General features: G+C 74.2%; 49 protein-coding genes and 1 tRNA gene (2 of these 50 cut by a window edge). 20 read left to right on the top strand and 30 right to left on the bottom strand.

Going from position 1 to position 56,649, the window contains the following annotated elements:
• Positions 1-2,523, bottom strand: the 5' portion of a protein-coding gene (locus ACWCOM_RS01625; RefSeq protein WP_454546988.1) for a Na+/H+ antiporter subunit A. Its footprint begins 588 nt before the window's first position; the window shows 2,523 of its 3,111 coding nt (coding positions 1-2,523); it begins with the start codon at positions 2,521-2,523; its stop codon lies beyond the left edge, outside the window.
• A 287-nt stretch (positions 2,524-2,810) separates the two neighbouring features.
• Here ACWCOM_RS01625 and ACWCOM_RS01630 point away from each other — a divergent pair, with 287 nt between their 5' ends.
• Positions 2,811-4,151, top strand: a complete 1,341-nt coding sequence (locus tag ACWCOM_RS01630; protein ID WP_454546989.1) for an MFS transporter — start codon at positions 2,811-2,813, stop codon at positions 4,149-4,151.
• A 40-nt stretch (positions 4,152-4,191) separates the two neighbouring features.
• Here ACWCOM_RS01630 and dcd read toward each other — a convergent pair whose 3' ends face one another.
• Complete coding sequence (dcd, locus tag ACWCOM_RS01635; RefSeq protein WP_454546990.1) at positions 4,192-4,767, bottom strand: dCTP deaminase; 576 nt, start codon at positions 4,765-4,767, stop codon at positions 4,192-4,194.
• A gap of 124 nt (positions 4,768-4,891) precedes the next feature.
• Here dcd and ACWCOM_RS01640 point away from each other — a divergent pair.
• The 7 genes from ACWCOM_RS01640 to ACWCOM_RS01670 all read left to right on the top strand — a co-directional run bounded on the left by ACWCOM_RS01640 (position 4,892) and on the right by ACWCOM_RS01670 (position 11,288).
• A tRNA-Gly gene (locus ACWCOM_RS01640) sits at positions 4,892-4,962 on the top strand.
• A 168-nt stretch (positions 4,963-5,130) separates the two neighbouring features.
• Positions 5,131-5,577 carry an aspartate 1-decarboxylase gene (gene panD, locus ACWCOM_RS01645; protein WP_277550593.1) on the top strand — a complete coding sequence of 149 codons (447 nt, stop codon included), beginning with the start codon at positions 5,131-5,133 and terminating at the stop codon, positions 5,575-5,577.
• A 103-nt stretch (positions 5,578-5,680) separates the two neighbouring features.
• A complete protein-coding gene (locus ACWCOM_RS01650) occupies positions 5,681-6,607 on the top strand; it encodes an AEC family transporter (protein WP_454546991.1) in 927 nt (308 codons plus the stop codon).
• Between the two features lie 219 nt (positions 6,608-6,826).
• Positions 6,827-8,149: an extracellular solute-binding protein gene (locus tag ACWCOM_RS01655; protein ID WP_454546992.1), complete on the top strand. Its 1,323-nt coding sequence runs from the start codon at positions 6,827-6,829 to the stop codon at positions 8,147-8,149.
• The gene (locus ACWCOM_RS01660) at positions 8,146-9,138 is read left to right on the top strand and encodes a carbohydrate ABC transporter permease (protein WP_454546993.1); all 993 of its coding nucleotides are present in this window, start codon (positions 8,146-8,148) and stop codon (positions 9,136-9,138) included. Before ACWCOM_RS01655 ends, ACWCOM_RS01660 begins: the two co-directional genes overlap by 4 nt.
• Positions 9,139-9,142: 4 nt before the next feature.
• Positions 9,143-9,976 (top strand): carbohydrate ABC transporter permease, encoded by an 834-nt coding sequence (locus ACWCOM_RS01665; protein ID WP_454546994.1) that lies wholly within the window; start codon positions 9,143-9,145, stop codon positions 9,974-9,976.
• A gap of 52 nt (positions 9,977-10,028) precedes the next feature.
• Positions 10,029-11,288, top strand: a complete 1,260-nt coding sequence (locus tag ACWCOM_RS01670) for an ABC transporter ATP-binding protein (protein WP_454546995.1) — start codon at positions 10,029-10,031, stop codon at positions 11,286-11,288.
• A gap of 78 nt (positions 11,289-11,366) precedes the next feature.
• Here ACWCOM_RS01670 and ACWCOM_RS01675 read toward each other — a convergent pair whose 3' ends face one another.
• Positions 11,367-12,017 (bottom strand): hypothetical protein, encoded by a 651-nt coding sequence (locus tag ACWCOM_RS01675; RefSeq protein WP_454546996.1) that lies wholly within the window; start codon positions 12,015-12,017, stop codon positions 11,367-11,369.
• 186 nt (positions 12,018-12,203) lie between these two features.
• Here ACWCOM_RS01675 and ACWCOM_RS01680 point away from each other — a divergent pair, with 186 nt between their 5' ends.
• Positions 12,204-13,184 (top strand): hypothetical protein, encoded by a 981-nt coding sequence (locus ACWCOM_RS01680; RefSeq protein ID WP_454546997.1) that lies wholly within the window; start codon positions 12,204-12,206, stop codon positions 13,182-13,184.
• Positions 13,185-13,203: 19 nt separating this feature from the next.
• Here the strand turns inward: ACWCOM_RS01680 and ACWCOM_RS01685 are convergent, their stop codons facing one another.
• The 12 genes from ACWCOM_RS01685 to ACWCOM_RS01740 form a co-directional block, all read right to left on the bottom strand.
• Positions 13,204-15,099: an NHL domain-containing thioredoxin family protein gene (locus ACWCOM_RS01685; protein WP_454546998.1), complete on the bottom strand. Its 1,896-nt coding sequence runs from the start codon at positions 15,097-15,099 to the stop codon at positions 13,204-13,206.
• 41 nt (positions 15,100-15,140) lie between these two features.
• Entirely contained in the window at positions 15,141-17,303 is a 2,163-nt protein-coding gene (locus ACWCOM_RS01690; RefSeq protein WP_454546999.1) for a cytochrome c oxidase assembly protein, read from the bottom strand.
• 112 nt (positions 17,304-17,415) lie between these two features.
• Positions 17,416-18,018: a copper resistance CopC family protein gene (locus ACWCOM_RS01695; RefSeq protein ID WP_454547000.1), complete on the bottom strand. Its 603-nt coding sequence runs from the start codon at positions 18,016-18,018 to the stop codon at positions 17,416-17,418.
• 166 nt (positions 18,019-18,184) lie between these two features.
• A complete protein-coding gene (locus ACWCOM_RS01700) occupies positions 18,185-18,820 on the bottom strand; it encodes a hypothetical protein (protein WP_454547001.1) in 636 nt (211 codons plus the stop codon).
• A gap of 226 nt (positions 18,821-19,046) precedes the next feature.
• The gene (locus tag ACWCOM_RS01705) at positions 19,047-19,331 is read right to left on the bottom strand and encodes an HU family DNA-binding protein (protein WP_047804493.1); all 285 of its coding nucleotides are present in this window, start codon (positions 19,329-19,331) and stop codon (positions 19,047-19,049) included.
• Positions 19,332-19,404: 73 nt separating this feature from the next.
• On the bottom strand, positions 19,405-19,710 hold the full coding sequence (rpsN, locus tag ACWCOM_RS01710; protein ID WP_047804469.1) for a 30S ribosomal protein S14: 306 nt from the start codon (positions 19,708-19,710) through the stop codon (positions 19,405-19,407).
• 4 nt (positions 19,711-19,714) lie between these two features.
• On the bottom strand, positions 19,715-19,882 hold the full coding sequence (rpmG, locus tag ACWCOM_RS01715; protein ID WP_017832642.1) for a 50S ribosomal protein L33: 168 nt from the start codon (positions 19,880-19,882) through the stop codon (positions 19,715-19,717).
• A 1-nt stretch (position 19,883) separates the two neighbouring features.
• Positions 19,884-20,120, bottom strand: coding sequence for a 50S ribosomal protein L28 (rpmB, locus tag ACWCOM_RS01720; protein WP_047804470.1), 237 nt, complete (start codon positions 20,118-20,120; stop codon positions 19,884-19,886).
• Between the two features lie 258 nt (positions 20,121-20,378).
• Positions 20,379-21,278, bottom strand: coding sequence for an SGNH/GDSL hydrolase family protein (locus tag ACWCOM_RS01725; protein ID WP_454547002.1), 900 nt, complete (start codon positions 21,276-21,278; stop codon positions 20,379-20,381).
• A gap of 38 nt (positions 21,279-21,316) precedes the next feature.
• Positions 21,317-23,527 (bottom strand): 4-alpha-glucanotransferase, encoded by a 2,211-nt coding sequence (gene malQ / locus ACWCOM_RS01730; RefSeq protein ID WP_454547003.1) that lies wholly within the window; start codon positions 23,525-23,527, stop codon positions 21,317-21,319.
• Positions 23,528-23,584: 57 nt separating this feature from the next.
• A complete protein-coding gene (locus tag ACWCOM_RS01735; RefSeq protein WP_454547004.1) occupies positions 23,585-24,631 on the bottom strand; it encodes an NAD(P)-dependent alcohol dehydrogenase in 1,047 nt (348 codons plus the stop codon).
• 60 nt (positions 24,632-24,691) lie between these two features.
• Positions 24,692-25,684 (bottom strand): LLM class flavin-dependent oxidoreductase, encoded by a 993-nt coding sequence (locus ACWCOM_RS01740; protein ID WP_454547005.1) that lies wholly within the window; start codon positions 25,682-25,684, stop codon positions 24,692-24,694.
• Between the two features lie 136 nt (positions 25,685-25,820).
• Here ACWCOM_RS01740 and ACWCOM_RS01745 point away from each other — a divergent pair, with 136 nt between their 5' ends.
• Positions 25,821-26,537, top strand: coding sequence for an HAD family hydrolase (locus ACWCOM_RS01745; RefSeq protein ID WP_454547006.1), 717 nt, complete (start codon positions 25,821-25,823; stop codon positions 26,535-26,537).
• A gap of 34 nt (positions 26,538-26,571) precedes the next feature.
• On the opposite strand, the gene ACWCOM_RS01750 is transcribed toward ACWCOM_RS01745, so the two are convergent.
• On the bottom strand, positions 26,572-27,417 hold the full coding sequence (locus ACWCOM_RS01750; protein WP_454547007.1) for an HpcH/HpaI aldolase/citrate lyase family protein: 846 nt from the start codon (positions 27,415-27,417) through the stop codon (positions 26,572-26,574).
• A gap of 120 nt (positions 27,418-27,537) precedes the next feature.
• Positions 27,538-28,614: a glutathione S-transferase family protein gene (locus ACWCOM_RS01755; protein ID WP_454547008.1), complete on the bottom strand. Its 1,077-nt coding sequence runs from the start codon at positions 28,612-28,614 to the stop codon at positions 27,538-27,540.
• Between the two features lie 184 nt (positions 28,615-28,798).
• On the opposite strand from ACWCOM_RS01755, the gene ACWCOM_RS01760 reads away from it, so the two are divergent.
• On the top strand, positions 28,799-29,476 hold the full coding sequence (locus ACWCOM_RS01760; protein WP_454547009.1) for a hypothetical protein: 678 nt from the start codon (positions 28,799-28,801) through the stop codon (positions 29,474-29,476).
• A gap of 59 nt (positions 29,477-29,535) precedes the next feature.
• Complete coding sequence (locus ACWCOM_RS01765; protein ID WP_454547010.1) at positions 29,536-30,018, top strand: MarR family winged helix-turn-helix transcriptional regulator; 483 nt, start codon at positions 29,536-29,538, stop codon at positions 30,016-30,018.
• Between the two features lie 359 nt (positions 30,019-30,377).
• On the opposite strand, the gene ACWCOM_RS01770 is transcribed toward ACWCOM_RS01765, so the two are convergent.
• A complete protein-coding gene (locus tag ACWCOM_RS01770) occupies positions 30,378-31,271 on the bottom strand; it encodes a LysR substrate-binding domain-containing protein (protein ID WP_454547011.1) in 894 nt (297 codons plus the stop codon).
• A 181-nt stretch (positions 31,272-31,452) separates the two neighbouring features.
• Here ACWCOM_RS01770 and ACWCOM_RS01775 point away from each other — a divergent pair, with 181 nt between their 5' ends.
• The gene (locus tag ACWCOM_RS01775) at positions 31,453-32,067 is read left to right on the top strand and encodes a flavin reductase family protein (protein ID WP_454547012.1); all 615 of its coding nucleotides are present in this window, start codon (positions 31,453-31,455) and stop codon (positions 32,065-32,067) included.
• A 10-nt stretch (positions 32,068-32,077) separates the two neighbouring features.
• Here ACWCOM_RS01775 and ACWCOM_RS01780 read toward each other — a convergent pair whose 3' ends face one another.
• On the bottom strand, positions 32,078-33,784 hold the full coding sequence (locus ACWCOM_RS01780; protein ID WP_454547013.1) for a long-chain-fatty-acid--CoA ligase: 1,707 nt from the start codon (positions 33,782-33,784) through the stop codon (positions 32,078-32,080).
• Positions 33,785-33,857: 73 nt separating this feature from the next.
• On the opposite strand from ACWCOM_RS01780, the gene ACWCOM_RS01785 reads away from it, so the two are divergent.
• The 5 genes from ACWCOM_RS01785 (at position 33,858) to ACWCOM_RS01805 (ending at position 38,884) form a co-directional block, all read left to right on the top strand.
• Positions 33,858-34,856 (top strand): hypothetical protein, encoded by a 999-nt coding sequence (locus tag ACWCOM_RS01785; RefSeq protein ID WP_454547014.1) that lies wholly within the window; start codon positions 33,858-33,860, stop codon positions 34,854-34,856.
• Positions 34,857-34,992: 136 nt separating this feature from the next.
• On the top strand, positions 34,993-35,709 hold the full coding sequence (locus ACWCOM_RS01790; protein ID WP_454547015.1) for a LuxR C-terminal-related transcriptional regulator: 717 nt from the start codon (positions 34,993-34,995) through the stop codon (positions 35,707-35,709).
• 33 nt (positions 35,710-35,742) lie between these two features.
• The gene (locus tag ACWCOM_RS01795; protein WP_454547016.1) at positions 35,743-37,038 is read left to right on the top strand and encodes a sensor histidine kinase; all 1,296 of its coding nucleotides are present in this window, start codon (positions 35,743-35,745) and stop codon (positions 37,036-37,038) included.
• Positions 37,035-38,048, top strand: coding sequence for a hypothetical protein (locus ACWCOM_RS01800; RefSeq protein WP_454547017.1), 1,014 nt, complete (start codon positions 37,035-37,037; stop codon positions 38,046-38,048). The genes ACWCOM_RS01795 and ACWCOM_RS01800 overlap by 4 nt, the downstream gene beginning before the upstream one ends.
• A gap of 128 nt (positions 38,049-38,176) precedes the next feature.
• A complete protein-coding gene (locus tag ACWCOM_RS01805) occupies positions 38,177-38,884 on the top strand; it encodes a DNA-3-methyladenine glycosylase I (protein WP_454547018.1) in 708 nt (235 codons plus the stop codon).
• Here the strand turns inward: ACWCOM_RS01805 and ACWCOM_RS01810 are convergent.
• The 5 genes from ACWCOM_RS01810 to ACWCOM_RS01830 all read right to left on the bottom strand — a co-directional run bounded on the left by ACWCOM_RS01810 (position 38,850) and on the right by ACWCOM_RS01830 (position 45,801).
• Positions 38,850-40,079, bottom strand: a complete 1,230-nt coding sequence (locus ACWCOM_RS01810; RefSeq protein WP_454547019.1) for an aminotransferase class I/II-fold pyridoxal phosphate-dependent enzyme — start codon at positions 40,077-40,079, stop codon at positions 38,850-38,852. The two genes, ACWCOM_RS01805 and ACWCOM_RS01810, sit on opposite strands and share 35 nt — an antisense overlap.
• A gap of 606 nt (positions 40,080-40,685) precedes the next feature.
• A complete protein-coding gene (locus tag ACWCOM_RS01815) occupies positions 40,686-42,224 on the bottom strand; it encodes a 2-oxo acid dehydrogenase subunit E2 (protein WP_454547020.1) in 1,539 nt (512 codons plus the stop codon).
• 84 nt (positions 42,225-42,308) lie between these two features.
• Entirely contained in the window at positions 42,309-43,292 is a 984-nt protein-coding gene (locus ACWCOM_RS01820; protein WP_454547021.1) for an alpha-ketoacid dehydrogenase subunit beta, read from the bottom strand.
• On the bottom strand, positions 43,289-44,581 hold the full coding sequence (locus ACWCOM_RS01825; RefSeq protein ID WP_454547022.1) for a thiamine pyrophosphate-dependent enzyme: 1,293 nt from the start codon (positions 44,579-44,581) through the stop codon (positions 43,289-43,291). The genes ACWCOM_RS01820 and ACWCOM_RS01825 overlap by 4 nt, the downstream gene beginning before the upstream one ends.
• A 56-nt stretch (positions 44,582-44,637) precedes the next feature.
• Positions 44,638-45,801, bottom strand: coding sequence for a histidinol-phosphate transaminase (locus ACWCOM_RS01830; protein ID WP_454547023.1), 1,164 nt, complete (start codon positions 45,799-45,801; stop codon positions 44,638-44,640).
• A 166-nt stretch (positions 45,802-45,967) separates the two neighbouring features.
• Between ACWCOM_RS01830 and purB the strand changes: the two genes are divergently transcribed.
• The gene (gene purB / locus ACWCOM_RS01835; RefSeq protein ID WP_454547024.1) at positions 45,968-47,395 is read left to right on the top strand and encodes an adenylosuccinate lyase; all 1,428 of its coding nucleotides are present in this window, start codon (positions 45,968-45,970) and stop codon (positions 47,393-47,395) included.
• Positions 47,396-47,418: 23 nt separating this feature from the next.
• Here purB and ACWCOM_RS01840 read toward each other — a convergent pair whose 3' ends face one another.
• A complete protein-coding gene (locus ACWCOM_RS01840; protein WP_454547025.1) occupies positions 47,419-47,682 on the bottom strand; it encodes a DUF3892 domain-containing protein in 264 nt (87 codons plus the stop codon).
• A gap of 320 nt (positions 47,683-48,002) precedes the next feature.
• Here ACWCOM_RS01840 and ACWCOM_RS01845 point away from each other — a divergent pair, with 320 nt between their 5' ends.
• Positions 48,003-48,710, top strand: coding sequence for an AfsR/SARP family transcriptional regulator (locus tag ACWCOM_RS01845; RefSeq protein ID WP_454547026.1), 708 nt, complete (start codon positions 48,003-48,005; stop codon positions 48,708-48,710).
• Between the two features lie 76 nt (positions 48,711-48,786).
• Here the strand turns inward: ACWCOM_RS01845 and ACWCOM_RS01850 are convergent, their stop codons facing one another.
• The 5 genes from ACWCOM_RS01850 to ACWCOM_RS01870 form a co-directional block, all read right to left on the bottom strand.
• Positions 48,787-52,854 (bottom strand): Pls/PosA family non-ribosomal peptide synthetase, encoded by a 4,068-nt coding sequence (locus ACWCOM_RS01850; protein ID WP_454547027.1) that lies wholly within the window; start codon positions 52,852-52,854, stop codon positions 48,787-48,789.
• Between the two features lie 444 nt (positions 52,855-53,298).
• Complete coding sequence (locus ACWCOM_RS01855) at positions 53,299-54,201, bottom strand: FAD:protein FMN transferase (protein WP_454547028.1); 903 nt, start codon at positions 54,199-54,201, stop codon at positions 53,299-53,301.
• A gap of 124 nt (positions 54,202-54,325) precedes the next feature.
• On the bottom strand, positions 54,326-55,276 hold the full coding sequence (locus ACWCOM_RS01860; RefSeq protein ID WP_454547029.1) for a glycerophosphodiester phosphodiesterase: 951 nt from the start codon (positions 55,274-55,276) through the stop codon (positions 54,326-54,328).
• 160 nt (positions 55,277-55,436) lie between these two features.
• Positions 55,437-56,228, bottom strand: a complete 792-nt coding sequence (locus tag ACWCOM_RS01865) for a di- and tripeptidase (protein ID WP_454547030.1) — start codon at positions 56,226-56,228, stop codon at positions 55,437-55,439.
• 105 nt (positions 56,229-56,333) lie between these two features.
• Positions 56,334-56,649, bottom strand: the 3' portion of a protein-coding gene (locus tag ACWCOM_RS01870) for an acyl-CoA thioesterase (RefSeq protein ID WP_454547031.1). It continues 659 nt past the right edge of the window; only the last 316 of its 975 coding nucleotides appear in the window; its start codon lies off the right edge, out of view — the gene reads right to left on this strand; its stop codon occupies positions 56,334-56,336.

The raw sequence follows: 56,649 nt of genomic DNA on the forward strand, positions 1-56,649 counted from the left end.
CGAGCGGCGCTCGGGCGCCAGGGTCCGGCCCGCCAGCAGGTAGGGGTCCTCCGGGTCCTCGGCGGAGCGCCGGTCGACCACGGCGTCCAGGTCCGCGCCGGAGGGGGCCACGGCCGCGGCGCTGCGCCGGCGCAGGATGCGCAGCTGCTCGGTGGTCGGGTCGTCGCCGGCGCGCACGATCCGGTCCCCGCGGCCGGTGACGAAGATCAGGGACGCGACCCCGGTCGCGGCGAGCACCAGCACGGAGATCTCCCCGAAGGTGTCCCACGCCCGGATGTCCACGAGGATGACGTTGACCACGTTCGCCCCGTCGCCCAGCTCGTAGGCCATCCGCGGCAGCTGCAGGGAGATGGGCTCGGCCGTGCGCGAGGAGATGCTGAAGGCCGCCAGCGCCATCATGAACAGCCCGAAGGTCACCGCGATGGTGCCGCGCAGCAGCCGGCGCCCGGCGGGGTTGCGGTGCCACAGCGGGGCGGGCAGCGAGCGCAGCGCCAGCACGAAGGCCACGAGGAGGATGGTCTCCACGAGCGTCTGGGTCAGGGCGAGGTCCGGGGCGCCCTGCAGGGCGAAGATCAGCGCCATGCCGTAGCCCGTGACCGAGACCAGGAGCACGGCCAGGAAGCGCTTCGTGGCTAGGGGCACCAGCAGCGCCGCCACGACCATGGCCGCCCCGGCGATGAGCTGGGCGGGCCCGTCCGACAGGCGCAGGGCGCCCAGCGGCGGGGTCTCCTCCACGATCAGGGCCACGAGGGGCACCACGATCGCGGTGACGAGGATGACCGAGAGGTAGAACATCAGCGAGCCGCGCTGCGTGCGCCCGGTGATCCACACCGCGACCAGGTCCAGGACGTTGATGGTCCGGCGGTAGAGGAGCTCCCCGGCGGGCATCGAGGGCAGCGCGCGCTGGAGGTCGGCGACGGGGCGCCGGGCCAGGAACATGGCCAGCCCGCCCGCGACGACGACCGCCGACAGGCCCAGGGCCGGGGTGAACCCGTGCCACAGGGCGAGGTAGAACTCGTGCCCGCCCGGATCGGGGAACTGGTCCACGTAGGGCTGGAGCATGGCGTTGACCGGCTGCGGCCAGAGCCCGTACGCCACGGTGAGGACGGAGAGCACGAGCGGGGCGGCCAGGAAGGCGGGCTCGACGCGCTGCATGTCGCTGATCACGGCCTTGCCGCCCACCCCGGCGTCGAGCTCGGAGAACTCCGCGGACTTCTGCGCGAAGCCGCCCCACAGGAAACGGGCGCTGTAGGCGAAGGTCAGGACCGAGCCGAGCACCAGCCCGGCGAGCACCACGGTCCCCGCCGCGCTGTCCGCCTCGTGGGTGAACGCGGCCAGCACGGACTCCTTGGCCACGAAGCCGGCCAGCGGCGGCAGACCGGCCATGGAGGCCGCGGCCACGGCGGAGACGGCGAACAGCACCGGCACGCGGCGGGCCAGCCCGGAGAGCCGCCGGATGTCGCGGGTGCCCGCCCGGTGGTCGATGATGCCGACCACGAGGAACAGCGTGGCCTTGAACAGACCGTGCGCCAGGAGCATGGCCATGCCCGCCTGCGCGGTGTCGGCCGCGCCCCGGCCGACGACGACGACGAGGAAGCCGAGCTGGCTGACGGTGCCGTAGGCGAGGATGAGCTTGAGGTCGTACTGCTTCAGCGCGGCCCAGCCGCCGAAGATCATGGTGCCCAGGCCCAGGACCATCACCGTGGGCTGCCACAGCGCCGTCTCGGCGTAGCCGGGGGCGAACCGGGCCACCAGGTACACCCCGGCCTTGACCATGGCGGCGGCGTGCAGGTACGCGGACACGGGGGTGGGCGCGGCCATCGCGGCGGGCAGCCAGAAGTGCAGCGGGATCAGGGCGGACTTGGTCACGGCGCCCACGAGGAGCAGGAACACCGCCACGTCCACCACGGTGCCGCGCTGGGCCAGCTCGGGGGCCGCCGCGAGCACCTCGGAGATCCGGTAGGTGCCGGCGGTCTGGCCCAGCATCACGATGCCCACGAGCATGGACAGCCCGCCGGCCGTGGTCAGCACGAGGGCCTGCAGGGCCGCCCGCCGGGCGGACAGCCGGGTCCTGCTGTAGCTGATGAGCAAAAAGGACAGGACGGTGGTGATCTCCCAGAAGACGAACAGCACCAGCATGTCGTCGGCGGTCACCAGTCCGAACATGGCCCCGGCGAACGCGAGCAGCTGGGCCCCGAATCCGCCGAGATCACCGGCGCCGGGCTTGAAGTAGCGGGCGCAGTAGAAGAGGACCAGGGACCCGGCCCCGAGCACGAGCAGGGACATGGTCCAGGACAGGGCGTCCATCCGCAGCACCAGGTCCAGGCCCAGGGAGGGGATCCACTCCGCCCCCTCGGTCCACCCGCCCTCCGGGCCGTACACGCGCGGGCCGGAGGCCAGCAGCCACACGAAGCCGGCGAGGGGGACCGCCGCCAGCAGGTAGAAGGCGCTGCGCCCCATCCGCGCGAACAGCAGGGGCGCGACCGCGGCCACCACTGCGTGGAGCAGGAGCACAGCGGTCATCAGGCGCCTCCGGAGGTCGGGGAAGGGATCGGCGGGCGGGCGTCGTGGGACCCGGACGCGGGCACGGAGGACCTGTGCAGGCACGGGGATGCCGGGGCGCGCCCGGGACGTCCAGCCTATCAAAGGGGTTTTCGGCCCTCCGCGGCAGTCCGCGGGAGAGAACCTGGGCGCCGCCGGTCAATCAGCTGGGCATCGGCTCCACGGCGTCGGGGCACCCGGGATCCGGCGGGCGCGGTCCCGGCGAGGCCGACGCCCCGGCGGGCCGGCGCGGGCCTAGCATGACTGCCATGGACACCGCGCCCCCTGGTTCCCCGCCCGCCCCGCCGGCGGCACCCTTCACGCCCCGCCGCTCCCACGTCTGGGCCTGGAGCCTGTGGGACGCCGGCTCCGCGGCCTTCAACGCCGTGATGACCACGTTCGTGTTCACCGTCTACCTCACCGGCGACCCGTTCGGCGGTGAGGACCACGCCTCCCAGGTGCTGGGCTACGGGATCGGGGCCGCGGGCGTCGTCGTGGCGCTGCTCGCCCCGGTGGTCGGGCAGCGCAGCGACGGCGCCGGGCGCCGGAAGCTGTGGCTGGGCGTCAACACGATGCTCACCGCGCTGCTCACCGCGCTGTGCTTCCTGGTCTACCCCGAGTACCCGTTCCTCTACCTGGGGGTCGCGCTGCTGGCGCTGGCCAACGTCTTCGACGAGTTCGCGGTGGTCAACTACAACGCGATGCTGCCCGGCATCGCGGGCCGCGAGCACATCGGCCGGGTCAGCGGGCAGGGCTGGGCGCTGGGCTACTTCGGCGGGATCGTGGCCCTGTCGATCGTCCTGTTCGGCTTCGTGAGCCCCGGGCTGCTCGGCATCCCCGAGGAGGACGCGCTCAACGTGCGGGCCGTCGCCCTGTTCTCGGGCCTGTGGATCGCCCTGTTCTCGATCCCCGTCCTGCTCGCGGTGCCCGAGATCCGCCCCGCGCACCGGGGCCCGCGCCCCTCCGTGCTCCGGTCCTACCGGCAGCTGTGGGCGACCCTGCGCGGGCTGTACCGGGACGCCCCGCAGACGCTGTGGTTCCTGCTCTCCTCCGCCGTGTTCCGGGACGGGCTCAACGCGGTGTTCACGTTCGGCGGCGTCATCGCGGCCGGGACCTTCGGCTTCACCCTCACCGAGGTCATCGTCTTCGCGATCGTGGGCAACGTGGCCGCGGGCGTCGGGGCGCTCGTGGGCGGGCAGCTCGACGACCGGGTGGGCCCCAAGCGCGTCATCGTCGCCTCCCTGGTCTGCGTCCTGCTGGCGGGCACCCCCCTGCTGTTCCTGGACGGGACCGCCGCGTTCTGGGTCTGCGGGCTGCTCCTGTGCCTGTTCGTGGGTCCGGCGCAGTCGGCCTCCCGCACGTTCCTCGGCAGGCTCACCCGGACCGGCCACGAGGGCGCCCTGTACGGCCTCTACGCCACCACGGGCCGGGCCGTGAGCTTCCTGGCGCCCACCCTGTTCGCCGTGTTCGTCTCCGTGCTCGGCGCGCAGCGCTGGGGGATCCTGGGCATCCTGCTGGTGATCGGGGCGGGCCTGCTCCTGCTCCTCGGCGCCCGGGACCCCGAGCGCACCCGGACCCTCGACGGCGCCGGGACGGCGCAGCGCTCCTGAGTCCCGGCGCGGGACGGGGACCCGCAGCGGGCGGCGGGCCTCAGATGCGGGTGCGGGAGAACCCGAGGTGGCTGCGCGACGCCGTCGGGCCCCGCTGGCCCTGGTACCGGTTGGCGTAGGCGCCGTCCCCGTACGGGTGCTCGGCGGGCGAGGACAGCCGGAAGAAGCACAGCTGCCCGATCTTGGAGCCGGGCCACAGCTTGATGGGCAGCGTCGCCATGTTGGACAGCTCGAGCGTGACGTGCCCCGAGAAGCCGGGGTCGATGAACCCGGCGGTGGAGTGGGTCAGCAGGCCCAGGCGCCCCAGCGAGGACTTGCCCTCCAGCCGCGCGGCGATGTCGTCCGGCAGGCTGACCTTCTCGTAGGTGGCGCCCAGGACGAACTCCCCCGGGTGCAGCACGAAGGCCTCCTCCGGGTCGACCTCCACGAGGCGCGTGAGCTCCGGCTGCTCCACCGAGGGGTCGATGTGCGCGTACTTGTGGTTGTCGAAGAGCCGGAACCAGCGGTCCAGCCGCACGTCGATGCTGGCCGGCTGGATCAGGGCGGGATCGTAGGGCTCGAGGACGACCCGGCCGCCGTCGAGCTCACGGCGGATGTCGCGGTCAGAGATCAGCACGGTCCCCAAGGTAGCGCACGCCGCTCCCCCGGTCCCCGTGGCCCGGTCCCGCCCGGCCCCGGCGGATCGTGTACAGTGTGGTGGTGTCCCCGTCCGGTGCACGCGCCGGACGGACCACGGATGCGCGGCTGTAGCTCAATGGTAGAGCGCACGCTTCCCAAGCCTGATACGCGGGTTCGATTCCCGTCAGCCGCTCCCGCACCGAACGCCCCGCGCCAGCACGGCCGGGGCGTTCGTCGTGCCCGGGGCGGACCGGTAGAATGTTCCCGCACCGCGGCCCTCCGCGGACCCCGGTGGCCGAAGCTCCGGCGCCCGACCGGAGCCGCATCCCGCATCCCGCCCACGAGGAGCAGATCTCCCGTCATGCTGCGCACCATGTTCAAGGCCAAGATCCACCGGGCCGTCGTGACCCAGGCCGATCTCCACTACGTCGGCTCGGTCACCGTGGACCAGGACCTCCTGGACGCCGCCGACATCCTGCCGGGCGAGCTCGTCTCCATCGTGGACGTCACCAACGGCGCCCGCCTGGAGACCTACACCATCGCCGGCGAGCGCGGCTCCGGCGTCGTCGGGATCAACGGCGCCGCGGCGCACCTGGTGCACCCCGGTGACGTCGTCATCCTCATCAGCTACGCCCAGATGGACGACGCCGAGGCGCGCACCCACGTGCCCCGCGTGGTGCACGTGGACGCGCAGAACCGGATCGCCGACCTGGGCGCGGATCCCGCCGAGGCCCTGCTCGACGGCGTCGCCCGCCCCCCGCTCTCCCGGACCCTCGCCGCGGCACGGGCCGACCTGCCGCTCGGCTGACGCGCCGCCCACGATCCGGACCGTGCGGTGCGGCAGTCCATCCGGCATGGGATAGAACTGTAGGGGCCCGATCCCGCGGGCCCGACAGTCCGAGGAGGAACCCGTGGCCGGAGTGTTCTCGGGGTTCTTCATCGTGTGGGCCGTCATCGGCGCCGGATACGTGGTGGGCCGCCGCCGGGTGCTGGGACCGCAGGGGCAGCTGGTGCTCAGCAAGTTCGCGTTCTACGTGGCCAGCCCGCCGCTGCTGTTCCTGACCATCGCCGAGGCCGACATCGGCAGCCTGCTCTCCGCCCCGCTGCTGGTGGCGGCCGTCTCGGCGGTGGCCACCGCCCTCGTGCACGCCGCGCTCGCCCGGTGGGTGCTGCACCGGGACGCGGCCACCACCGTGATGGGCGCCCAGGCCGCCTCCCAGGTGAACTCCGCCAACCTCGGCATCCCGATCGCCACGTTCGTGCTCGGGGACGCGACCATGGTGGTGCCCGTCATCCTGTTCCAGCTGGCCCTGAACACCCCGGTGTACCTGACGATCATGGACGTCCTGACCGACGGCCGCCGGCCGAGCCTCGGCACCGTCCTGGGCAACGTGGTGACCAATCCGATGATCGTGGGCTCCGGGCTGGGGATCCTGTTCGCGGTGACCGGCTGGCGGCTGCCCGAGGTCCTGCACGCACCGGTGGAGCTGGTGGCCGGGGCCTCCATCCCCGCGATGCTGATGGCCTTCGGCATCTCCCTGGTGGGCGCCTCCCCGCTGCAGGCGGGGGTCAGCCCCCGCCGGGACGTGGCGCTGGCCGCCGTGCTGAAGCTGGTGCTGCACCCGGTGTTGGCGTTCCTGTTCGCCCGCTTCGCCCTGGGCCTGGAGGGCCACCTGCTCTACGCCGTGGTGGTGATGGCGGCGCTGCCCACCGCGCAGAACATCTACGTCGCGGCCGTCCGCTACGGCCGGGCCGAGCAGCTGTGCCGCGACACGGTGCTGCTCACCACGGTCGTGGCGATGCTGACCATGGCCGGCGTGGCCCTGCTCCTGGCCTGATCCGCCGCCCCGGAGCGCGGACCGGGGGGGCTCCGGCGACTCCCCTTCGCAAATACACAGGTTACTGGTCTGTGAGGTACCGCACTCATAGACTGAAGCTCCGCGCAGGGGTGGTCACCCGGCAGCACGCACGACCGGCCGTCCCGCCGGGCGGGTCCCACGGGCCCGTCCGGCGTCCCCTCGCGGACCGCCACATCGCCGAAGGGGAGGAACAGACCGTTGACCACCACCTCACACCCCCACAGAGCCCCCGGGAGGCGACGGCTCGGCGCTGCCGCCGCCCTGGGCGCCGTGGGCGCCCTCGTCCTGACGGGCTGCGGTGACGCCGACGCCGGCGGCACCCCGACCCTGACCTGGTACATCAACCCCGACGCCGGGGGTCAGGCCGAGCTGGCCGCGCAGTGCTCCGAGGAGTCGGGGGGCCGGTACACCATCGAGACCGCCCTGCTCCCGCGCGACGCCGCCTCCCAGCGGGAGCAGCTCGCCCGGCGTCTCGCCGCGGGCGACACGTCGATGGACATCATGAGCCTGGACCCGCCCTTCATCCCCGAGCTGGCCGAGCCGGGCTTCCTGGCCCCGGTGCCCGGCGGCGTCGAGCAGGCCACCACCGAGGACGTGCTGGCCGGTCCCCTCGAGGGCGCGAAGTGGAAGGACGAGCTGGTGTCGGTCCCGTTCTGGGCCAACACGCAGCTGCTCTGGTACCGGGAGTCCGTGGCGGAGGCCGCCGGCCTGGACATGGACGAGCCGGTGACCTGGGACCAGATCATGGACGCCGCCCGGGAGCAGGACAAGTACCTAGGGGTGCAGGGCACCTCGGCCGAGTCGATGACGGTGTGGGTCAACGGTCTCGTGGCGTCCGCCGGGGGGTCGATCGTGGAGAACCCCGAGGCGCCCTCCGACGAGATCTCGATCGGTCTGGACACCGAGGCGGGCCGCAAGGCCGCGGAGATCATCGGCACCATCGGCCGTGACGGGCTCGGCGGCCCGGGCCTGCCGACCTCCGACGAGAACGCGTCGATGATCCAGTTCCAGTCCGAGAACGGCTCCTTCATGGTCAACTGGCCCTTCATCTACGCGGCCACCGCGGCCGCCGTGGAGGAGGGCACGGTCGACGCCGAGGTCTACGAGGACATCGGCTGGGCCCTGTGGCCCCAGGTCGACGAGGGCCAGCCCTCCGCTCCCCCGCTGGGCGGGATCAACCTGGGCGTGGGCGCCACCTCCGAGAACCAGGAGCTGGCCTGGGAGGCCGTGGAGTGCATCGTCCAGCCCGAGAACCAGGCGTACTACTTCGTGAGCAACGGCAACCCGGCCTCCTCCGAGGCCGCCTACGAGGACCCCGAGGTCCGCGAGGCCTACCCGATGTACGCGACCATCCGCGAGTCCCTCGACCAGGCGGCGCCGCGCCCGCAGACGCCGTTCTACAACGAGGTCTCCACCGCCATCCAGCAGGAGTGGACCCCGCCGGCGTCCGTCACCGAGGACACGCCCGGCCTGACCGCCGAGTTCATCGAGTCCGTCCTGAGAGGAGATCGGCTGCTATGAGCACCGTCGTCAATCCCAACGCGCCCGGCACCGGTCCGCGGGAGCTCGCCCCGGCACCCGTGTCGGGGCGGCGCAGCGCGAAGCCCGTGATGTCCGACCGGGCCCGGTCCGAGCGGAAGTTGGGCTGGATGCTCGCCGGCCCCGCGTTCATCGTGATGCTGCTGGTGACCATGTACCCGATCCTGCAGGCCCTGTGGGACTCCCTCTTCTCCTTCCGCCTGACCGCCCCCGGGGAGAAGGAGTTCGTCTTCCTCGGCAACTACGCCACCGTCCTCTCCGACCGGGTGTTCTGGAACGACCTGCTGATCACGGTGGTCATCACGCTCGTCACCGTGGTGGTGGAGCTCGTCCTGGGCTTCGCCCTGGCGCTCGTGATGAACAACGCGATCCGGAGCACCAAGGGCCTGCTGCGCACCGCGATCCTGGTGCCCTACGGCATCATCACGGTGGTCTCGGCCTTCGCGTGGTTCTACGCCTTCGACATCACCACGGGCTACATCAACAACTGGTTCGACTGGGTGCCGGGCATCGGCCCCGACTTCAACTGGTTCGCCTCCCAGGGGCCGGCCCTGTTCGTGATCATGGCCTCCGAGATCTGGAAGACCACGCCGTTCATCTCCCTGCTGCTGCTCGCCGGCCTGGCCCAGGTCCCCAGCGAGTACACGGAGGCGGCCCGCGTGGACGGGGCCACGTGGTGGCAGCGCATGTCCCGGGTGATCCTGCCCAACATGAAGGCCGCGATCATGGTGGCGGTGGTGTTCCGCGCCCTGGACGCGTTCCGCATCTTCGACAACATCTTCATCATGACCCAGGGCCAGTACGGCACCGAGACGCTGTCCCTGCTGGCCTACCGCACCTCCATCGGCCGACTGGAGATCGGGCTCGGCTCCGCGATCTCCGTGATCCTGTTCGTGTGCGTGCTGCTGATCGCCTTCATCGCCATCAAGGTGTTCAAGGTCGACCTCGCCGGCGCCGGGAAGGGAAGGTAACCCCATGACCACCAAGCAGAAGGTGGGCTGGGCCGTCGTCACGGTCCTCGTCCTGCTCTACGCGCTCTTCCCCGTCGCCTCGATCCTCATGACGTCCTTCAAGACGCCGGCGGACCTGACGTCCGGGAAGTTCCTGCCCACCCAGTGGGTCGGGGAGAACTACTCCTCGATCTTCGTGGGCCAGGCCCGGGAGCTGTTCGTGCCGTCGCTGATCAACTCGATCGGCATCTGCCTGATCGCCACGGCCGTCGCCGTGGTCCTGGCCACCCTGTGCGCCTACGCGATCGCCCGCCTGGACTTCCCCGGCAAGAAGATGATCCTGACGGTCGCCCTGGCGGTGTCCATGTTCCCCGTCGTGTCGATCGTGACCCCGCTGTTCAACCTGTGGCGCCAGATCGGGCTCTACGACACCTGGCCCGGGCTGATCATCCCCTACCTCTCGCTGACCCTGCCGATCTCCATCTGGACCCTGACGGCGTTCTTCCAGCAGATCCCGTGGGACCTCGAGCGGGCGGCCCAGGTCGACGGCGCCACCACCTGGCAGGCCTTCCGCAAGGTGATCGTGCCGCTGGCCCTGCCGGGCGTCTTCACCACCGCGATCATCGCGTTCTTCATCGCCTGGAACGACTTCGTCTACGGCATCGGCCTGACCTCCACCGAGGCCGCCCGCCCGGTGCCCGCCGCGCTGGCGTTCTTCACCGGCGCCTCGCAGTTCGAGGACCCGGCGGGCGCGATCTCGGCGGCCGCCATCGTCGTCACCATCCCGGTGGTCGTCCTGGTGCTGCTCTTCCAGCGCCAGATCGTCTCCGGCCTGACCCAGGGCGCGGTCAAGGGCTGAGCCCGCCCGCCTCCCACACCTTTTCCGAACCGAGCGAAGGACTGAGTACCAGATGGCATCCATCACCCTCAACCATCTCGTCAAGAAGTACGGCGACGGCTTCCCCGCGGTCAACGACGTCTCGATCGACATCGCCGACGGCGAGTTCCTCATCCTCGTGGGGCCCTCCGGCTGCGGCAAGTCGACCCTGCTGCGGATGATCGTGGGCCTCGAGGACATCACCTCCGGGGACCTGCTGATCAACGGCCAGCGCGTCAACGAGAAGGAGCCGCGCGAGCGGAACCTGTCCATGGTGTTCCAGAACTACGCGCTCTACCCGCACCTGACCGTCTACGAGAACATCGCGTTCCCGCTGCGGCTGTCCAAGGGCAAGTTCTCCGACGAGGAGATCGACCGCAAGGTGCGCGCCGCGGCCTCGACCCTGGACCTCGACGAGCACCTCGAGCGCAAGCCGGCCAACCTCTCCGGCGGCCAGCGCCAGCGGGTGGCGATGGGCCGGGCGATCGTGCGCGACGCGGACGCGTTCCTGTTCGACGAGCCCCTGTCCAACCTGGACGCGAAGCTGCGCGGGCAGATGCGCACCGAGATCGCCCAGCTGCAGCGGCGGATGGGCATCACCTCCGTGTACGTGACCCACGACCAGACCGAGGCCATGACCCTCGGCGACCGGGTGGCCGTCCTCAAGAAGGGCATCCTGCAGCAGATCGCCTCGCCGCGGGAGCTCTACGAGCAGCCGGCCAACCTGTTCGTGGCGGGGTTCATCGGCTCGCCGTCGATGAACTTCCTCCCGGCGCACGTGCGGGGCAACGTGTTCGGCACCCCGCTGGGCGACATCCCCGTGCCGCAGCACGCGGCCGGCAGGATGCCGGCGGACGGCGCCATCGTGCTGCTGGGCCTGCGCCCGGAGCACTTCGAGGACGCCAAGTTCGTGGACGAGGCCATCGCCGCCCGCGGCACGACCTTCGACGCCCGCTTCACCCACACGGAGTGGCTCGGCAACCAGCAGTACGGCTACATCCGGTACCAGCCCGACGAGGCCGTGCAGGCCAAGCTCAACGAGCTGGCGCAGGACCTGGACGCGGACGAGATGCAGCCGCAGCTCGTGGTGTCCCTCGACGCCACCTCCCGCATCCGCGGCGGCACCGAGGGACGGATCTGGGTCGACACCCGCCGGATGCACGTGTTCAACCCGGAGACCGGGGAGAACCTCACCCGGGACGCGGAGGCCGGCGCCGAGCTGACCCGTGAGGCGGCCGAGGAGCGGCAGGCCGAGATCGAGCGGGCGCGCCAGGAGCTGGCCGCGGCCGGCTGACCCACCGCACCGGCACCAGTGGAGCCTGCCCCCGGCGAGACCGGGGGCAGGCTCCGTCGTCGTGGTGGCTCCCGCCCGTCAGCCCGTGCCGGGCAGGTCCAGCGAGAGCCACACGGCGAGCGCGAGGACGCCGATCAGCGCCGCCGTGGACGCGGCCGAGGACAGCCGCTGGTGCCGCAGCCGCCAGGGGACGAGCCGCGGCCAGCGGGCGGCGGCCTCTCCGGCCGTCAGGTGCGCCACGTGTGTGCGGGGTGCGCCCAGGGCCTCGGCGACTCCTTCGAGGGCACGTCCGTCCCACACGCCGCCGTCCAGGGCGAACACGCGGCGGCCCGCCCGGTCGGCGGCCCACAGGTGGGGCCGGCCGGCGCGCCGCGGGCTGTCGGCCGAGCGGTGCAGGGCCCCGACCGTGACCACGGAGTCGATCCGCGCGAGCGGCGTGGCGGCGAAGCCCACGGTGCGGGAGCGCAGGACGTGGCTGTCGGTCCGCACGACGAGCGCGGGGCGCAGCCGCAGCCAGCAGCTCAGGGCGGCCACCAGCACGAGGCCCAGCAGCACGACCGCCACGGCCGGACCCGGCCGGCGGGACCAGAGGAGCAGCAGGAGCACCGCGCCGGCGAGCATCGGGGCGAGGCAGGCGAGCAGGCGCCGGCCGTAGGAGCCGATGCGTGGGCGCAGCACGGCGCGGACGGGACCGTACTTCTCGGGGACCTGCCGGACGGCGTCGGCCATGGGAGTCAGCTCCAGACGGGGGACGAGGACGGGGAACGGGGACCGGAACGGGGGCAGCCGGTGGGAGCGGCGAGCGGGACGGGCCGCGGCACGCCAGCGTACCCGCCCGGGCCGGCCCGTGCGTGCCTGGGTGGCCGTGCGGCCCCGTGGCGGACGGGCGGGACGGGGATCGGTTAGCGTGAACGGATGGAGACCAACGCCCGCGTGCTCAAGGCCCTCGGGGCCTGGCTGTTCCTCGTGCTGCTCGGGATGGCGGCCGCCGCCGTCACCATCGCGCTGGTCAACAAGTACATGTACGGCCCCGAGACGGACGTCCGGGCCTACTTCGAGGACCTGCAGGACGGCGACGGCGGGCAGGCCCTGGGCCTGCTCAACGCCGCCGTGCCCGAGGCCAACGCCGCGATGCTCGACGGTGACCCGCTGGCGGCCTCGGCCGAGGAGCTCGAGGACCTCGAGGTGTCCACCGTGACGAACGACGGCCGGCGAGCCGTGGTGCGCGCCGACTACAGCCTCGGCGGCGAGCGGCACAGCTCCGAGTTCGGCCTGCACCCGGTGGACACGCAGTGGGGCTTCTTCACGGTCTGGGCCTTCGACGAGACCCCGCTGCCCACGCTGACGGTCCGGCTGCCGGGCGTGACCTCCGCGGACCTCAACGGCACGTCCGTGGCGCTGCCCGGCTCCACCGGGGAGTTCTCGGCGTTCTTCCCCGGGACCTACACGGCCTCCTACACCTCCGAGCTGGTGGAGGCCGATCCGGTGCGCACCACGCTGACCGCCCCGGGCCAGGAGGCGGAGATCGTCCTGGAGCCCCGGCCCACCGCGGCCCTCGAGGAGCAGGTGGACCGGCAGCTGAAGGAGCACCTCGACGGCTGCGCCGGGCAGAACACCCTCTTCCCGGCGAGCTGCCCGTTCTCCTACGAGTTCGACGGGCGGGTCCAGGGGGACGTGCGGTGGACGATCGAGTCCTATCCGGATCCGCGGATCGAGGTGGGCGCGCAGGGCGGCGGCTGGTCCCTGGAGCCGGCGCGGGGCACCGCACGGATCGAGTTCGACTCCCTGGACCTGTTCACCGGGGAGGTCGAGCGGCTCGAGCGGACGGTGCCGTTCGAGGTCGCGGCGGAGCTCGCCGTCGACGACTCGACCGTGCGGGTCACCCCGCGCGGCTGAGACCACCGGGCGGGCCGGCTCAGTTGACCCCGCGCAGGTCCAGGACGAGCTCGGTCTCGCCCTCCGGGTCGAGCACGAACGGGATCCCCCAGTCCTGCTGGTACAGGTGGCAGGCCGCGTGGTCGGGGATCTCCCCGCCGGGCTCGCCGTCGCAGGCCGCGGCGCGCGCGGTCAGGTGCAGGACGCCCTCGGTGACCCCGTCCGCGAGCACGAGCTCCCGGCGCAGGCCCTGGGCCGTGCCGGCGCCCTCCACGAGCGCCCCCTCCGGGGAGGACGAGATCTTCAGCTGGGTGGGGTCGCCCCACCGGTCGTCGAGCTTCTGTCCCGTCGGCGCCGCGAAGCGCACGTCGACCGCGAGCGTCCCCGGGGCCAGCCTCGTGCGGGCGCGCTGGGTCCGGGCGGCCCCCTCGTCCACGCGCTGGGCGGTGGCCGGGACCGGCACCCGGACCAGACGGTGCGCGTTGGCCTCGACGACCACGAGCAGCGGCTCCCCGCCCGAGACGTCGAGCAGCACGTCCGAGGGCTCTGCCAGACCGCGGGCCAGGGTGGCCACCTGCCCGGTGCGCGGGTCGTAGTGGCGCACGGCACCGTTGTAGGTGTCGGCCACCGCCACGGACCCGTCGGGCAACTGCGCTACCCCCAGGCAGTGCTGCAGCCGCGCCTGCCCGGCGTCGCCGTCGCGGAAGCCGAAGTCGAACAGTCCCTCGCCCACGGCGGTCTCGACCGTGACGGCGCCGTCGTCGTCGAAGCGGAGCACGCGCAGGGCCGAGGTCTCCGAGTCGGCGATCCACACGTTGCCGAGGTGGTCCTCCGCGAGCCCCGAGGACTGGGCGAACCACGCCTCGGCGGCGGGCCCGTCCTTGAGCCCCTCGTCGCCGGTGCCCGCGAGCACGGCGAGCTGCCCGCTGCGCGGGTCGAAGGAGAACAGCTGGTGGGTGCCGGCCATGGCCGCCAGCAGCAGGCCGGCCCGGGTGGACCACACCACGTCCCAGGGGGAGGACAGCGCCACGGTCAGCGGGTCCGCGCCCACGGGCACCGCGTTGGGCTCCGCGCCGCGGGCGCGCTCCTCGTCGAGGAGGCGCTGGACGCCGCTGCCGGCCACCGTGCGCACCGTCCCCGTGGCCAGCTCCACGCCGCGCAGCCGGTGGTTGACGGAGTCGGCGACGACGACGTCGTACCCGACGGCCGCGCGGACGTCCTCGGGCAGCAGGGTCAGCCCCTGGGGCTCGGTGAAGCGGGCCGTCGCCGCGTCCCCGTCCTCGTGGCCCTTCTCCCCGGAGCCGATCACGCGCTGGACGGTCCCGAGGTCGTTGCCGAGCTGGACGAGGCGGTGGTGTCCGGTGTCCGAGACGAGGAAGGAGCCGTCCGGCAGCGGGAGCACCTTGCCGGGGAAGCGGAGGTCGCCCTCGGGCGCGGGACGCGGGACGTAGGGGCCGTCTCCGCGGTGCAGGGTGCCCCGGGCCTCGTGCTCGGCCACGAGCTCCTCCACGAGGGAGACCAGGCCCTGGACGTGGCCCTCCCCGGACAGGTGCGCCACGATGTAGCCCTCGGGGTCCACCACCACGAGCGTCGGCCAGGCCCGGGCGGTGTAGGCGTCCCAGGTGGTGAGCTCGGGGTCGTCGAGCACCGGGTGGTGGACCTCGTAGCGGTCCACGGCCGCCGCGAGCGCCTCCGGATCGGCCTCGTGCTCGAACTTCGGGGAGTGCACCCCCACGGTGACGAGGACGTCGGGAAAGCGCTCCTCGAGGGGCCGCAGCTCGTCGAGCACGTGCAGGCAGTTGATGCAGCAGAAGGACCAGAAGTCCAGGATCACGACCTTGCCGCGCAGGGCGGCGAGGTCCAGGTCCTGGCCGCCGGTGTTGAGCCAGGCGCGGCCCTGCAACTCGGAGGCGCGGACGCGGGAGGTGAGGCGCATGGAGGAGGTGTCCTTTCGGGTGGGTGCGGTGGGGGCGGGGCTCAGCGGCGGGCGGCGCGGTCGTCGCGCTCCGCGAGCCGGGCCATCATGTCGTTGTAGGCCTTGAGCTCGGCGTCGTCGGTGCGGTCCGCCTGGCGGTCCACGCGGCGGTTCTCCTTGCTGCCCGCCAGCGCCCACAGCACGGCGACGACGACGGCGACGACGACGGTGGGGAACTCGCCGATGCCCCACATGAGGGCCCCGCCGAACTGCTGGTCCTCGATGGCCGAGCGGCCCCAGTCCCGCCCGGTGTTGCCGAACCAGGAGGCCTGCAGCAGGGTCTCGGAGCCCATCAGGGCCACCCCGACGAAGGCGTGGTAGACCATCGTGGCGAGCAGCACGACGAGACGCATCATGTACCCGGGGCGGTACGGGATCGGGTCGCTGCCGATGAGCACGAGCATGAACAGGTACCCCGTGATCAGGAAGTGCGTGACCATCAGGACGTGGCCCACGTGGTAGTGCAGGGTGAGGTGGAAGACCGGGGTGAAGTAGAAGACCACGATCGAGGCCGCGAAGTTCACGGCGGCGAAGACCGGGTGGGTCACGACCCGGCCGAACCCGGAGTGCACGAGGCGCAGGATCCACTCGCGCGGCCCGCGGGTGCCGTCCCGGCGGGGCTCCAGGGCCTTGAGCAGCAGGGAGACCGGCGAGCCCAGGACCAGGAAGATCGGCACCACCATGGTCAGCGCCATGTGCTCGACCATGTGCGCCGAGAACAGCACCCGGCCGTAGACGGCGACCCCGCCGGAGGTGACGTAGAACAGCGCGAGGAGGCCGGTGAGCCAGGACAGGGTGCGCAGCACCGACCAGGAGTCCCGGCGCCGGCGCACCCGCACGAACGCCCAGAGGTAGACGAGGGCGAGGAACAGGCACACGGCCAGCCACAGCCAGTCCACGCGCCAGGTGGTGAACCAGGAGGCCGCGGTGGGCGCCGGCGGCAGCTCGTACCAGGTGAGGATCAGCGCCGGGGAGGCGTCCGCGGCCAGCTCCTCGGGCACCGGCGGCGCCGTCCGGGACAGGGCCACCGCCACGCCCATGACGGCGCCCATGAGCAGCAGCTCCCCGAGCACCAGCTGCCACACGGCGCGGCGGGCCGTGAGCCGGCCGGCCTCCATCGCGGGCACCAGCCACCGGCGGTGGGCCAGCCCCGCACCGCCGAGGGCGAGCGTGAGAACGGCCTTGAGGAGCACCAGGCCCCCGTAGCCGCTCGTGAGCTGGTCCCAGGATCCGATCCGCACCGCGGCGTTGACGGTCCCGGAGAGGAACACCAGGAAGAAGGCGCCGAACGCCACTGCGGAGAAGCGGCGCAGCACCACGGCGGCGATCGGCGCCCGGTCCCGCGGGCCGGCCGCCGACCGGCCGCGGGCGGCGCCCTCCGGCAGGGTGCCGGTGCCGGCGTCCGGGGCGCTCAGCTGCGGCGAGAGCCAGGCCAGCACCACCAGGCCGCCGGTCCACAGGGACGCCCCCAGCAGGTGCAGGCCCAGGGAGTTGACGGCGCCCATGTGGTCGTTGCCGCCCGCGGAGTGGCCGTTGAGCGCCATCGCCACGAGCGCCGTGCAGGACAGGGCCAGGGTGAGCAGCAGCCCGAGCGGCGCCCGGATCCCGAACACGAGCGTGGTCACCACGGCCGCCGTCACGACGATCGCCGTCTGCGCCTGCCCCGTGGGGATGTCCGTGGCGTAGTGCAGCAGCTGCTGCGTGTAGGTGCCGTCCCCGCCCACGGGCACGCCCGCGACGTCGGAGTAGGACAGCACCAGCACGGCCAGGGCCGCCACGGTCCACACCGCGGCCGCGGCCTCGGCCAGGCGCAGCGTCGTCGTGAACAGCGGGTGCTCCGGTGCCGCGCCCCCGCCGTCCGTGCCCGTCCGGGTACGGCCGGCGCGCCGGGTGCCGGGCACGATCCCGACGGCGAACAGCAGCGCGCCGATCACGACGACCAGGGCGCTGTTGTGCACCAGCTCGGCGGCGGGCAGGCCCCAGCGCACCAGCGCCCCGGGATCGGCGGCCAACCGGGCGGCGCCCGACCCGGTCCAGGCCATCGCCACGACGAGCGCCGTGAGCGCCACGACGGGCACGGCCGCGAGCAGCCAGGGGTCCAGCCCGCGTCCGCCCGCCCGCGCGGAGGTGCCGTGGTCGGCGCGCTCGGCCGTCCTCGTGCTCATGGTGCGTCTCCTTGTTCCGCCTCCCCCGTCGGGGCGGCTCCATCCATTGTCCCCCGCAGCGCAAATCCGCCCGGGGCCAGGGCGCGGTCCCGGGACGCCGGCCGGGGTGCGGTCAGTCCCCGCGGCGCCGCCGCGAGACGACGCTCACGGCGCCGAGCACGGCCAGGGCGATCGCCGCTCCGGCCACGGCGACCAGCCAGAGCGGGGTGTCCCCGGTCGAGGCCTGGGCCGCGGCGTCCTCGGCCGGCTCCTCGGGGACCTCGGCGGTGGACGTGACGCCCGGAGACGGCTCCGAGCCGGCGCCGACCTCGTAGGCGAAGGTCCCCTCGATCGGGTGCCCGTCGCTGGAGACGACGCGCCAGACCACCTGGTAGGTCTGGTCCTCGGGGCCGGCGTCCGTCAGGGGCTGGACGATCCGGTTCCCCTCGGTCTCGAGCGGCCCGTCCGTCACGGAGCGGCCCTCGGAGTCGGTGACCTGCACCTGGTGGCCGATGTCCATCACCTGGCCGGAGAAGGTCAGCTCCAGCTCCTGCGGGGCGGTGGTGAGGGTGGTGCCGGGCTCCGGGCTGACGCCGGTGAGCTCGTCGTGGGCCGAGGCCGGCAGCGCGGTCAGGACGGTGAGGGCGCCCGCCGCCAGCAGGGCGGCGGCGCCTCGTGCGGTGCCTCGTTCGGTGGGTCGTGCAGCAGGTCGTGCGGTGGGTCGTGCGGTGCGCATGGGTGGTGTCTCCTCGAGGGGCCCGGGCAGGGCATCGGTCGGCCGTCGGTGTGTCCCGTCGGTGTGTCCCGTCGGGACGGGGCCGCCGGACCGGGGGCCGGCGGCGTGCACGGGCGCCGCGCGTCCCGCCGCGGCCCGGGTCCGGGGCCCCGCGGCACCGGCCGGGTCAGCCGACGGGCAGCGGGGCGGGTCCGGCCGGGAGCGGGAGCCGGCGCCGGGGCCGCGGCGGCCCGCGGTGGGAGCGGACGGGCCGCAGCAGGGACTGGTCGGTGAGGGCGTGCGGGCGCCCCGGCCGCACCGCGCGCGGCCGGCCGGCGACCACCGGGGAGGACAGGGACCGCCACAGGCTCCGCACGCGCAGCCGCAGGGCCTCCAGGAGGACCAGGACCGCGACCTCTCCGTGCCGCATGAGGGCGTAGCCGGCGAGCGCGGCCAGCACGTGGGCCGCCGGCATGACGGGCCCGCCGTGCCCCGGAGGGGATGCGGCCTGCAGGACGAGGGCGGCTCCGGTCCCGGCCGCGCCGTGGTGGGAGGCGTCCGTGACGGCGCCGACGGTGCCCGCGGCGGCGAACAGGGCGTGGAACAGGGACTGGCTGAGCAGCACGCTCAGCGCCAGCGCGGTCCGGGACAGCGCCCGGCCCGCCAGCGCCATGCACAGCGGTCCGGACAGGGCCAGGGACAGGAGCAGGAGCAGCGCCGGCGGGGGCTGACCGCCGGCGACGGTGTGGGAGGCCGCGGCCGCGGAGGTGGCCAGGCCCGCGCCCGCCCAGCCGCGGACGAGACGGCGTGCACGTGGGCTCACGCGCCCCCTCCCCTCGGCTCCCCGGCCGGTCGGCTCGGTGCTCCCATTATGCGCGGCGCCGCGAGAGCCGGGCCAGTTCGCGGCGGTGCCGGACCCGAGGAGCCCGGGCCCGCGAGGACCGGCCCCGCGCAGCGGGTGCCCGGCACGGCGAAGGGGCGGCCCCGGTGCGGGGCCGCCCCTTCGGACGAAGCCATGGAGAAGGTCCAGGACGGACCCGCGGGTGTCCCTACTTCTTGGACACGGCCGCCTTGAGCTTGGAACCAGCGGTCAGCTTGACGCCGTGGCCGGCCGGGATCTCGATGGTCTCACCGGTCTGCGGGTTGCGGCCCGTGCGCGCGGCGCGGTCGGTGCGCTCGACGGCCAGCCAGCCCGGGATGGTGATCTTCTCACCGGCGGAGACGGACTCCTCGAAGACCTGGAACAGCGCGTCCAGCACCCCGTTGACGGCGGCGTTGGTGGTGCCGGCCTTCTCGGCGACCTCGGCGACGAGTTCACTGCGGTTCTTAGCCATGTTCATGTCCTCCTGGACTTGGGGTCGTGGGGAAGCGCGGCGCCGGGAACCGGTCGCGCTCCTGCGTCAGAAATTACCAGCTGGACTTCGAGATGCCGGGCAGCTCGCCACGGTGGGCCATCTCGCGGAACCGGACGCGGGAGATGCCGAACTTCTGGATGGTGCCGCGGGGACGCCCGTCGATCTGGTCGCGGTTGCGCAGGCGGACCGGGGAGGCGTCGCGGGGCAGCTTCTGCAGGCCCAGGCGGGCGGCCTCGCGGGCCTCGTCGGTGGCGTTCTCGTCGACCAGGGTCTTCTTGAGCTCGGCACGCTTCGCGGCGTAGCGCTCGACGACGACCTTGCGCTGCTCGTTCTTGGCGATCTTGGACTTCTTGGCCATGGGTTCAGCGCTCCTCGCGGAAATCGACGTGCTTGCGGACGACCGGGTCGTACTTCTTGAGCACCATGCGGTCCGGGTCGTTGCGGCGGTTCTTGCGGGTCACGTAGGTGAAGCCGGTGCCGGCGGTGGACTTCAGCTTGATGATGGGACGAACGTCCTTGTCCTTGGCCATGCTAGATCTTCTCCCCACGTGCGATCATGTCGGTCACGACAGCGTCGATGCCGCGGGCGTCGATGACCTTGATGCCCTTGGCGCTGACGTTGAGCGTCACGCTGCGCCGCAGGGACGGCACCCAGTAACGCTTCTTCTGGATGTTCGGGTCGAACCGGCGCTTGGTACGGCGGTGCGAGTGCGAAATGCTGTGCCCAAAGCCCGGCTGAGCTCCGGTCACCTGGCAATGCGCTGCCATAGTGTTCTCCTCCAATGTTGACGAAATGACGGCACGCAGTGGGAGCCGCAGGATGATCACTCACCTGCGGCCGCGAGCGTCCCGTCACCTTCAGAATTGCCACCGTTCGCCAACCGGGCCCTCTCGTGAGACCCGCGGTCGGAACCGGCGAAGGCCTCGCCACGATGAAGACGGTGAAGATCAAGGTGCCGGACGGTGGACTCCACCACACGACAGCCTTGAAGTCTAGGCCCGTACGGACTTCCCCGCAACCTGACGTCAGGCGTGACCAGCTTCTGGCCAGTCTACCGGCTCCCCGGACCCCCGCAAACCGGCGGCGCCGCGGGGCGGGGGCCCGGCGGGGACCACGGCCCGCGGGAGCAGGGTCGTCCACTCGGGGTGGCGGGCGGCGACCGTGTCCCCGGAGGAGGTGCCGCGCAGGCGGCGCCCGATCCAGGGCAGCAGGTACTCCCGGGCCCAGTACAGGTCCTCCCTGAGCACGCCCGGGCTGGCGGTGACGGGCAGCTCGGCCGTGGGCGGCAGCGCCAGCGTGTGCGCGACGCCGAGCAGCTCGAGCATCCGGGCGGCCACGTAGGTGTGCCCGGCGGTGGACATGTGCAGCCGGTCCACCGCCCAGTAGCGCCAGTCCTGCAGCGTGCGCATCCGCCAGTAGTCGAGCACCCGGCACCCGTGCCGGTCGGCGATCTCGCGGACGTGCTCGTTGTACAGGGCCTGCCGGGGGCGGGTCCAGGACGTGGGTGCATCCCGGCCGGGGTCGAAGGCGGTGAACAGCACCACCGCGGCGCCGGACGAGCGCAGCCGGGCGACCGCCTGCTCGTAGACCGCCATGAGGGCGTCCACGTCCGCGCGCGGGCGGAGCATGTCGTTGCCGCCGGCGTAGAGGCTCACCAGGGTGGGCTCCAGGGCCAGGCACGCGTCCAGCTGCTCCTCGACGATCCCGCGCAGCAGCCGTCCGCGGACCGCGAGGTTCGCGTAGCGGGTCTCCGGGCGGGCTGCCGTCAGCTGCTCGGCCACGAGGTCCGCCCAGCCGCGCACGCCGTTGGGGCGGGCGGGGTCGGGGTCGCCCACGCCCTCGGTCATCGAGTCGCCCAGGGCCACGTAGCGGACGGGCCGGTCGGGCGGGACGAGGGCGGGGCGGGGCGCCGTGGGCTCCGTCATGCGGTGTGCTCCGTTCGGGGGTGCGGGGCGGCCGGGGCTCAGGGCGCCGTGCGGTCGGTGTGCTGCGGCTGCGCCGGCTCCCCCACGCCCTGGTAGCGCGGACGCGTGCCGAGGGCCTCGTTGATCGCGCGGACCAGGGAGCTCGCCCGCGCGTTCTCCGGCAGCGTCTCGATCAGGACGGGGTTGCCCGCCCCGTCGGCCAGGGGGATCCGCCAGTTGGGGTACTCGTCGCCGGTGCCGGGCTGGTTCTGCATCCGCCGCTCCCCGACCGCGTCCACGAGGGAGACGTTGAACAGCAGCGCCGGGGCCTGGCCCAGCCAGCGGTGCAGCGCCTCGACGCGGGCCTGCTCGCCCGTGGCCTCGCCCTCGGGCAGGAGCCCGTCCGCGGCCACGGCGGCGAAGAACGTGTCCAGCTGCTTCCGGGCCTCGGCACGCTCCTCCTCCACCGGGCGGGCCAGCAGGCCCAGCTCCTCGCGCACGTCCACCTGCACCCCCTGGAGGAAGCCCGCCGTGGGCGGGAAGTCGTGGGTGCTGACGGAGGCCATGCTCAGCTCCCGGTACCGCGCCGGCGGCAGGGGCTCGTCGCCGTCCGTCTCGAACCACAGGATCGAGGTCCCGAGCACGCCGCGCTCGGCGAGGTACTCCCGCACCCACGGCTCCAGGGTGCCCAGGTCCTCGCCGACCACCACGGCCCCGGCGAGCTCGGCCTCGAGCGCCAGGATGCCCACCATCGCCTCGTGATCGTAGTAGACGTAGGCGCCCTCGGAGGCCTCCTGGCCGTCCGGGATCCACCACAGCCGGAACAGGCCCAGGACGTGGTCCACCCGGATGCCGCCGGCGTGCCGGAAGATGGTGCGCAGCATGTCCCGCCAGGGCAGGTAGCCGGCCTCGGCGAGACGCTCGGGGTGCCACGGGGGCTGGGACCAGTCCTGGCCCTTCTGGTTGTACATGTCCGCGGGCGCGCCCACGCTGACGCCGGAGGCCAGCACGTCCTGCAGCGTCCACGCGTCGGCGCCCTGCTTGTGCACGCCCACCGCGAGGTCGTGGATCACGCCGATGTCCATCCCGGCCAGGTGGGCGGCGCGCTGGGCGGACTCGAGCTGCTCGTCGAGCAGCCACTGCATCCACACGTGGAAGTCGACCCGGTGGGACAGCCGGGTCCGCGCCTCGGCCGCGAACGGGGCATCGGGGGACGCGGCGACGTCGTCCCACTCGGGGGCGTCCTCGCCGAGCTCCTCCCGCAGCGCGCACCACAGGCCGAAGTCCTGCAGGCCCTGCCCGCCCTCGGCCACGAACCGGCGCAGCTGTTGCTGACGGTGCGGGGAGCGGCGGACCGTGAACAGCAGCTCGAGGCTCTTCAGCTTGGCCGCGTACGCCTTGTCCCGGTCGATGGTGCTGGTGTCGAGATTCTCGCGGCGCTGGATGGCGGCAAGGGTGTTCACCACCTCGAGGTCGGCCGGGCGCAGGTAGGCGTACTCGGGGACCTCGGCGATGCGCAGGTACAGGGGGTTGAAGAAGCGGCGGCTGGTGGGCAGGTACGGGGAGGGCTCCACGGGCGGGGCGGGCTCGGCGGCGTGCAGGGGGTTGACCAGCAGGTAGTCCGCGCCCTGCTCCCCGGAGACGGCCGCGAGGCTCGCCAGGTCGGAGAGGTCCCCCACGCCCCAGGAGCGTCCCGAGGTCACCGAGTAGATCTGCGCCATGTAGCCCCAGCGGCGCCGGCCGTGCAGCCGGTCCGTGGTGGAGAGCCGGCGCGGGGTCACCGCCAGCGGAGTGGTCACGGCCCGGCCGCCGTCGACGTCGGGGCACTCCGCCCGGACCTCGTACCAGCCCGGGCGGAGGGTCTCGGGGACCTCGAAGGTGACCTCCCCGGTGAGCACGCCGTCGACGTCCCGCGGGGAGCGCCGGCTGTCGGTCTGCGCGGCCGCGGCCCGCGTCCCGTCCTCCCCCACGAGGGCGACGTGCACGGCCGAGCCGTGCGGGACGTGGACCGCGAAGCGGGTGCGGGTGCCCTCGACGGCGACGACGACGGGCGGCAGCACCCGCCGCCACGGCGCCAGCTCCCGCCGGGCCAGGCAGGCCTCGACGGCGTCGTCGTCGCCGGCGTCGGCGCCCAGGGCGTCGAGGACGGCGCGCAGCGTGGCGGCCGGGACCTCCCGCTCCCGGCCGTCGAACCCGGAGTAGGTCGTGGAGACCCGGTACGCCTCGGCGAGCCGGTGCAGGGGGTCGGCGGTGCTGGTGGTGTCGGCCATGGGAACCACTCTAGCCAGAGCCCGCCCCGAGTCGCAGGCTGCTGACGATCCCGGCCGCTACGCCAGGGTCCGGGCGACGTCGACGACGAAGCGGTACCGCACGTCCGAGGCGACCACCCGGTCGTAGGCGGCGTCGACCTCGTCGGCGCCGATCAGCTCGATCTCCGCCTCGACGCCGTGCTCGGCGCAGAACTCGAGCATCTCCCGGTGCTCGGGGATGCCGCCGACCATCGACCCGGTGAGCACGCGCTGCGGGGCGATGAGCGCGCCGGGGCGGACGCTGTACGGCTCCGTGGGCAGGCCCACGGAGCAGAGCACGCCGTTGACCCGCAGCAGGGACAGGTAGTCCTCGACGGGCAGGTCCGCGGAGACGGTGTTGATGATCAGGTCGAAGCGGCCCCGGTTGCGCTCGAACGTCTCCGGGTCCTTCGTGGCGAAGTAGTCGGTGGCCCCGAAGGCGAGCCCGTCCTCCTGCTTGGACAGGCTCTGGCTCAGGACGGTGACCTCCGCGCCCATGGCCGCGGCGATCTTCACCGCCACGTGGCCCAGCCCGCCCATGCCCACGACCGCGACCTTGCTCCCGGGCCCCGCGCCCCAGCGCTTGAGCGGGGCGTAGGTCGTGATCCCGGCGCACAGCAGCGGAGCCGCCTTGGCGGGGTCGAGGGCCTCGGGCACGTGCAGCACGAAGCGCTCGTCGACGACGATGCCCGCGCTGTAGCCGCCGCGCGTGGCGCTGCCGTCCGGCAGGGCGGTGTTGTAGGTCGCCACCACGCCCTCGGCGCAGAACTGCTCGAGGCCCTGGGTGCACTGCTCGCAGCGCCCGCAGGAGTCGACGAAGCAGCCCACGCCGACGGTGTCGCCGGCCGTGATGCCCGTGACCTGCTCCCCCACCGCGCGCACGCGGCCCACGATCTCGTGGCCGGGGGTGACGGGGTACCGGGCGCCGCCCCACTCGTCGCGCACGGTGTGGATGTCGGAGTGGCAGATCCCGGCGTAGTCGATCTCGATCTCGACGTCGTGGGCGCCCACCGGGCGGCGCTCGATCGTGGTGCGGCGGAAGCCGGAGTCGGCGGAGACGGCCTCGAGGGCGGGGAACGTGGTCATGGGGTGCTCCTTGTCGTGGGGACGGGTCGTGGGGTGCGGTGCGGGCTGCCGCGCGGGCGCCTACCAGGCGCGGGCCACCAGCTCGTAGGAGCGGGCGCGCACCTCGGGGTCGTGAGCATAGCTGTTGAGCATCAGCTCGTCGGCGCGGGTGATCTCGACGATCTGCTCCAGCTCGGCGACGACCCGGTCGGGGGTGCCGACCGCCGAGACGGCCAGGTGCTCCTGGACCATGCCCGCCTCCGCCGCGGTCAGCTCGACGCGGTCGGTGGGCGGCTGCAGCGGTCGCCGGTCGTTGCGGGCGATCCCGCGCACGAGCAGCTGGTGGGTGCTGAACTGCCGGCGGGCCTCCTCGTCGGTGTCCGCGGCCAGGACGTTCGCCGCGACGACCACGTACGGGCGCTCCACCGTGGCGGTCGGGGCGTTCGCGTCGAAGCGCTGCCGGTAGAGGGCGATCGCGTCCATGATCATGGCGGGGGCGAAGTGCGAGGCGAACGCGTAGGGCAGCCCGAGCCGGGCGGCGACCTCGGCGCCGCCCGTGGAGGAGCCGAGGATCCACAGGGGCACGTCCGTGCCCCGAGCCACGGGCGCCCGCACGACCTCCTGCTCCTGGCCGCCGAACAGCCGCACCAGCCGGCGGACGTCGGACTCGAAGGTGTCGTGGCCGGCGTGCCCGCGCCGCAGCTCGAGCGCGGTGCGCATGTCGGTGCCCGGGGCCCGGCCCAGGCCCAGCTCCACCCGGCCGGGGTAGAGGTTGGCGAGCGTGCCGAAGGCCTCGGCCACGGTCAGCGGGACGTGGTTGGGGAGCATGATCCCGCCCGAGCCCACCCGGATGCGCTCGGTGGCGGCCAGCGCCTGGCCGATCAGCACCGCCGTGGCGGAGGAGGCGAACGCCTCCGTGTTGTGGTGCTCGGCGTACCACAGGCGCCGGTAGCCGGACGCGTCGAGCCGGCGGGCGAGGTCCACGGCCTCCCGGAGGGCGTCCGCGGTGGTGCGCCCCTCGGACAGGGGCACGAGGTCGAGGGCGGACAGCGGGATGCGGGGCGTGGTGGGCACGGGCGGCTTCTTCCGTCGGGGTGGGGCACGAGGGGGTCCGGTGGCGGCAACACCCCGGGTCGGGGCGCTTATTCCGGGCCGTTGCCCTCCTCACATCCCGGCGACGGCCCGGGCCGGGGTGAGGCACGATGGGTCCATGACGACTTCACCGCCCCGTTCCACCCCGCCGTCCCCGGCCGAGCCCGCGCTGCCCGCGCCCGCCGCGGACTGGGCGCCGGCGTGCGTGGTCTTCGACTGCGACGGGATCCTGATGGACACGGAGGCCAACTGGGCCCGTGTCCAGCGCGCCGTGGCGCAGCGCCACGGGCTGGCGTTCACCGACGCGATGGAGCGCGCCATGATGGGCTGGTCCGCGGCGGACGTGGCCACGGCGATCGCGGACGCCGCCGGCGCCGACCGCGCCCTGGTCCACGCCGACGTGCTGCGCACCGAGGCGGAGACCCTGACCGGGCAGATCGTCCCGCTGCCGGGGGCGCTGGAGACCGTGCGGGAGTTCGCGCAGCGGCTGCCGGTGGCCGTGGCCAGCAACTCCACGCGCACGATCCTCGGGCTGAAGCTGGAGGAGGCGGGCTTCGCCCCGCACCTCAGCACGTGGGTGTCCTCGGAGGACGTGGCGCGCGGCAAGCCCGCCCCGGACATCTACGCCGAGGCCGTGCGGCGGCTGGGCTTCGCCCCGGCCGAGGCGCTGGCCGTGGAGGACTCCGCGGTGGGCGCGTCCTCGGCGGTGGCGGCGGGGCTGGTGGTCGTGGCGGTCCCCTCGGTCCCGGACGGCGACCCCGTGCCCGCCCACCACCGGGTGGCGTCGCTGACGGACCCGGCGTTCCGGGCGCTCGTGGACCGCTGGCTGGGCTGAGCGGGACGCCGCGCCGGCGCCCCGCCCGGTCGGCTCAGCGGTTCCAGATCCCGTAGGTCTGGGCCAGCTCGGAGACCTTGCGCGCCCGGGCCAGGCGGGGCAGGTAGCTGCCGTCGCCCACGACGTGCCCGGAGTCGTGCTGCGTGATGAGCTCGCGCGCCCAGGTGATCTCCTGCTCGCTGGGGGCGAGGTTGCGGTTGATCCCGTCCGTCTGCTCCGGGTCCAGGCACAGCTTGCCCGTCATGCCCATCGACTGGGTCACGGCGCACGCCTGCGCGAGCTCCTCCCCGGAGGCGCCCAGGGTCGGCCCGTCGATGGGGCCGGGCAGCTCGCCCACGCGGGAGGCGACCACGAGGCTCGAGCGCGCGAAGGCCAGGGCCATCGGGTCCGCGCTGACGCCGGTGTCCCGGCGGAAGTCGCCGACGCCGAAGGCCAGCCGGAACACCCCCGGCGCCCGCGCGATGTCGTTGGCGTTCATGATGCCCACGGCGGACTCGATCAGCGCCACCACCGGCGTGCCGGCGGGCGCCATCATGGCGGTCTTGGTGATGTGGTCGGGGTGCTCGGTCTTGGCGAGCATGATCCCGCGCAGGTGTCCCACCCGGCTCAGCTCGGCCAGGTCCTGCTCCCAGTACGGCGTGGTGATGTCGTTGATGCGCACCCAGGCGCTCGCACCGGCCTCCAGCGCCTCCACGACGTTGCGCCGGGCCTGGTCCTTGCCGTCGGCCGGGATCGCGTCCTCGATGTCGAAGACGACCGAGTCGGCCTCGGACGCGAGCGCCGCCGGGAAGGCGGACGGGTCGGCGGCGGAGGTGAGCAGCCACGAGCGGGACAGGCGGGCCGGCAGCGCGGCGGCGCGCTGGTTGCGGTAGGGGGCCACGGGAGGTCCTTTCCGGGACGAGGGGCGGAGGACGGAGGGCCCGGCGGTCCGCCTCCTGGTGCGCGGACCCGGACCGCACCGGCTGTCCAGTCTAGGCGGCGCGCCGCGGCCGGACGGCGCTCAGACGGCCAGGGGCGTGTGACGTCGGTCAACCCGCTCCTCGGGGCGCACGGGGCCCGGCGCCGTCCCCCCGCCGAAGGGCGAGCCGCCGAGGGCTTCCCGGCCGTGCGCGGAGACCCAGTTCCGCAGGTCGGGGCCCACCGGCACGATCTGGGACGGGTTGATGTCCTCGTGGACGATGTAGTAGTGCTCCTTGACCTGCTGGAAGTCCACGGTATCCCCGAAGCCGGGGGTCTGGAAGAGGTCCCGGGCGTAGCCCCACAGGTGCGGCATCTCGGCGAGCTTGTTCCGCGAGCACTTGAAGTGGGAGTGGTAGACCGGGTCGAAGCGCACGAGGGTGGTGAACAGCCGCACGTCGGCCTCGGTGATGTGCTCGCCCATGAGGTAGCGGCGGGTGGCGAGGCGCTCCTCGAGCCAGTCCAGCGCCGCCCACAGCCGCTCGTAGGCCTTCTCGTAGGCCTGCTGGGAGCCCGCGAAGCCGCACCGGTAGACGCCGTTGTTGACCTCGGTGTAGACGCGCCGCATGACCTGCCGCATCTCGTCCTCGTGCTCGGCCGGCCACAGGTCCGGGGCGCCCTCCCGGTGGAAGGCGGTCCACTCCTTGGCGAGGTCCTCCGTGAGCTGGGCGAAGTCGTTGGTCACCACCTTCCCGCTCGCGATCTCCACGACGGCGGGCACGGTGATGCCCCGCGGGTAGTCCGGGTAGCGGGCGAAGTACGCCTCCTGGAGCCGCTCGATGCCCAGGACGGGGTCCCGGCCGTCCGGGTCGAGGTCGAAGGTCCAGGACCGGGCGTCGTGCACCGGGCCGGGCAGGCCCACGGAGAGGGCGTCCTCCAGTCCCAGCAGGCGGCGCACGATCAGGGTGCGGTTGGCCCAGGGACAGGCCCGGGCGGCGACGAGCCGGTAGCGGCCGGCCTCGACCGGCCACGCCTCGGCGCCCTCGCCCACCGGGGCGCGCCCCGGGTCGCGGACGATCCGGTCCTCGATGTAGGTGGTGTCCCGGGTGAACTCCTCCCCCGGGTGCACGTAGGCGCCGGCGGTGCTGTGCTCGGACTGCTGGGTGCTGCGTGGGGACATGGTGGCTCCTCGGGGCTGCGCTGCCGGACGGCGGGTCACCGGCGGACCGGTGGCGGGAGCGGCCACGGGGTCGCTCCCGGTTTTGATGATATGTCCATGACCGAGCGGGCACCAGGCCGGGTCCCGTCGGAGGTGAGGTCTACAGTAGAGCCGTCCAGCACCCCACCACCACGGGACCCCGCCCATGAGCAGCCACGGCCACGAGCCCGAGTACGGGCAGCGCATCCCCCACCGGGACGTCCCGGTGCCCGTCCCGCCCCTCCGCACTCCCCCGGCCTCGCCGCGGGCGACCCGCCGGATGGCCCGGGGCCTCTCCTTCACGCTGATCATGCTGGGCGTCCTGCTGGGCGCCGGGCTCGCCGCGCAGGGCGTGGCCTGGGGCTGGGCCGTCGGCGCGCTGCTGGCCCTGCCCGGAGCCGCCGGGTTCGTCGCCGTCCAGGCCCAGCTGCACCCCGCCCTGCGGGACCCCGCGGCACCGCCGCTGCGGAGCCGCTCGAGGTGGTGGCTGATCCCCGCGGCCCTGCTGGCGCTGGGGCTGCTCCCGCTCGCGGGGGTCTTCGTGGTGGAGCCCGCGCTCGCGGGCACCGCGCGCGCCGGCCTGGTCGACGAGTACGTCAGCGTCCTGGTCGTCTCCGGCATGACCCTGGTGGTCTCGGCGGGCCTGGGCTTCGGCCTGGTCGCCATGGCGACGTTCACCCCTCCCGACGACGACGACTCCCCGCTGCGCCCCACCGGCTACGCCGAGCGCCTGCGGCGGGGCGACCCCCGGGAGCACTACGACTCGGACTGGATCCGGCGCGGCCGCGGGCCCCGGTACGGCCCCGACGGCGGCCCCGCCCCCGGAGGCCCGCCCCGCCCTTGACTTTGGTTGACATGTCAATATAAGCTGGGGGATCCCGCACCGTACGAGAGGATCCCCGCATGAACACCCCGGAGCCCGCCGAGGTCGACTGGCTGACCGACGAGGAGCAGCGCGCCTGGCGGAGCTTCCTGGCCCTGAGCCGGGGCATGCAGACCGCGATCGACCGCCAGCTGTCCCGGGACAGCGCGCTGTCCGGCTCGGAGTACGAGGTCCTCGTTCCGCTCTCCGAGAGCAGCACCGGCGTGCTCCGGTCCCGCGACCTCATGAACGCGCTCGGCTGGGAGCGCAGCCGGCTGTCCCACCTGCTCTCCCGGATGGCCCGCCGCGGCCTGCTCGAGCGCCTGCCCTGCGACAGCGACGCGCGGGGTCTCGACGTGCGGATCACCCCGGAGGGCCGCCGCGCCATCGAGGCCGCCGCCCCCGGCCACCTCGAGATGGTGCGCGCGGCGTTCGTCGACCACCTGACGCCGGAGGAGATGGACACCCTGCGCCGCGTCTCCGGCAAGGTCGTCCCCCGGCTCGAGGAGCTGGGGCTGTGCTGACGCCGGCCGTCTGACCCGGCAGGGCGTCGCCCGGGGAGACCGGCTGCGGCGCGGACAAGGGACAGGCCCTGCCGCATGGGGGGATCGGCAGGGCCTGTCGGGCGTCCCGATCGGGGGGAATGGGACGCCGGTCATCGGCAGGAACCATCCGGGCGCCGATGGGGGGATCGCGCCCGGGCCATCGCCGACGACAGATTCACTTTAGACCCAGTGATCTGCATGGGCAAGCCGATTTCGGGGTGTGCATCCGGAAAACGCACTGGTCGCCGCGGGGCGCGCCCGCGGACGGGGTCCCCGGGGTGCCGTGGCGCCCCGGCGGCCCGGCCCCGTGCTCCGCGACACGGTCTCGCCCGGGCGGGCTACGGGGCCGCGACGGGCCCGGAGCAGAGGTCGGCGACGAGGTCGAGGAAGCGGTGCAGCAGCGCGGACCGGTCCTCGCGCCGCCACGCCACGGCCAGCTCGAGCTCCGGGGCGTGCTCGATCTCGCGGTACACGACGCCGGCCAGCTGGGCGGCACGCGCGCCGGAGGGCAGCACGGCGACGCCGACGCCGGCGGCCACGAGGGACAGCAGCGCGGACGTCCCGCCCGCCACGCGGGCGATCCGGGGCTGGAACCCGGCCTGGCGGCAGAGGTCCGCGCCGGCCCGGTAGAGCGCCGAGTCCGGCGGGCAGGCGACGAAGTCCTGGTCCTGCAGCCGGTGCGCGGCCACGGGGCCCGCCTCGTCCAGCGCGCCGCCGGAGGGCGCCGCGACCACGAGCGGCTCGCGGGCCACGACCCGGTGCTCGAGGTCCGGGGAGGCCACCGGGGGGCGCAGCAGCGCGGCGTCCAGCGTGCGCCCGCGGAGCCCCTCCTCCATGGCGGGGCCGAGCATCTCCCCGTGCAGCGCCAGGGACATCCCCGGCAGCACCTGCGCGGCCCGCCGGACCAGGGTGGGCATCGTCCCGTAGGTGGCGGAGCCGCAGAAGCCGACCCGCAGCACCCCCGTGGTGCCCTGGCCCACCTGGTGGACGTCCGCCTCGAGGGCCTCGATCTCCCCGAGGATCCGGCGGCCCCGGTCGAGCAGGACCTGACCGGCGGCGGTGAGGTCCACCCGGCGGGTGGTGCGGTCCAGCAGGCGCACCCCGAGCTGCTCCTCGAGCTGGCGGATCTGCTGCGACAGCGGCGGCTGGGCCATGTGCAGCCGCTTGGCGGCCCGGCCGAAGTGCCGCTCCTCGGCCACGGCGATGAAGTAGTTGAGCTGCCGGAGCTCCATCGTGGACGGCCGTCCTTCCGCTCGTGGCGCGGGGATCGTCGTCGACCCCCGGGCTCCCGTTCTCCCGCAGACTACCCGGGGAGGACGCCGCGGTGACAGCACGGTGCGCCACGGCCCGGGCCGCCGGCCCGGGCCCGGACCCGTCCGTGACCGGGGCGGGCCGGGGTGGTGGAATGGGCGCATGCGCACCGACATCCCCGCCGACCGGCACGGCTCCTTCGCCCGGGCGGTCAAGTCCCTGGTCGTCCCCCGCCCCATCGCGTGGGTCAGCTCGCGGTCCGCGGCGGGCGTGGACAACCTCGCCCCGCACTCGTTCTTCACGGTCGCATCCAGCACGCCCACGATCGTCCAGTTCGTCTCGGTCGGGGAGAAGGACAGCCTCCGCAACATCCGGCAGACCGGGGAGTTCGTGGTGAACTTCGCGCCCGCCGGGCTGTTCGAGCAGATCAACGCCACGGGCACCGACTACCCCCCGGAGGTCAGCGAGTTCGACGCCGTGGGGCTCACCCGCGAGCCGTCGCTGACCGTGGGCGTGCCCCGGGTCGCGGAGTCCCCCGCGGCCATCGAGTGCCGGCTGCACGCGGAGCCGATGCCGATCGGCGACTCCTTCCTCGTCTTCGGCGCGGTCACGCACGTGGCCGTGGACGGGGCGGCCATGGACGGGCGGGGTCCGCTCGTCCAGGCCCTGCAGCCGATCGCCCGGCTCGGGCGGGACGAGTGGGGGGAGCTCGGCCGGATCCGCTCCGTCCGCCGGGTCCCCTACCGGGAGGCCGACCCGGAGGCGGACCTGCCCTGAGCGCCCGGCCTCAGAGCCGCACGCCCGTGCGCTCCAGCTGCCGACGGACCTCCCGGCGCTGGACCTTGCCGAGCATCGTGCGCGGGAGCTCGTCGACGGCCACGATCCGGCGGGGCACCTTGTAGCGGGTGACCTCGGCGTAGCAGTGCTCCCGCAGGGCCCCCTCGTCGAGCTCGCGGCCCGGGGCCAGGACCACGGCCGCGACGACCACCTCGGTGCCGCGCGGGTCGGCGAGGCCCACGACGGCGGCGTCCTCGACGTCCTCGTGCCGGCGCAGCGCGTTCTCCACCTCGGTGGGGGCCACGTTGAAGCCGCCGGTGATGACGACCTCCTTGAGCCGGTCGACCACCCGCAGGAAGCCGGCGTCGTCGACCGTGACGATGTCCCCGGTGCGCAGCCACCCGTCCGCGCCGAGCGTCCGGGCGGTCTCGTCGGGGCGCTTCCAGTACCCCTGGAAGACCTGCGGTCCCCGCACCCACAGCTCGCCCTCGTGGCCGCGGGGGACGTCCTCGAGGGTCTCCGGGTCGACGAGCCGGATGTCGGTGGAGGGGAAGGGGACGCCGATGGACCCGGCGCGGCGGGAGTCGTTGAGCGGGTTGCACGCCACGAGCGGGGAGCACTCGGTGAGCCCGTAGCCCTCGATCAGGATCCCGCCCGTGGCCCGCTCCCACCGCTCCACGAGCGGGACGGGCAGGCCCATGGCCCCGGAGACGGCCACGGAGATGCCCTGCAGGTCGGTGGGCCGCTCCTGCGCGGCGTCGAGCAGCTTCTCGTAGACCGGCGGCACGGCGGGCAGCACGGTGGGCCGCGAGCGCTTCATCGCCCCGAGGACGAGGTCGGTCCGCACGGTCGGGAACAGGACGAGCTTCGCGCCGAGGGACATCGCGAAGGTCACCCCCAGGGTCAGGCCGAAGGCGTGGAAGAGGGGCAGCACGCCGTGCACCACCTCGTCCTCGGTGGAGTCGAGCCAGTGCCGGCCCATGAGGGCGTTGGACTCGAGGTTGCGGTGGGTGAGCATCGCCCCCTTGGGCAGCCCGGTGGTGCCGGAGGTGTACTGCAGCAGGGCGAGGTCGTGGGCGGTGGGCCGCGGGTGGTCGACGGCGATCGGCGGCGCGGCCAGCAGCTCCCGCCACGGAACCGTGCCCGGGGCCGGCCCGGTGAGCTGGGCGCGGGAGGCCCGGGCCGCGGGCAGCGGCAGCCGCAGGGCGAGCCGCTGCGCCCGGGGCATGGCGGCGGTGATGTCCACGGCCACGACCGTGTCCACGGGCAGGTCGGCGCCGAGGGACCGGACGCGCCCGGCCGCACGGTCCCACACGATCGCCACGCGCGCGCCGTGGTCCTCGAACTGGTGGCGCAGCTCGTGCTCGGTGTAGAGGGGGTTGTGCTCCACGACGACGGCCCCCAGGCGCAGCACGGCGTAGAACGCCACGATGTGCTGCGGGCAGTTCGGCAGCACGATCGCCACCCGGTCCCCGCGCCGCACGCCGAGCCGGCGCAGGCCCTCGGCCGCCTGCTCCACCTGCCGCCCGAGATCGGCGTAGCTGGTCCGGGCGCCGAAGAACTCGAGTGCGGTCTTCCGGCCGTGCCGGGCCACCGACCGCTCGAGCATGTGCGCGAGCGAGGTCTCCGGCAGGTCCAGGTCCGCGGGGACCCCGGCGTCGTAGCTGGCGGTCCAGGGGCGGGCGCGCAGGAAGTCGCGGGTGGATTCGGCAGGCATGGCCCGTACCCTACTCGGCGGTCGGTGCGGACTCCCAGTCCCGGCGGCGTCCCCGCCCGTAGACTCCGATGACATGACTCCCTCCTCGACACCCGGCTCGCCCTCCGCCGACGACCCGATGCCCTGGTCGGACACCGGTCCGCACGACGCCGACGACGGCGCCACGCGCCCGCTGCCCCCGGTCAGCCGGTTCCCCGCGGCCGGCCCTCCCGGCCGCGGCGCCGCCCCGCAGGACGGGGCGGCGGGTGCCGGCTCCGGGGGCGAGGACGAGGACTGGGCGTGGTACGACGACGACGACACGCAGCACACCCGTCCGCTGCCGGCGGTGAGCGCCCAGCGCCCGGTGCCGGAGGACCCGCCGCGGGCGCCCGAGCCCGGTCCCCGCACCGATCCGACGCCCACGGTGGGCACCGGCGGGGCCGCGCGCCCGTTCCCCGGCGACCCCGCCGCGGAGCACCAGGCCCCCGGCTACCCGGTCTCCGGCTACCCGTCCCCCGGTGCCGGTCCGCTGCCGGCCGACCCCGCGACCCGCCACGCCCGGCAGCGGGAGCGGTTCGGCGGCCTGCAGCTGGTCCCCGGCTTCTTCGGCTGGCTCAGCGCCCTGGCCCTGACCTGGTTGCTGCTGGCGCCGGCGGGGCTGGCCGCGGCCGCCCTGGGCGTCCGGGTCGACAGCGGCATGGGCGGGGTCGTCGACGACCTGGCCGCCGGCTCCGCGGCGGCCTGGACCGGGGCGGCGGTGCTCGGCCTCGTCGAGTTCCTGGCCTTCCTCGCCGGCGGGTACGCCGCCGGCCGGATGGCCCGCTTCTCGGGCGCCCGCCAGGGGGTGTCCGTGTGGCTGTGGTCCCTGGTCGGGCGGTCCGTGGCGACCGTGGCCGGGCTGCTGTGGGCGGACACCGTGGGCCTGGCCCCGGTCGGCGTCTCGGCCCAGGCGCTCATCGGCGACCTGCTCGTCCCGGGCCTGCTCGCCGTGGCCGCCGTCCTGCTCGTCGACCTGCTGGGGGCGGTGCTCGGCGGGATGTGGGGCATCCGCTACCACCGCCGGGTCGACCGCTGGGGGGACACGGGAAGGTAACGTTTGCACCCGGAACCGTGTCGGTTTCGCTTCCCCCGGGGCGAGGGGGGACAATCGGAGCACCTCGGTGAGATCCGTCACCCCCACGCAGAAATCTGCGGACCGGCCCACCGAGCAGCACCCGGAGGAAACACCCATGCCGTCCACCCTTGTCGCCGTCGTCGATGACCACGAGGTCGTCCGGGAGGGCGTCCGTCTCGTCTCCATGACCTCCCAGGCGGACGTGAAGCTCGTCGGATCGGCCTCCAGCGTGCCGGACCTGCTCGACCAGCTGGGCCGGGACTCCGAGAACCCGGCCCTGACCGCGCAGGGCGCGAAGCGGATCGAGTGCGAGGTCGTGCTCCTGGACCTCTCCCTGAACGACCTGTCGCGCCCCGCCGCCAACGTGGAGCGGCTGCGGGCCGCGGGCATGAAGGTGCTGATCTTCAGCATCGGCGAGAACGCGGCCCTGATCCGCGAGGCGCTGCGGGCGGGCGCGCTGGGGCTCGTGCGCAAGTCGGACCCGCTCGAGCACGCCATCGAGGAGGCCCGCAACATCGCCGAGGGCAAGCCGGTGATCACCAAGGAGCTGGCCGCCGCGATCGACGGCGACGTCGAGTTCTCCCGGGCCAGCCTCTCCCCGCGCGAGCAGGAGACCCTGCGGCTCTACGCGTCCGGCTTCGCCCAGGTCCAGGTGGCCCGCCGGATGGGGATCAAGCAGAGCGCCGTGAAGACCAACATCGACCGGATCCGCGAGAAGTACGCGCGCGTCGGACGCCCGGCCCCCACGAAGATCGACCTGCGCATCCGGGCGATCGAGGACGGTCTCGTGGAGCCGACCGCGGACATCACCACGGCGGAGAAGCACCTGTGAGCCGCCCCCGGCTCCGCTGAGGACCGCCGTTCCGTGAGCCACGACGCGCCCCGGTCCCCGCTCGCCTACCGGAAGGTCCCGGCCCGGCGGCGCCGCACCAGCCTGCTGGTGCCCGCCTCGCCGCAGGAGCTGGGGATGAACTCCTACCGGCTCCTGCTGCTCGCCAACATCTGCCACGGCCTCGTGGCCGTCGCGCTGTTCCTGGAGTCCCTCACCGTCCTGGAGGACCAGCTGCGCTCCTTCGACCGGTGGCACCTGGTCTTCCTGGTCGCCCTGCTGCTCAACGCGTGCGTGCTGCTCCTGCAGTCGGCCGGGCAGCGGGTCCGCACGTGGCCGGTGCTCGTGGTGCCGGTGCTGGTGGCGCTCGCCGTCGTCACGCTGCCGCTGGCCTGGACGGGCGAGGCGCCGCCGCAGGACCCGTGGGTGGAGCCGTTCATCCTGCTCGCGGCGTGCGCCACCGTGGTCGTGTGGAGCCTCGAGCTGGCCGTGGCCTACCTGACGTCCGTGACGGTCCTCTACGTCCTCGTCATGATGCGGACCGCCGCGGCGCCCGACGTCATGGACGTGCTCTTCGACGCCACGAGCCGGATCGCCTTCGGCGTGGTGCTCGTGGTGCTGATCGGCTTCGTCCTCCGGGGCGGGAGGAACGCGGACCAGGTCTACGCGGACGCGATCGCCCAGGAGCTGCAGCTCACCCGCTCCCGCTCCCAGGCCGAGGAGCAGGAGCGGCTGGACCGCCTGATCCACGACAACGTCATGGCGGCCCTGCTCGACGCCGGGCGCGCCACGGGCCCGGTCCAGCGCCGCACCCGGGAGCTGGCCCAGCGCGCCCTCGACGTCCTGGCCTTCGAGGAGCGCCGCGCCCAGGGCAAGGACACCACGATGGTGCACACGCTGCTGGACGACCTGCTGGAGTCCCTGTCCCCGTGGCGCAACCGGGTGCGCTTCAACAGCATCACCCCCTACATCCGCCCGCCCGGCGAGCCGCGGCCCCTCATCCCCGTGGAGACGGCGCAGGCGCTGGTCCAGGCCATCACGGAGGCGGTCTCCAACAGCGCCCGGCACTCGGGCACCGAGGTCACGTTCGTGACCATGGACGGCGCGGCGTGCCCGCCCACCGCGATCAACCCCGAGGGCTTCTACCTGCGCTTCCAGGTGGTCGACCGGGGCCGGGGCTTCCAGCCGCGCAGCGTCGACTCCCGGCGGCTCGGGGTGCGCGTGTCCATCCTGGGCAGCGTGCGGCAGGTGGGCGGCGACGTGGAGGTCGACTCCGCCCCCGGCCGGGGCACCGCCGTGACGATCCTCTGGCCGCGGGACGCCCGCCCGTGATCTCCCGCGCGCTCTTCCATCCCCTGACCCTGGTGGCCGCCGCGGTCTTCTTCCTGATCCCCGTGGTGCTCGGCGTCCTGCAGACCCAGAGCATGGACAAGCCGGAGCTGATGCAGGCCGCGCTCGTGACCTACGTGATCGCCGTGGCCCTGGCCGTCTACCCGTACGGGCGGCGGCGGCTGCCGGACCTGCCCACCGCCCTGGCCGTGCTGCTCATGCTGGTCTCGATCCAGCGCTCCTACGACGCCCTGGACCCGCGGGCCGAGCTGTTCGGCGGGCAGTGGTTCACCCTGGGCTTCGACGGCTTCGTCGTGGTCCTGGGCATCCGCCGCCGCGGCGGCTGGGGGTGGGCCACGCTGGGGCTCGCCGTGGCCGTCTCCATGACGTGGGGCGCCCGCTCCGCGATCGGGCTGTGGGACGCCGCGCTGAGCAACGCGGCGACCGCGGCGCTGCTGCTCGCCAGCCAGCTGATCGCCCGCGAGTACGACCGGGCCTCCGTCGCCTTCGCGGAGGCCCGGGACATGGTGATCTCCGCCCGGTCCCACGACGAGGCCGAGCAGGACACCGTCAACGCCTCCGTGCTGCGGGTGCAGGAGGTGCGCCGGCTGGCGGGCGGGCTGCTCGAGCGCATCGCGCACGACCCGTCCCCGGTCTCCGACTACGAGATCGAGCAGTTCCGGCTCACGGAGGCGCAGCTGCGGGACTCCATCCGGGGCCGCTCCGTGGCGACCCCCTACCTGCTCGAGGTCACCCGGGCGGCGCGGGCGCGCGGGGTGCAGGTGGACATCCTGGACGAGCGGGGCAGACCCCTGCCCGCCGCCGTGCTGCGGTCCGCGACCCGCCAGTCCATGGAGGTGCTCAACGCCGCGACGTCCGGGTCGGTGACGATCCGGGCCTTCCCCGAGGGGGACCCCACCGCCGTGTTCATCGTCCACGACGGCAACGCGGGGGACGAGGAGCCCGTGGCCATCGAGATCGCCGACGTGACCGGGGAGGTCTCCCGCTTCTGAGCCCGACCGCCGCGGGCACCGTGCCGGCCCCACTGCACCGGCCCGCCGGCACCGGCGGACCGGCGCGGGCCGTCCACACCCGGGTGCCCGGCGGGCGGCCCCGGCGCGGCCGCTCCTACGGTGGGGGCATGGACACCGCTTCCGCCGGGCACGGCCCCGTCCCCGCCCGCACCCCCGAGCACCCGGCCCCCGCCGGTCCGGCCCGCGCCGCGGGCGTCCCGCACGGCGCCGGCTCCCGTCCCGACGACGTCTTCCGCGCCGTGCTCTGCGGGGACGGCCGGCGCCGCTGCCCCTGGGCGCCCACCGGACCGGCCGTCCTGGAGGAGCACGACCACCGCTGGGGCGCTCCTCCCGTGGACTCCCCCGGCTGGTTCGAGGCGCTGAGCCTGGAGATCTTCCAGGCGGGCCTGGCCCGGTGGAGCATCGCCCAGCGCCGGGACGGGCTGCGGCGGGCGTTCCGCGAGTTCGTCGCCGAGGACGTCGCGGGGCTGACGGAGGACGCCGTCGACGGGCTCCTGCTCGACCCGGCGGTCATCCGCAACCGCGTCAAGATCGAGGCCGTGGTGCACAACGCCCGGGCGTGCGCGGGCCTCGCGCCGGCGGACTGGGCGGAGCTGGCCGGCGACCCGCCGGAGGGCGCGCAGCCGCCCCGGACCGTGCTGGAACTGACCCGCCGGTCCCCGGAGGCCGACCGGCTCGCCGCCCGGCTCAAGGAGCTCGGCCTGGTCTTCGTGGGCCGCACGACCGCCCACGGGTTCCTGCTGCGCACCGGGGTGCTCCCCGGTCACCTCGCGCAGTGCTTCAGGAGCGGGCCTGGAACCGCAGGATCCGGGTGAGGGCCTCCTCGACCTGGGCGGGACCCGCGGCGAAGGACAGCCGGACGGTGCGGTGACCGCGGGCGGCGTCGAAGTCCAGCCCCGGCACGACCGCCACGGCCTCCGCCTCGAGCAGGCGGCGGCACCACTCCAGGGAGCTGCCGTGGCGCTCGAGCTGCTCGCCGAGGTCCGCGTAGAGGTAGAACGCCCCGTCCGCCGGCGCGCTCCCGCCCCAGCCGAGCCCCGGCAGGGCGTCCAGCAGCAGGCGCCGGGAGCGCGCGAACTGCTCCACCGCCCGGTCGGCCTCGGCGTAGGCCTCCTCCGAGAACGCCTCCACGGCGGCGTACTGGGCCGCCGCCGGCGGGCAGAGGCTGAGGTTGCCGGCGAGCGCGTCGACCGGGGCCACGAGCTCGCGGGGCAGCAGGGCCCAGCCCAGCCGCCACCCCGTCATCCCCCAGTACTTGGAGAAGGAGGAGATGACCACGGCCTCGGGGTCGTGCTCCCAGGCGCTGGTGCCGCGGTACGGCGCCCCGTTGCGCGGGCCGCTCCCCGCGGGGACCGTGTGCACGATGCCGTGGTAGATCTCGTCGCTGACGAGCCGCGTCCCGTGCTCGGCGCACCAGCGCGCCAGCGCCGCCAGCTCGGCGGGCTCGAGCACGGTGCCGGTCGGGTTCGCGGGACCCGCCACCACCAGGCCGTGCAGCGGGCCGTGCGCGTCCACCGCGGCGTCGAGCATCGCCGGCGTGGGGCGGTAGCGCGTCGCCGCGCCGCAGTCGAGCTCGACGACCTCCGCGCCCAGCGCGGCCAGGGTGTTGCGGTAGGCCGGGTAGCCGGGGCGGCAGACGGCGACCCGGTCCCCGACGTCGAAGGCCGCGAGGAAGGTCAGGACCAGCGCGCCGGAGGCGCCCGTGGTGACGGCGACCTGCTCCGGTGCGACGTCCAGGCCGTACCACCGGGCGTAGTGCCCGGCCACGGCGCGGCGCAGCGGCTCGATCCCGAGGGCGGGGGTGTAGCCGAGCCCCTCGTTGCGGGCGTGCACGCGAGCCGCCGCGCGGGCCACGGCCTCCGGGGCGCCGCCGGAGGGCTCACCGGCGCAGAGCGAGACGACGTCCCGGCCGGCGGAACGCAGCCGTTCCACGTCGGCGAGGATCTCCATCACCCGGAAGGGCGGGACCGCGGAGCGTGCGGACGGGCGGGGCGGCGGGTGCGGCAGCATGACCCCAGCCTACGGCCGCGGTCCGCGGCCGGACTCGGCGGTCCGCGGCCGTCCGTTACAGAGAGGGCCCGGCCGGAAGGGCCCGGACCGGGTGCCCCCGGCGGAACATACACCCGTCCGGGCGCGGCCGGCCCCGGTGCCCTTCGGCGGACGGAATTCCGTCCGGGCGGCCGTCCGCGGCCGGGGCGGGTGCACATCGGGGGACAGACTTTCGTCCAGGTCGGCGGCCATAATGGATGCAGTCCTGGACCCCGGGGGACCGCGCTGAGGCGGTCCGCGGGGGACGCGGACCAGGTCACCGGTGGCAGCACCGGGGACCGATCGGGCAGGTCGTCACCGCGGCCGGCGTCGCACGAGTGATCCGTCGTGAATGAGATGTGTGATTGTGTCTGGGGGGATTTCAATCACGGGTCCACGCGTGCTGCGGCGCCGCGCGGTCGGCGGCGACCACCCCGTTCCGCGTCCGCGGGACGCCGGGCACCCGCCCGGCGGGGAGAGCCGCGATGCGTGGAGGCGCGCTCGTCGACGACGCAGCACACGGCCCCGCACCGATCGGTGCGGGGCCGTTGCCGTGCCGGCCGGTCCGCGGCGCCGGCGGCCCGTGGCTCAGTCCAGCAGCAGCGCGGGCTCCTCGAGGATCCGGGCGACGTCCGCGGTGAAGCGGGCGGCGAGGTCCCCGTCGACCACCCGGTGGTCGAAGGAGCCGCCCAGCGTGGTGACCCAGCGGGGCACCACGGCGCCGTCCACCACCCAGGGCTTCTGCTTGATGCTGCCGAAGGCGACGATCGCGACCTCTCCCGGGTTGATGATCGGCGTGCCGGTGTCCAGGCCGAGGGCCCCGATGTTGGTGATGGTCAGGGTCCCGTTCTGCATGTCCGCCGGCTGGGTGCGCCCGGCCCGGGCGGTGCGGGAGAGCTCGTCGAGGGCCACGGCCAGCTCGCGCAGGGACAGGTCCTGGGCGTCCTTGATGTTCGGGACCATGAGCCCGCGCGGCGTCGCGGCGGCGATGCCCAGGTTCACGAACTGCTTGACGAGGATCTCCTCGTCCGTCCACGTGGCGTTGACCTGCGGATTGCGGGCCACGGCCCACACGACGGCCTTGGCCAGCACCAGCAGGGGCGTGACCTTGACCCCCTCGTAGTCCGGGGCGGCCTTGAGCCGCCGGACGAACTCCATGGTGCGCGTGGCGTCGAGCTCCACGAACACCGAGGCGTGCGGGGCGCTGAACGCGCTGCGCACCATGTTCTGCGCGGTGGCCTTGCGCACGCCCTTGACCGGGATCCGCTCGACCCGGTCCTCGGCGGCGGGCGGACGGCGCCGGCTCCCGGCCTCGCCGAGCCGGGCCACGTGGGCCAGGAGGTCCTGCTTGGTGATCTGCCCGGCGGCCCCGGTGGCGGGGACCTCGGCGAGGTCGACGCCCAGGTCGCGGGCGGCCTTGCGGACGGGCGGCTTCGCCAGCGCGGGACGGCGCGGCACGACGGCCGGACCCGCCGCGGCCGGGACCGAGCCCGCCGGGACCGGGCCCGTGGGGACCGCGCCGGCCGGGGCCGCGCCCGCGCCGTCGGGGCGGGCGGGCCGGCGCCAGACGCCGCTGTCCTCGGCGAGCCGGGCGGCGCGGTCGGCGATGCCCTGGGCGGCCGTGCCGATCCCGCCGCCGAGCCCGGTGCCCAGCGGGCCGCGGCCGAGCTTCTCGGCCCACCCCGCCGGCCGGGCCGGCTCGGGGGTCCGCGCGGCCGGCTCCGGGGCGACCCGGCGGCGCCGGCGCACGGGGTCGGCCTTGGGCCCGGAGCCCACGAGGGGACGGTCGCCGTCGGCGTCGGTCGCCGGCCGGGTCTCGGCGGGCACCCGGGTCTCCCCGAGGATCCCCGGTGTCCCCTCCGGGGCGGGGCCCGTGCCGGAGGCCTCTTCGGGGGAGCCCACGGCGATGATCGGGGTGCCGACCTCCACGGTGCGGCCCTCGGGCACCATCAGGTCCAGGACGGTGCCCGCGTACGGGGACGGCAGCTCCACCACGGACTTGGCGGTCTCGATCTCGACGAGCACCTGGTTGACCGTGACGGTCTCCCCCGGCGCCACGCGCCACGCGAGGATCTCCGCCTCGGTCAGGCCTTCGCCGACGTCGGGCAGGTTGAAGATCTGCGGCATGTCAGTACTTCCTCTCTCGCGCGGCCCCTCCGGGTCGGCGACGGCGCCGCCGGCCCGGAGGGGCCGGCGGCCGGGGTCGGCGGGTCAGTAGGCGAAGGAGCGGTCCAACGCCTCGAGGAGGCGGTCCAGGTCCGGCACGTACTGGTCCTCGACGGCCGCCACGGGGTACGGCAGGTGGAAGGCGCCCACACGCAGCACCGGGGCCTCGAGGGAGTAGAAGGCCCGCTCGGTGATGCGGGCGGCGATCTCCCCGCCGAGGCCGCCGAAGGTCGGGGCCTCGTGGGCGACGACCAGGCGGCCGGTCCGGCGCACGGAGTCCTCCACGGTGTCGAAGTCGATCGGCGACAGGGACCGCAGGTCAATGACCTCCACGCTGCGGCCGTCCTCCTCGGCCGCCCGGGCCGCGGCGAGCGCCACCGGCACGAGCGGGCCGTAGGCCACCACCGTGGCGTCCTCCCCCGGCCGGACCACCTGGGCGGTGAACGGGTCGGCGGCGGGGCGCTGCGTGTCGACCGCGCCCTTGAGCCAGTACCGGCGCTTGGGCTCGAAGACGATCACGGGGTCGTCGCAGGTGATCGCCTGCTGGGTCATCCAGTAGGCGTCCTGGGCGCTGGACGGCGTGATGATGCGCAGCCCGGCGGTGTGGGCGAAGAGGGCCTCCGGGGACTCGGAGTGGTGCTCCACCGAGCCGATGACCCCGCCGTAGGGGATCCGGATGGTGACGGGCACCGTGACGTCCCCGTTCGTGCGGTTGCGCATCTTCGCGAGCTGCGTGGTGATCTGGTTGAAGGCCGGGAAGGAGAAGCCGTCGAACTGGATCTCGCACACGGGACGGTACCCGCGCAGGGCGAGCCCCACGGCGGTGCCCACGATCCCGGCCTCCCCCAGCGGGGTGTCCATCACGCGGTGCCCGCCGAAGTCCTTCTTGAGCCCCTCGGTGACGCGGTAGACGCCGCCCAGGGAGCCGATGTCCTCGCCCATGAGCAGCACCCGGGGGTCCTCCTCCATGGCCCGGCGCAGGCCGGCGTTGACGGCCTTGGCGATCGTCAGGTCGGGAGCGGTGTTCATGCGAGGTCCTCCTCGGTGCCGGCGGAGCGCTCGTCGGGGGTCCCGGTGACGGGATCGGCGGCGACGGTCAGGCCCGAGGCCTGCGTGCCGCGGTCGGGCCCGGCGGTGCCGTCGCCGCCGGGGGCGTCGTCCTCGAACCCGGCCTGGTAGGCCGCGTACCAGGCGCGCTCCTCCTCGATCAGGGGGTGGCGCTCGGCGTAGGGCCTGTCGAAGAACTCCTCGAAGGAGGGCGGGGCCATGGACAGGACGTGGGCGCGGGTCTGGTCGGCGAACTCCTGCGCGGCGGCGGCGACCTCGGCGAAGAAGGCGTCGTCCGTGCCGTGGTGCCGGCGCAGGTGCGCCTCGAGGCGCAGCAGCGGGTCGAGCTCGGCCCAGCGGCGCTCGTCCTCCCGCTGGCGGTACTTCGTGGGGTCGTCGGCGGTGGTGTGGGCGCCCAGCCGGTAGGTCTCGGCCTCCACGAGCACGGGGCCGCGCCCGGCGCGGGCCTGCTCCATGGCGTACCGGGAGACGGCCAGGACGCCCAGGACGTCGTTGCCGTCCACCCGGATCCCCTCGAACCCGTAGCCGGCGGCCCGCTCGGCCAGCGGCAGCCGGGACTGGGTGGAGAACGGCACGGAGATGGCCCACTGGTTGTTCTGGACGAAGAAGACCACCGGGGCGTCGAAGGAGGCCGCGAACACCATGCCCTCGTGCACCTCGCCCTGGGTCGAGGTGCCGTCCCCGAAGTACGCGATGGTGGCGGCGGGCTCGACCTCGCGCCCCTCCTCCTCGGCGGCACGGCGGTCCAGGTTCATCCCCATGGCGTAGCCCACGGCGTGCGGCACCTGGGAGCCGAGCACGATCGAGTAGACGTTCATGCCGTGCTCTGAGGGCTTCCAGCCCCCGGCGGCGTGCCCCCGGAAGACCATGAGCAGCTCGGCGGGGTCCACGCCCCGCTCGATCGCCACCGCGTGCTCGCGGTAGGTGGGGAAGATGTGGTCGGTCGGGCGCAGGGCGCGGGCGGAGCCCACCTGGGCGGCCTCCTGCCCGCGCATCGGCGCCCAGAGCACCAGCTGGCCCTGCCGCTGCAGGTGGGTGGCCTCCTCGTCGAACCGGCGCGCGAGCGCCATCGACCGGTAGAGGTCCCGCAGCTGCTCGGCGCCGACGTCGGCGACGAACGGCGAGAAGACCGGGTCCTCGGCCAGGGCGCCGTCCCGGTCGAGGAGCCGCACCAGCCGGGTGCGGGGCTCCGGGATCGGCGCGCGGTGGGCCGGCGCGTGGGCGGCCGGGGAGAACGGGGCGGCATCCATGGTCAGGACGTCCTTTCGATGTGCTCGGGTCGGAGCGGAGCGCTCGTGCCCGGGGTTCAGAGCACGGGTGCGTGCGGGAACTGCGCGCAGAGCTCGAGGAACCGGGTGTTGGCCTCCGGCTCGCCGACGGTGACGCGGACGCCCTCGTCGCCGAAGCGGCGCACGGCCAGTGCGTGGGCGTCGCACAGCTCGGCGAAGCGCCCGCTGTGCTCGCCGAGGTTCAGCCACACGAAGTTCGCCTGCGTCTGCGGGTACGGCCAGCCCAGCGCGTCGAGCCCGGCCAGCACCCGCTCCCGCTCGTCGACGACCCGCTGGACGCGCTCGGCGACCTGGTCGTAGTGGCGCACGGAGGCGATGGCCGCGCGCTGGGCGAGGTCGGTCACGGAGAACGCGGGGGCGCTCTGGCGCAGGTACGGGGTGATGCCCTGGCCCGCCACGGAGTAGCCGATCCGCAGTCCGGCCAGCCCGTGGGCCTTGGAGAACGTCCGCAGCACGACGACGTTGGGGTGCCGCCGGTAGAGGTCGATGCCGTCGACGAGGTCGTCGCGGCGCTGGAACTCCTGGTAGGCCTCGTCGACGACCACGAGCACGTCGCGGGGCACCGCGGCGAGGAACTCCTCGACCTGGGCGGTGGTGAGGCTCGGGCCCGTCGGGTTGTTGGGCGTGCACAGCAGCACGACGCGGGTGCGGTCGGTGACGGCGGCGGCCATGGCCTCGAGGTCGTGCGAGCCGTCGCGGCGGTTCGGCACCGGGACGCTCAGCCCGCCCGAGAGCCCGATGCTGATGGGGTAGGCCTCGAAGGAGCGCCACGCGTGGACCACCTCGTCCGGGGCGCCGTCCTCGCCGGTGCCCACGAAGGCGCCCAGCAGCTGGTTGAGGGCGCCGAGGCTGCCGGCGCCGGTGACGACGTCCTCGGCGGGCACGCCGAGGAACTCCCCCAGCACCTCCCGCAGCTCCGCGGAGGTCGTCTCGGGGTAGCGGTGCACGGCGTCCCAGCCGGCGAGGACCTCCCGGACGGCCGGGACGGGCCCGAACGGGTTCTCGTTGGAGGACAGCTTGTAGGAGGGCAGCCCCTCCACCACGAGCGGCGGTCTGCCGGCCACGTAGCGGGGAAGCCGGGACAGAGCCGGGCGCGGACGGACCGCCGGGGTGGTGGCGGGGGCCGCGTCCTGCGCCGGGGCGTTCCCGGCCAGGGTGCGCGTGGCGTCGCTGGTACTCATGGGGGCCATGCTATCCCCGCTCCCCCGGGGTTCCCCGGTGGATGACGCCCTCCGGACGACCCGGTAACTTTTCCGCGCGAAAGCTACAACCGGGTCCCGCGAAAGTTGGCGGCCGGCGACAATCCGTCCGCCCGGGCCGGTCCGGGCGCCGTGGGAGAATGTGCCCATGCCCCACACCGATGCCATCCTGTCCTCCGGGCGCGCCTCGCTGGCCGCCGCCGTTCCGCCCGTCGCGCTGGGCCCGCTCGACGGCCGGTACCAGCCGGCCGTGGCCCCGCTCGTCGACCACCTCTCCGAGGCGGCCCTGAACCGCAACCGCGTGCACGTGGAGGTCGAGTGGTTCATCCACCTGGCCGAGCACGCGGTGCTGCCGGGCCTGGCGCCCCTCGGCGAGGAGCAGAAGTCCGGGCTGCGCCGGATCGTCACGGACTTCGACACCGACGCGGTGGCGGAGCTGGCGGAGATCGAGGCCGTGACGGTGCACGACGTGAAGGCCGTGGAGTACTACATCGGCCGCCGCCTGCCCGCCCTGGGCCTCGGGCACCTGGTGCCGCTCGTGCACTTCGGCTGCACCTCCGAGGACATCAACAACCTCGCCTGGGCCCTGGGCGTCAAGGACGCCACGACCGACGTGTGGCTGCCGGCCGCCCGGGCGCTCGTGGCCGACGTGGCGGGCCTCGCCGAGTCCGCCGCGGGCACGCCGATGCTCTCCCGCACCCACGGCCAGCCGGCCACGCCCACCACGCTGGGCAAGGAGATGGCGGTGGTCGCCCACCGCCTGGGCCGCCAGCTGACCCGGATCGAGCGCACCGAGTACCTCGGCAAGATCAACGGCGCCACGGGCACCTACGCGGCGCACTACGCCTCCGTCCCGGACGCGGACTGGACCGGGGTCTCCCGCGGCTTCGTGGAGGCCCTGGGCCTGACCTGGAACCCGCTGACCACCCAGATCGAGTCGCACGACTGGCAGGCGGAGCTCTACGCCGACGTCGCCCGGTTCAACCGGGTCCTGCACAACTTCTGCACGGACGTGTGGTCCTACATCTCGATCGGCTACTTCCAGCAGATCCCTGTGGAGGGGGCCACCGGCTCCTCGACCATGCCGCACAAGGTCAACCCCATCCGGTTCGAGAACGCCGAGGCGAACCTGGAGCTCTCCAACGCCCTGCTCGACGTCCTGGGCGCCACCCTGGTGACCTCGCGGTGGCAGCGCGACCTCACGGACTCCTCGTCCCAGCGCAACATCGGCGTGGCCTTCGGCCACTCCCTCCTCGCGGTCTCCAACGTGCGCAAGGGCCTGGCGCGCCTGGACGTCGCGGAGGACGTGCTGGCCGCCGACCTCGACCAGAACTGGGAGGTCCTGGCGGAGGCCGTCCAGATGGTCATGCGCGCCGAGGCGATCGCCGGGGTCGAGGGCATGGACAACCCCTACGAGCGGCTCAAGGACCTGACCCGCGGGCGGCGGGTGGACGCGGACCGGCTCCAGGAGTTCGTGGCGGGGCTGGGCCTGTCCCCGGAGGCCGCCCAGCGGCTCTCCGCGCTGACCCCGGCCACCTACACGGGGATCGCCACCGAGCTCGTGCGCTACCTCTGAGCCCCGGCCGGCGGCGCGGGGGCTCAGACGGAGGGCAGGTCGTGCAGGTTGTTGCAGGCGGTGTCCGCCGGGGCGGCCCACAGGCGCTTGCCGCAGCCCGCCGGGACCACGCGGACGCTGAGCCGGCCGGTGGTGCCGGGGACGGAGTAGTCGTGCACGCCGCTCTCGATGTCCCGGATGACCCGGGTCGTGGAGCGGGGGGACCACCCCTCCGCGGGATTGCACAGGGCGACGATGTTGCCGAGGGGGTCCGTGCGGACCCCGGTGACGGTTCGATGGTCGGTCATCGGAGGCACTCCTGGGTACGTGCCCGGGCCGGCGGCGCCGGTCCGGGGATCAGCCTGGTCACACTGTCGTGGTGCGGCGCGGACCCCGAGGCGGTTCGCGCACGTCGGCCCGGATCGGTCGTTTGCTTTCGACGACATCCGGTCGTTCACTTTTGACTCACGGCTCGTTCGCCGGGATCATCGGTGCTGACCCCTCTCTTCCGGCGGCGCCCGATCCGGCGCCGCGGGAGCGGAGGGAGGACGTCCCGCCCACGGTCTTCGGGGGAAGACCGGCAGGGCGCATCGGGGCACTCGGCTCATGACAGTGGGGGATCATGGCAATGGATGGGGCACACTCGATCACGCTGCGGCTGCTGGGCAACGTCGAGGTCGAACTCGACGGCTCGGTGCTGGCTCTCGGCCACCGGCAGCAGCGGCTGCTGGCGGCCCTGGCCGTCCTCGGCCCCAAGCCGCGCCGCTTCCTCGGCGAGCTGCTGTGGCCGGACCGCACGGCCGAGCGCGCCATGGGCAGCCTGCGCACCACCGTCTTCAACCTCTCCCGCCAGGTCCCCGGGGCCGTGGGCACCCGCGGCAGCACCATCGCCCTGGCGGACCCGGTCGTGGTGGACGTGCACGAGCTGCGCCGGTCGCTGCACGAGGCGGCCGCCGCGACCGAGCCGCCCGCCCAGGACCCGTGGTTCCTCGACCCGGCCGGCGCGCAGCTGCTGCCCGGCTGGTACGACGGCTGGGTGATGGCCGAGCAGGACCGGCTGCGGGCGCTCTACGTCACCGCCGTGGAGCACCTGGCGCGGCTGTCCCTCGAGCACGGGGACTTCTACCGGGCGCACCTGCTGGCCGCCAACGTCCGGGCCCTGGACCCCCTGCGCGAGAGCGCGGTCCGCGTCCTGATCGAGGCGGATCTGGGCCTCGGCAACAACGCCCCGGCCCTGCAGACCTTCCGCAGCTTCTGCAGCACGATGGCCGACGAGCTCGGCGCTCCGCCCTCCCCGCAGATCACCCAGCTGATGGGCTACATGCGCAGCGCCTGAGACCGTCCCGCCCCGGTGGGCACGGTGTCCCCGCGACCCGGGTCGCGGGGACACCCGTGCGCCGTCCACGGCCGGCTCAGCGGCCCGTGGTGAGCGCCGCCGAGGCGGAGCGCACCGGGATGCCGCGCCAGTTCGTGCGGGGCAGCAGCTGCTCGCCCTTCATCACCAGCGAGAGCCCGTCGACCGAGGCGCCGGCGCCGACCGTGGTGTCGTAGAGCACGATGGAGCGCGCCCCGACGCTGGCGCCCTCGCCGATCTCGACGTAGGACATCTTCATGACCCGGTCCTCGAACAGGTGCGTCTGCAGGGACACGTCCGTCGAGACGGCGGCGTCGTCCCCGATGTGCACGAGGTCGAACTCCGTCAGGTAGGTCGTGCCGATGTAGGTCCGCCGGCCGATCTGCGCGCCGAACAGGCGGAGCACCGGACCGATCAGCGGGGTGCCGACCAGACCGCCGACGAGCGCGGGGACCGCGGCGGACTCGTAGACGCCGGTGACGAACTCGCTGCGCCGCACGAAGTTGTCCCACAGGGGCTCGATCCGCTGCCGGTACCGGCCCACGACCGCCCACTTGAGGACCACGACGGCCAGCACCACGGCGAACCCGGTGGCGAGCGCGATGAGCGGCAGCACCGCGACGAAGCCCAGCAGGCTCAGCTGCGGCACGAGGCTCACCGAGGCCAGCAGGCCGAGGTAGCCGAGCAGGCCCACCAGGGCCGGGGGCACCGTGATGCGCAGCGCCTCGATGACCAGGCGGGCGGCCACCTTGCCGCGCGAGGGCCGGTAGGTGAGGCTTTCGTCGTAGTTGCCGCTGTCCTGCCGGCGGGGCAGGAACATGGCCGGCGAGCCCAGCCACGAGGTGCCCTCCGGCACGTCGGCCGGGGGCACCGAGGCGACGCCCACGAGGGAGCCGTCCCCCATCCGGGTGCCGGACGGGACGAACGCGGCGTTGCCCACGAAGGAGCGGTCGCCGACGACGGTGCGCTCCATGTGCAGGTGCCCGTGGTGGTACACGGCGCTGCCCACGCTGGCCATGTCCGCGACGAAGCTGCCCTCCCCGAGGGTGAGCAGGTCCGGGTCGATGTGGCCCACCGTGGACACCTCGGAGCGGGGACCGACCTCGGCGCCGAGGACGCGCAGCCAGGGCACGGTGTACAGCGTGGCGTACAGGGCGTTGGTGCTCTCCAGGCTGGTGCTCAGCAGCTGGTCGGCCATCCACTTGCGCACGCCGAGGCCGCTGCGGACCGGGTGGATGCCCGTGGGGGTCCGGCGCAGGACGATCGCCCGTCCCCCGGCCACCACGGCGCACACCGTGAGGACGTAGACCACGCCGACGGCCGGGGTGAGCGCCAGGCCCACCGGCAGGCCGAACTCGATGGCCGCGATCCAGATCATCAGGAAGGACGGGAGCACTAGGACGAAGGGCAGCACCTCGAGGGCGGCCCAGCCCAGCAGCAGGGCGGCCACGAGCGGCGCCGGCCAGCGGCCGCCCGGCAGGGGGCGGCGCTCCATCCGCTCGAGCAGCTCGTCGTCGCCGTCGGCGGGCCGGGAGGGCGAGCCCAGCCAGTGCTCCCCGGCGGGGATCACCTGGTTGCGCGCGGCCAGGGACTGCTCCGCCAGCCGGGCGCCGTCCTCGACCCGGGAGCCGGGCTGCAGCAGGGCGTTGGCGCCCACGAACGCGTCGTCGCCGACCCGCACCCGGGCGATGCTCACCCAGCCCTCCTCGACCTGCGCGGTCTGCACGGAGGAGCCGTAGCCGATGCTCGCCCGGGAGCCGATGCTCACCAGGGAGGGCAGGCCCACGGCCGCGGTGCCCACGTGGGCGCCCGCGCCGACCTCGGCGCCCAGCAGGCGCAGGTAGCCGGCGGCCATGGGCGTGCCGGTCAGGAGGCCGAGCGGCGAGAGCCGGGTCAGGCCGTCGACGCACCACAGCAGGAAGTACTGCCTCCCCCAGAGCGGGTGGTGCCCCGGCCGGACGAAGCGGCCCAGCACCCGCGAGCCCAGCAGCGGCAGGAGGAAGCGGGCGAGCACGGAGATCAGCACGCCCACGAGCAGCAGGTCCCACATGAGCGGGTAGCTGAACTCCCCGCCGTAGGAGTACAGGACCGCGGCGAGCGGGGAGCCCACCACCATGGCGGCCAGCACCATGGTCGTCACCTGGGCCGCCCCGCACAGGGCCACCCGCCCGCTCGTGTGGTGCAGGGCCGTGGGGCGGTCGTCCGGGTCGGCCACCGACGGGACGGCCGCCGGGGCGGCGTCGAGGTGGCGGGCCAGGTCCCGGACGGTCGGGTAGGTGTAGATGTCGGCGATGGAGATGTCCTGGTCGGGCAGCTCCCGGCGCAGCTCGGAGGTGGCGGTCGCGGCGAGCAGCGAGTGCCCGCCGAGCTCCAGGAAGAAGTCCGCCTCCGCGGAAAGCTGGTCGACCGGGATCCGGAAGACCCGGGACCAGACCTCCGTGAGCTGCCACTCCGACTCGGTCCGCGGCGGGACCAGGCCCACCGTGGTCACGAAGCGGGGCGAGCTGGGCTCGGGGAGGTTCTTCCGGTCCACCTTGCCACTGACCATCATGGGCATGGCGGGCAGGATCTCGTAGAAGGACGGCACCATGTACGGCGGCAGGGCCGCGGTCACGGAGTCGTGGAGCAGCTCGAACAGGGCGCGCTCGTCGCGGACCTCGCCGCGCAGCGTGAGGAACGCCGCCACGTCGTCGCCGCCGGAGACGAGCTTCACGGCGGCGTCCGCCACCGCGTCGTCGCGCCGGAGCACGTTCTCGATCTCCTGCAGGTCCGCGCGGTGGCCGCGGATCTTCACCTCGCTGTCGGCGCGGCCGAGGTACTCGATCTCGCCGTCGGGCAGGATCCGGCCCAGGTCGCCGGTGCGGTAGATCCGCCCGGCCCGGGGCCCGTCCGGGTGCGGGCGGAAGCGCTCCTCGGTGACGTGCGGGAGGTTGACGTAGCCGCGGGCCACCCCGGGCCCGGCGATGCAGATCTCCCCGGGCTCGCCCTCGGGCACCTCGTGCATCGACTCGTCGAGGATGCGCACCTCGTAGGTGGGCAGGGGCTTGCCGATGGTCACGGGCCGCCCGGGGGTCAGCTCTCCCCAGGTGGCGGTGACGGTGCCCTCGGTGGGCCCGTAGGTGTTGAGCATCCGGCGCCCGGGCGTGGACCAGCGCTCCACGAGGTCCGCCGGGCAGGCCTCCCCGCCCACGAGAATGCTGCGGATGCCGGGCAGGTCGTGCTCGAGGGTGGCCAGGACGGTCGGCACGCAGTACAGCACGGAGATCTCCGTGCGCTGCAGGAACTCGACCAGGCCGCGGCCCAGGCGGGCGTCGTCCGTGGGACCGGCCACGAGGGCGGCGCCCACGGCCCAGGTGGGCCAGATCTCCTCGATGGAGAAGTCGAAGGCGATGGTCATGCCCTGGTAGACCCGGTCCTCGGGACGCACGTCGTAGACCTCGGGCACGATCTCGATGAAGTTGCAGATGCTCGAGTGCGCGACCTCCACGCCCTTGGGGCGGCCGGTCGAGCCCGAGGTGTAGATGATGTAACAGGTGGGGTCGCCCTCGTGGCGGACCTCCGGCCGGTGGGCGGGCGCCGCGTCGAGCTGCCCGCCGATCCGCCCGACGTCGACGACGTCGGCGGCGGCGTCCTCGACGAGGGGCACGAGCTCCTCCGAGGTGAGCAGCAGGGCCAGGTCCGAGTCCTCGGCGATGAACTGCACGCGGTCGGCCGGCAGGTTCGGGTCGATCGGGACGAACGCGGCGCCCGCCTTGAGGACGGCCAGCAGCGACGCGTACAGCATCGTGGAGCGCTGGAGGAGGATGCCCACGCGGTCCCCGGCGGCGAGGCCGTAGCCCGCGATCAGGTGGGCCATGCGGTTGGCCAGCTCGTCCAGCTCCGCGTACGTGTAGACCTGCCCGTCGACCTGCAGGGCCTGGGCGTGGGGCGTGCGGTCGCAGCTGCGCTCGAAGAAGTGCTGGAGCCGGCCCGGCCTCGTCCCGGCGCCCCGGGCCTCCCGCGCCGAGGAGTCCGGCCTCGACCGTCCTCCGGCGGCGTCCCCCTTCACCGCGGCCTCGCCCCACAGCACTCGCTCTGCCGACGACCCCCCGTCGTGGCGGTGTGAGCGTTGTGGTGCTGAGGTCATGTCCGACTCCTTTCGACGCGCGAACACCGGTGTTACCGGCAGGTCCGTTCTACGCAGGAGCCCGTTATGCCTTCCTCACGCCGCCGTCACCGCGGCGTTATCGATGCGTTATCAATGGGTCGTCGCCGGATCGCTCCCGGGCGCCGGCAGGGGCCGCCGGGCCGGGATGCCGGCCGGACGTGGGCGAGATCACAGGGCGCGGGACCGTCCGTCGAGTCGTTCTCGACTGCAATCGCGCGGATCCCGGGCCGGCGTCCGCCGGCGGGAGCACGTCGCGGCACGGGCCGGGCACGGCGGGCACGTCCTCGGGTCCGGTCGGCGCGCACGACCTCCGGGAGGACGGAGCATTCCGCCGTGTTACTTTTCGTGAACGCGCGTGCGGGCGCGCGGCGGTCCCACCCGGGACAGGCCCCGCCCGGATCGCGGCCCGGGTCCCGGCGCCGGTCAGGCCGCCGCTCGGCCCGTCCGCCCGGGCCAGCCCGGGGTCCGGAGCCGGCGCCGGAGCGTGCTGCCGGGCCGTGCGCCGGTGAACTCGCCCTCCGCGCCGCACGCCGCGACCCAGCCGGGGGCGTCCGTCCCGAGCACGTGGGCGGCGCGGGCGTAGGCCTGGGCCTCCACCGCGGTGCGCGCGGCCACCGCGACCCGGCCCCACGGGCTCTCCGCGGCGGTGCCGGTGACCGGGTTGACCACGGTGGCCCCCGGCCGGGGCAGCACGGCGAGACCGCGGTGGCCCGCGGCGAGGAGCGCGGTCCAGGCGGCGGCGTCCAGGGCCGGGTCCGGTGCGGGCCCCCGTCCGGGCCCGGGGGACGCGGCCAGGGCGGCGGCCCCGGCGGGAGGGCCGGCCACAGCCAGCACTCCGCCGGCGCGGACGACGAGTCCCTGGTCCGGGAAGGTCTCCGCGAAGAGCAGGGCCGTGCGGTCCGCGGTCCAGGCCTCGGCGACCTCGGTGAGGTCCAGGACGGTGCCCTGCCGCATCCGCAGGCGGCGGGCGGGCAGGTCGAGGTCCAGGTGGGCGATCCCCGGGGCCGGACGGGCCGGCAGGCCGTCCTGGGCGCGCCAGGCGGCGTCGCCGGTGGTGGGGTCGACCAGTCCGCTGGTGAGGCGGGTGGTCCGCAGCGCGGCGGCGAGGACCTGTGCGAGCACGGGTCCGAGGACCACGTCCACGTCCTCGTGCTCGGCGAACCGGTTCAGCAGGGACAGCTCCGAGTCGATGCGCTCGGGCGCCACGGCCGCGGAGACCTCGCGGTGGACGCGCTCGGCCAGCCGGCGGGCCTCCTCCTGGAGGTCCGGGGCCGGGGCGCGGACGGTGTCCGGACTCGGCGCCCCGGGCGGGATGGGGGTGGACATGGCCGTCTCCTGGCGGTCTCGTGCCGGCGCGTGCCGGAGGACGCGGACGGGCCTGCGGGACATCCGGCAGGTGGTGCCGAGCTTACGCGCGGCGGGGCGCTCCGGACGGCGACGTGACCGCTCGTTACCTGACCGTCATCGCGACGGACCGGACCGGCCCCGGTCCGGCCGCCGGCATCGGCACGCCGGCGGGGATCCCGGCCCCGTCCCGCCCGCCGGCCGCCGCGGTCCAGCGCAGCACGTCGGCCGGGCGGTTGGAGGTCAGCTGCTGGACGCCCAGGGCGCGGCACAGGTCCACGTCCCGCGCCGTGTCGATCGTCCAGGCCCGCAGCACGCGCCCGTCGGCGGCCCACCGGCGCACCAGGTCGGGCCGGGCGCGGACGAAGTCGATGCCGGGGCCCACGATGTCCACCAGACCGGCCGCGATCACGGGCAGCGCCGGGGGCACCACGAGCCGCATCCCGGCGTGCAGCACGGCGGCGGCCGTGCGGTTCACGCGCAGGCTCTCCCGGACCGTGCGGCGGGTGGTGGTCTCCACCAGCTGGCACACGTGCCGGGCGGGCACGGTCTCGAGGAGGTGGCGGACGGCGTCGGGGTGGAAGCTCATCAGCGAGACCGTGACCTGGCCCAGCCGGCCCGTCTCGGGGTCCCACCCCTCCCGCATGAGCACGTTCAGGACCTCCTCCTCGAGCCGGTGGCCGTACGGGCTGGGGTGCTTGGTCTCCACCGCCAGGCCCACGGGCCGCCCGGCCCCGCGCAGCAGGTCCAGCAGCTCGGGCAGGGTCAGCAGCTGGCGGTCGCGGGGACCGTGCCCGGGCGGGATCGCCACGCCCTTCCAGGAGACCCAGTCGAGGCGGCGCAGCTCGGCGAGGGTGCGCGCCGAGACGGGCCCGCGGCCGTCGCTCGTGCGCCCCAGCTGGGCGTCGTGGTGGAGGACGAGGTGGCCGTCGCGGGTCAGGTGGACGTCGCACTCCACCCCGTCGGCCCCGTCGAGCAGCGCCTGGACGTAGGCGGCCCGGGTGTGCTCCGGGTAGGCGGCGCTGGATCCCCGGTGGGCGTAGACGATCGGTCGCACGGCGCTCCCTCGGCTGCTGGCGGGGCGGTGGCCCCGCTCTCGGCGCCAGAGTAGGCAGGCGCGGTGAACGGGCCACCACGGCCGGGCGGATGGGCCGTGAACGACGACGACGCCCCGCCGGAGGGCGGGGCGTCGTGGCGGCGAGGGGCCGGGTCGGCGGCTACTTCTCGCCGGAGATCTCGCCGTGGGCGGGCGTGTCCGGGGCGCCGTCCCCGCCGCCGAACCGGGGGGCCCGCTCGGGCAGGGCGAGCTCGGCGGGGAAGGTGGCGGGCAGCGGCCCGAACGCCTCGCGGGTGGCGGCGATGACCTGCCGGGACATGGCCAGGTTGGCGCCCCCGCCGACGATCGCGCCCACGCCGAACGGCAGGGCACGGCCGAACACGGCGCCGGTCTGCTTGAGCAGGAAGCGCTTGACGAACATGTTGCGGATGATCCGGCTGACGTCGAAGGTCTTGGAGTCGTCCTTGCCCATCATCAGACCCCAGGACGACATCATGCCCTTGCCCTTGGTGCCGCTGGCCAGGATCTGGTTCATGACCTGCCGGCCGTCCTCGCCGAGCATGAGGGCCATGATCATGGTGCGGGTCCGCTCGGGGTCCTCGGTGTGCACCCCGTGCAGCTCGGCGATCGCCTGCGCGTAGAGGGCGGTGGCCTCGAGGTAGCCGACCACCGCGAAGGAGGACAGCCCCAGGGAGGCGACGGTGCCGACGCCGGGGACCACCGCGGTGGCGCCGACCGCGCCGCCCTCGACGGTGGCGGAGCGGACGTAGATCTTCTCCAGGCGCCGGGCCAGCTGCTCGGGGGACTCGTCCGGGTACTTGGCGCGCACCTTCTTCACGAACGCGAGCACGACCGGGCGCTGGGCGCGCAGGACGGTGTCCAGGAACTTGTTCATGGCCGGCTTGGGCTTGCCGTGCTCGTCGAAGGCCGAGCTCAGGGGGTTCAGGTCCATGGGGTGCTCTCCTCGTGGAATGCCGGGGCGGTGGTCTGCGGCCCACTATATGCTCAGCCCACTGAGCAGACGCCGGGATTCGCCGACGGCGGAGGTGAGGGCCGCTCAGTCCGCCGGCAGCAGCGGGACCGAGGGGTCGACCCGCTGGAAGGAGTCCGGGAACTCGGCGCGCAGCCGGACCAGCTCGCGGGCGAAGGCGTCCAGGTCCCGGTCCTCCTGGCTCACCGGGTGCCACTGCCGGGCGGGCAGGGCGTGCCCGGCGTCGTCGAGGGCGACCATGACCATGAGGCAGTTGGTGGTCAGCCGGAGCTCACCGGTGGCGGGGTCCCCCGACCAGCAGTTGACGGAGATGTGCAGGCCCCGGGCCGCGGTGTGGATCAGCCGCGCCCGGACCTCCACGAGGTGGCCGATGTGCATGGGG

Source organism: Kocuria sp. KH4 (assembly GCF_053711175.1).

Bases quoted from the DNA above. Each gene is read 5' to 3' on its own strand.
- ACWCOM_RS01745 (WP_454547006.1), top strand. From the start codon at position 25,821: ATGACGACTTCACCGCCCCGTTCCACCCCGCCGTCCCCGGCCGAGCCC.
- ACWCOM_RS01660 (WP_454546993.1), top strand. From the start codon at position 8,146: ATGAGCACCGTCGTCAATCCCAACGCGCCCGGCACCGGTCCGCGGGAG.
- ACWCOM_RS01790 (WP_454547015.1), top strand. From the start codon at position 34,993: ATGCCGTCCACCCTTGTCGCCGTCGTCGATGACCACGAGGTCGTCCGG.
- rpsN (WP_047804469.1), bottom strand. From the start codon at position 19,710: ATGGCCAAGAAGTCCAAGATCGCCAAGAACGAGCAGCGCAAGGTCGTC.
- ACWCOM_RS01765 (WP_454547010.1), top strand. From the start codon at position 29,536: ATGAACACCCCGGAGCCCGCCGAGGTCGACTGGCTGACCGACGAGGAG.
- malQ (WP_454547003.1), bottom strand. From the start codon at position 23,527: ATGGCCGACACCACCAGCACCGCCGACCCCCTGCACCGGCTCGCCGAG.
- ACWCOM_RS01810 (WP_454547019.1), bottom strand. From the start codon at position 40,079: ATGCTGCCGCACCCGCCGCCCCGCCCGTCCGCACGCTCCGCGGTCCCG.
- ACWCOM_RS01785 (WP_454547014.1), top strand. From the start codon at position 33,858: ATGACTCCCTCCTCGACACCCGGCTCGCCCTCCGCCGACGACCCGATG.
- panD (WP_277550593.1), top strand. From the start codon at position 5,131: ATGCTGCGCACCATGTTCAAGGCCAAGATCCACCGGGCCGTCGTGACC.
- ACWCOM_RS01865 (WP_454547030.1), bottom strand. From the start codon at position 56,228: ATGGACCTGAACCCCCTGAGCTCGGCCTTCGACGAGCACGGCAAGCCC.
- rpmB (WP_047804470.1), bottom strand. From the start codon at position 20,120: ATGGCAGCGCATTGCCAGGTGACCGGAGCTCAGCCGGGCTTTGGGCAC.
- ACWCOM_RS01855 (WP_454547028.1), bottom strand. From the start codon at position 54,201: ATGTCCACCCCCATCCCGCCCGGGGCGCCGAGTCCGGACACCGTCCGC.
- ACWCOM_RS01725 (WP_454547002.1), bottom strand. From the start codon at position 21,278: ATGACGGAGCCCACGGCGCCCCGCCCCGCCCTCGTCCCGCCCGACCGG.
- ACWCOM_RS01780 (WP_454547013.1), bottom strand. From the start codon at position 33,784: ATGCCTGCCGAATCCACCCGCGACTTCCTGCGCGCCCGCCCCTGGACC.
- ACWCOM_RS01705 (WP_047804493.1), bottom strand. From the start codon at position 19,331: ATGGCTAAGAACCGCAGTGAACTCGTCGCCGAGGTCGCCGAGAAGGCC.
- ACWCOM_RS01675 (WP_454546996.1), bottom strand. From the start codon at position 12,017: ATGGCCGACGCCGTCCGGCAGGTCCCCGAGAAGTACGGTCCCGTCCGC.
- ACWCOM_RS01830 (WP_454547023.1), bottom strand. From the start codon at position 45,801: ATGAGTACCAGCGACGCCACGCGCACCCTGGCCGGGAACGCCCCGGCG.
- ACWCOM_RS01770 (WP_454547011.1), bottom strand. From the start codon at position 31,271: ATGGAGCTCCGGCAGCTCAACTACTTCATCGCCGTGGCCGAGGAGCGG.
- rpmG (WP_017832642.1), bottom strand. From the start codon at position 19,882: ATGGCCAAGGACAAGGACGTTCGTCCCATCATCAAGCTGAAGTCCACC.
- ACWCOM_RS01850 (WP_454547027.1), bottom strand. From the start codon at position 52,854: ATGACCTCAGCACCACAACGCTCACACCGCCACGACGGGGGGTCGTCG.
- ACWCOM_RS01630 (WP_454546989.1), top strand. From the start codon at position 2,811: ATGGACACCGCGCCCCCTGGTTCCCCGCCCGCCCCGCCGGCGGCACCC.
- ACWCOM_RS01775 (WP_454547012.1), top strand. From the start codon at position 31,453: ATGCGCACCGACATCCCCGCCGACCGGCACGGCTCCTTCGCCCGGGCG.
- ACWCOM_RS01670 (WP_454546995.1), top strand. From the start codon at position 10,029: ATGGCATCCATCACCCTCAACCATCTCGTCAAGAAGTACGGCGACGGC.
- purB (WP_454547024.1), top strand. From the start codon at position 45,968: ATGCCCCACACCGATGCCATCCTGTCCTCCGGGCGCGCCTCGCTGGCC.
- ACWCOM_RS01680 (WP_454546997.1), top strand. From the start codon at position 12,204: ATGGAGACCAACGCCCGCGTGCTCAAGGCCCTCGGGGCCTGGCTGTTC.
- ACWCOM_RS01825 (WP_454547022.1), bottom strand. From the start codon at position 44,581: ATGGATGCCGCCCCGTTCTCCCCGGCCGCCCACGCGCCGGCCCACCGC.
- ACWCOM_RS01845 (WP_454547026.1), top strand. From the start codon at position 48,003: ATGGATGGGGCACACTCGATCACGCTGCGGCTGCTGGGCAACGTCGAG.
- ACWCOM_RS01815 (WP_454547020.1), bottom strand. From the start codon at position 42,224: ATGCCGCAGATCTTCAACCTGCCCGACGTCGGCGAAGGCCTGACCGAG.
- ACWCOM_RS01840 (WP_454547025.1), bottom strand. From the start codon at position 47,682: ATGACCGACCATCGAACCGTCACCGGGGTCCGCACGGACCCCCTCGGC.
- ACWCOM_RS01695 (WP_454547000.1), bottom strand. From the start codon at position 18,018: ATGCGCACCGCACGACCCACCGCACGACCTGCTGCACGACCCACCGAA.
- ACWCOM_RS01760 (WP_454547009.1), top strand. From the start codon at position 28,799: ATGAGCAGCCACGGCCACGAGCCCGAGTACGGGCAGCGCATCCCCCAC.
- ACWCOM_RS01805 (WP_454547018.1), top strand. From the start codon at position 38,177: ATGGACACCGCTTCCGCCGGGCACGGCCCCGTCCCCGCCCGCACCCCC.
- ACWCOM_RS01820 (WP_454547021.1), bottom strand. From the start codon at position 43,292: ATGAACACCGCTCCCGACCTGACGATCGCCAAGGCCGTCAACGCCGGC.
- ACWCOM_RS01735 (WP_454547004.1), bottom strand. From the start codon at position 24,631: ATGACCACGTTCCCCGCCCTCGAGGCCGTCTCCGCCGACTCCGGCTTC.
- ACWCOM_RS01685 (WP_454546998.1), bottom strand. From the start codon at position 15,099: ATGCGCCTCACCTCCCGCGTCCGCGCCTCCGAGTTGCAGGGCCGCGCC.
- ACWCOM_RS01755 (WP_454547008.1), bottom strand. From the start codon at position 28,614: ATGTCCCCACGCAGCACCCAGCAGTCCGAGCACAGCACCGCCGGCGCC.
- ACWCOM_RS01690 (WP_454546999.1), bottom strand. From the start codon at position 17,303: ATGAGCACGAGGACGGCCGAGCGCGCCGACCACGGCACCTCCGCGCGG.
- ACWCOM_RS01665 (WP_454546994.1), top strand. From the start codon at position 9,143: ATGACCACCAAGCAGAAGGTGGGCTGGGCCGTCGTCACGGTCCTCGTC.